The following is a 55,125-nucleotide window of genomic DNA, read 5'->3' as shown; positions in this document are numbered from 1 at the left end:
GTCGAGGCGAGCGAGGACGGGCGGTACAATCTCATCCTCGAGGGGCTTTCGCTGTTCCGCATCGTGCGCGAACTCGAGGTGACGACCGCGTTCCGCCAGGTCGAGGCAGAACTGATCCCCTCCCCCGAATCGCCCGAGGTGCTGTCGCTGTCGCGGCGTGCCGCGCTGGAAAGCGAATCACGCGCGTTCGCCGATTCGCAGGGCTATGCGGTCGATTGGGATGCGGTGACGCGGCTCGACGACGAGGCTTTGGTCAACGGCATCGCGCAGATCGCGCCGTTCGACGTCGCGGCGAAACAGGCGCTGCTCGAGGCCGAGCGGATCGAGGAGCGCGCCGAACTGATCATCCAGCTGATGCAATTCTTCGGGCGCCACGACGGCGAGGATTCGGTGACGCTGCAATAGCAGCGTTGTCGCCGCTTATAGCTGACACCTCCCACCACCGTTCGGGCTGAGCGCAGTCGAAGCCCCATACGAAGCGCTGGCCCTTCGACTTCGCTCAGGGCGAACGGAAGGTAGGGCAAGGAGATGGGGTCAGATACAGCCCCCCTTAAACCATCATCCCCTGCAGCAGCTTCGGCACATCCCCGCTCTCACCGCGCGCTTCCGCGATGAAACGGCGCTTGAGCGGCGGCATCTTCTGCACCGCGGCCAGCCCGAAGCGGCGCACCGCATTGGCGGTCTTGCCCTTTACGCCGAACAGCCGCGTCAGCCCGTCGGTCGCCACCGAGACCATCAACGTGTCGAGGCTCCGCCACCGGTCATAGCGCGCGAGCAACGCCGGATCGCCGAGGTCGAGCCCGGTGCGCTTGCCTTCGACCAGCACCTCGACCAGCGTCGCCACGTCGCGAAAGCCGACATTGACGCCCTGCCCCGCGATCGGGTGGATCCCGTGCGCCGCATCGCCCACCAGCGCGAGCCGGTCCGACACGATCTTGCCCGCATGATGGAACCCGAGCGGATAGCTCGACCGCGCGCCTAGAGGCCCGAGTTTGCCCAGGAAACCACCGATTCGCTTGTCCGCCTCCGCGAGCCAGCCGCGATCCGACAGCTTCATCATTCCCGGTGCCTGGTCGCGCGTCACCGACCAGACGATACACGAGCGATGCCCCTGCTCGTCGTCGTTGAGCGGCAGGATCGCGAACGGGCCGTCGGGATAGAAGATCTCGAACGCGATGTTTTCGTGGGAATGTTCGTGATGCAGCGACGTGACGATCGCAGCGTTGTCGTACGTCCAGCGCGCGACATTGAGCCCGGCCGCCTCGCGCGTCGGCGAATTGCGCCCTTCCGCCGCGATCAGCAGCGGTGCGCGAATCACCGCGCCCGAATCGAGCGTCACGGTGACGCCCGAGGCTGCGCGATCGACCGACACCGCGCGTGTCTTCATCCGCACGTCGACGTTCTTCGCCGCCGATGCCGCCTCGAACAAAGCGGCGCGCAGGCGGCGGTTCTCGACCATATGGCCAAGCGCTTCCTCGTCCGAATCGGGTTGGAAATCGAGCGCACCGGGCTCCAGCCCGTCGCTCACCCGGATCCCCTTGATTGGACACGCGATTGCCGCGAGCTTTTCCGCCACGCCGATTGCGCCGAGCATCCGCCACGGTGCCCCCGCGATCGCCGAGGCGCGCCCGTCGAACCCTGCCGCGAGAATGACTTCGGGGTCCGCGATATCGATGACGATCGCCGACATGTTGTGCGCATCGAGCGCCACTGCGAGCGCACTGCCGACGAGTCCGCCGCCGAGAATGATGACGTCTGCTGTATCCATGCCCCGTCTGTAAGCCTCTCATACGACGCTGCCAATCGCGGAAAACTTGACGCGACCGCGTGAGAAGGCGATGATTCCGCGGGCACAGACAGCGAACATCGGGAAGACATTTCATGGCGAGCCAAGCGCAGCCACCGCTCTGGCGTGAGACGGTCAAGGCAGGCGCCGTGCGCAGCGGCGCGCTGCTCGGCGCGTTCACGCTGCTTACGCTCGTCGTGCTGATGGTGATCGTCGTCGCGAGCTATCATGCGAGCGATCCGTCGCTCAACACCGCCTCGGCGGGACCTGCGCACAACTGGCTCGGGCGTCCCGGCGCACTTGTTGCCGACGCGGCCTTCTGGATTTTCGGGCCTGCGGTCGTCCTGCTGCTGCCGACTATCCTGTTGATCGCGCTCAGACTTTGGCGCGACGTGCCGGTCGGGCGCTGGCGGCGGATGCTGCTGACGTCGGTGGGCGGCACATTGCTGGCGGGGACGACCTTCGCGCTGGTGTCGGGTGCGGCGGTCGCCTGGTTGCCCGCAGGGTATGGCGGCGTGTTCGGGCTCGCGCTGTCCAATCTGGTACGACTCGCGATCGGTCTGCTCGGCGATCCGGTCGCGATCCGGTGGACGACGCGCGGAATCGCGACGGCGTTCGGGATCGCCGCGCTGGTGTTGTGGGCGTATAGTTTCACGATCGACATGGCCGAGCGGACGCTCCGCATCCCACGGATCGCCAAACGGCTGGGCGAAACGCGCCGGAATCGAGCAGAAACCAACGTGTTTGACGACGATTTTGTGCAGGAATCGGTCGATGATGACGCCAAACCGACCCGGAAAGTGTCGATGCCGCGCGCCATTGCCGCGCCCGATCCACGCCCCGGCCCGGTGATCTCGGATCGGCAGGTCGCGCAGTCACCGCCACGCCCGCGGACGCAACAGACCTCGCTCGATCTCGGCGACAATACGCAGCTTCCCCCCCTCGACCTGTTGATCCCGACGCCGCCGGCACCCGGCGGGCAGATCGACAAGGCCGCGCTCGAACGCAATGCGCGGTTGCTCGAGACCGTTCTCGACGATTTCCACGTCAAGGGCTCGATCATCAACGTGCGGCCCGGCCCGGTCGTCACGATGTACGAACTCGAACCCGCAAGCGGGATCAAGGCGAGCCGCGTGATCCAGCTCGCCGACGATATCGCGCGCAACATGTCCGCGGTGTCGGCACGCGTCGCAACGATCCCCGGGCGCACCGTGATCGGGATCGAGCTCCCCAACGTGCGGCGCGAGATGGTGGGGCTGCACGAGCTGATCGGGTCGCAGACGTTCGAGGATCAGTCCGCGTCGCTGCCGCTGGTGCTGGGCAAGAATATCGCGGGCGATCCGGTGATCGCGGATCTTGCGCCGATGCCGCATCTGCTCGTCGCGGGCACCACCGGCTCGGGCAAGTCGGTCGGGCTCAACTGCATGATCCTGTCGCTGCTGTACCGGTTGAAGCCCGATCAGTGCAAAATGATCATGATCGATCCCAAGATGCTCGAACTGAGCATGTACGACGACATTCCGCATTTGCTCTCCCCGGTCGTGACCGATCCCGCCAAGGCGGTCCGCGCGCTCAAATGGGCTGTCGAGCAGATGGAGGATCGCTATCGCCAGATGTCGTCGATGGGGGTGCGCAGTCTCGCCAGCTTCAACGAGAAGGTGAAGACCGCCAAGGCCAAGGGCCAGCCGCTCGGGCGCAAGGTGCAGTGCGGTTATTCCGAGACCGGACAGCCGATCTACGAGGAGGAAACGCTCGATTATCAGGTGTTGCCGCAGATCGTCGTGATCGTCGACGAGTTGGCCGACCTGATGATGACCGCGGGCAAGGAAGTCGAATTCCTGATCCAGCGTCTGGCGCAAAAGGCGCGCGCAGCGGGGATTCATCTGATCATGGCGACGCAGCGCCCGTCGGTCGACGTCATCACCGGCGTGATCAAGGCGAACCTGCCGACGCGAATCAGCTTCCACGTCACGTCGAAGATCGATTCGCGCACCATCCTCGGCGAACAGGGCGCGGAGCAGCTGCTCGGCAAGGGCGACATGCTTTACATGCCCGGCGGCAAGGGAATAGTCCGCGTCCACGGCCCGTTCGTGTCGGACGACGAAGTCCGCGCGGTCGCGGATCACTGGCGCGCGCAAGGGCAGCCCGACTACATCCAGTCGGTCACCGAGGAGCCCGAGGAGAGCTTCGCGCTCGACGGTGCGCCGACCGGCGAGGACAGCAAGGAAGACCAGCAATATCGCGCCGCGGTGCAGCTTGTGTGCGAAAGCCAGAAGGCGTCGACGTCGTGGGTCCAGCGGCAGTTGCGCGTGGGGTATAACAACGCCGCACGGCTGATCGAGCGGATGGAGAAGGACGGCGTGGTCAGCCGGCCCGATCATGTTGGGCGGCGCGAAGTGCTGCGCGACCGGGATGGGCATCCGGTCTGAGAGTCCGACGGTTCACGGCGCGTTAAAGCCGATGCTGGCTTTAGAAGAAGACCGTTTAACAAGCGTCCGCTTCCCCGGCGAAGGCCGGGGCCCAGGAGCGCGCGGATAGAAGCGGGTGCTGCGCGCGTTACCTTGGCCTGTCCTGCTGGGCCCCGGCCTTCGCCGGGGAAGCACAGCCGTTAAAACCGGGGAGCCCCTTGCCCCCGTGTCAGGAGAATCCTTAGTGTCGTTTCGTTATTCGCTTCTAGTCCCCTTTCTCGCCGCCCCAGCGATGGCGATGGCCGCGCCGTCCGCCGACCTGACGCTGGTGCAGAAGCACCTCCAGGCGGTCAAATCGATGACCGCCGACTTCGCGCAGACCGATCGCTCGGGGAAGGTGCTGACGGGCACGTTGACGCTCAAACAGCCCGGCAAGATCCGCTTCCAATATCAAAAGGGCGTGCCGATCCTGATCGTTGCGGACGGCAAGTCGCTGTGGTTCCTGGATTACTCCGTCGGGCAGAAGCAGCGCTGGCCGATCGGCGGATCGCCGCTCGGCATCCTGCTCGATCCGTCGCGCGACATGAGCAACATCGCGACCGTCGTTCCGACCGGCAATCCCGAGCTCGTCTCGGTCGATGCCGCCGACCCCAAGCACCCTGAATACGGCCGGATCAACCTCGTCTTCAAACGCAATGCCGCCGCCCCCAACGGGCTGATGCTGCAGGGTTGGGTCACGCTCGATTCGCAGAACAACCGGACGACGGTCAAACTCTCGAACCAGCAATTCAACGCTCCCGTCGCGGACAATGCGTTCAAGTGGAACGATCCCGTTCGCGCGACCGGAAAAAAGTGATGCCATTCATATTGGCGACAGGTTTGGAAGCCTAAAGCGACCTTGCGGATGTGGGGTGAGCCGGGATTTTTCCCCCTGTTGCCCGGACGCACCACTTCCCGCCTGCGTGACGAACGCTAGGTCGGCCCTCGCTCCATGCCCCCGGAGCGGGGGCCTTTCTGTATGCGCGTCACCGACTGGCGCTGTCGGAACCGCGCGGCTACACACTCCGAATGACGACCCTGAAGATCGTTTCGTGGAATATCAATTCGGTGCGGTTCCGCATCGAGATCGTCGAGCGTTTCCTGCGCGAGGCCGACCCCGACATCCTGTGCCTGCAGGAAACCAAGGTGATCGACCGCGACTTCCCGCTCGCCGCGTTTCGCGCGCTGGGGTACAAATACATCGTGCTCCACGGCCAGCGGATGCATCACGGCGTCGCGATCCTGTCGCGCGTCCCGCTCGCGGAAGACGACCGGTTCGACTGGCAGGCGAACATGGAAGCGCGACATGTCGGCGTCCGGCTCGACAACGGCGTGCGGATCGAGAATGTCTACGTCCCCGCAGGCGGCGACGTTCCCGATCGCGAGGTGAACCCCAAGTTCGGGCAGAAGCTCGATTTTCTCGATCGGATGATCGACTGGTCGGCCGGGCTCGACGTGCCCACGCTGCTCGTCGGCGATTTCAACATCGCGCCGCTGCCTTCCGACGTCTGGGGGCACAAGCAGTTGCTCGGCGTCGTCAGCCACACCCCGGTCGAAGTCGACACGCTCGACCGGCTCAAGGCATCGAACAGCTGGGTCGATCTCGGGCGGCACTTCCACCCCGCCCCCGCGCGGCTGCACACCTGGTGGAGCTATCGTTCCGCCGACTGGACGGTCAACGATCGCGGACGGCGGCTCGACCATATGTGGGCGACCGCGGATGTTGCGGCGAAGGCGGTGCGGCACCATGTCTATGAGGAATGCCGCAGCTGGCTCAAACCCTCCGACCATGTGCCGATCATGACCGAATTCACTCTGTGATCACCACCGCGGGGGACGCGCACAAGACCGCACTGGCGATCGATGCGTTGCGGCGTGGCTGGCCGATCGCGATCGCGGGCGCGGACGGCACGCTCGCACTGCTGCCGATCGAAACCGCGGACCCGGTGCGGCTCGCGGCGTTCGATCCCGCGGGCGTGGCACCCGTGCTGCTCTCCGCGGGACGTGCAGCGACGCTCAAGCTTGCGAACCAGCGCGATGCCGCCGAACCCGATGCGCCGGTGCTGATCGAACGCGCGCCGTGGGTCGATTTCGCGATGGCGACCGCCTTGTCTGATCCGCAATTCGACCTCGATACCCCGTTCAAGGGGCCGTTCCGCGCGATTCCGGTCGCGGCGCTGGAAGCCGCCAGCGCCGCCCTGACGCTCGCGCGCGTGGGCGGCGTGCTCCCGGCCTATTTCGCGATTGCGGACGAGCAGGCGGCGCTCGTGCTGACCCCCGCCGACATCGTCGCGCATGAAGACGCCGCGCGGCTCGCGATCGCGACGCGCGCGCATCTGCCGGTCGCGGATGCCGAGGATGCCGAGATCGTCGCGTTCCGCACCCCCGAAATGCCCGGCGAACATATCGCGCTGCTGATCGGCCAGCCCGATGATCGCGCGCCGCTGGTCCGGCTGCACAGCGAATGCCTGACCGGTGACGTGCTCGGCAGCCTCAAATGCGATTGCGGTCCGCAACTCGACGGCGCGATCCGCGCGATCCGCGACAGCGGCTGGGGAATTCTGCTGTATCTGCGCCAGGAAGGGCGCGGGATCGGGCTGATCAACAAGCTGCGCGCCTATGCGCTGCAGGATCAAGGGTTCGACACGGTGGATGCCAACACCCGGCTCGGCTTTGCGGTCGATTCACGCAATTTCGCGGTGGCGGCGCGGATGCTCGAATTGCTCGGGCAGACGCGCGTGCGGTTGCTGACCAACAACCCGCAGAAGGTCGCGCAGCTCGAGGCGGCGGGGATCGCGGTGTCGGAGCGCGTGCCGCACGTCCTGCCGGCGAACCCGCATAATGAACGCTATCTCGCGACCAAGCGGGATCGGACCGGGCACCAGTTCTAAGAGGTACGCGGTAGGGGCGAGGAACGCCCTCCCCTCGCCTTTCCCATCCGTTCGTTTCGAGCGAAGTCGAGAAACCTGCGCTCGAAACGAACGTTGGGGTGATGGAGCACGCTACCCGAGCAACCGTCGTACTGCGTCGAAGTCCCCAGCGATGTCGTGCACCCCGATCTCCCGCAGCCTGTCCGCATGATCGGGCCCGCAATGCGATCCGCCGACAAACCCGATGACATGCGCGCCCGAGGCCACCGCCCCCGTTGCGCCAACAGGCGAATCCTCGAGGATCGCGCAGCGCGTGATATCGACGCCGATCGCGCGCGCAGCGTGAAGATACAGGTCAGGCGCGGGCTTGCCGTGCGTCACATGCTCCTTGCCCGAATAGATGTGGTCGCCGAACGCTCCCTCCAGCCCGATATGCGCGAGATGCCGCCGGATCCACGCGGTCGAACTCGACGAGGCGATCGCCTTGGGCAGATCCGCGGGCAGCGCCTCGATGAAGCGCACCGCGCCTTCGACCGCGCCGACGCCCTCGCGCATCGCACGATCGTCCTCGATCGCGCGGTGCGCATAAAAATCCTCGGGCAGTGGCCGCTCAATCCATTGTTCGAGCGCGCTGATGAACTGCGGCCCCGACAGCCCCATGAAATTGGCATAGCTGTCCTCGGGCGTCGTCGGATGCCCGATCGCGGTGAGGTAACTCGCGATATGGCGATTTCCGACTTCTTCGCTTTCGATCAGAACACCGTCGAAATCGAAGATCAGGCCATCGAACTTCATGCACGTTCTCCGAGAAATATCATGTTCGTTCTCCGAACAGGGCGGTGCCGACGCGGACATGTGTCGCGCCCAGCATCACCGCGGTTTCATAATCGCCCGACATGCCCATGCTGAGCGCATCGAGCCCGTTGTCGCGCGCGAGCTTTGCCAGCAGCGCGAAATAGGGTGCCGCTTCGGTATTGGCGGGAGGAACCGCCATCAGTCCGGCGACGGGCAGGTCGGCCGCGCGCGCCGCGGTGATCAGATCGGGCAGCGCGGCGATCGCGCACCCGCCCTTCTGGTCTTCGTCGCCGATATTGACCTGGAGGAAGCACGTCGGGCGCCGCCCGAGCTTGTCGATCGCCTTGCCGAGCGCGGTGACCAGCGACACGCGATCGACCGAATGGATCGCGTCGAACAGCGCGACTGCGTCCTCGGCCTTGTTCGATTGCAGCTGCCCGACGAGATGGAGCTCGACGTCGGGATAGGCCTCGCGGAGCGCAGGCCATTTCCCCTGTGCCTCCTGCACGCGGTTTTCCCCGAACGCGCGCTGCCCGGCGTCGAGCAGCGGGGTGATCTCCTCCGCGCTTCGGGTCTTGGAAACCGCGATCAGCGTCACGGATTCGGGCTTGCGGCCCGCCAGGTCGGTGACGTGCGCGATGCTGGCGGTGATGGCGGCAAGACGGGCGGCGGGATGGGCGGTCGACATTGGGCGCGCTATAGGCGGTGTGATGGCCCTTCGTCACCCCGTCCGATCCGGCGATCGCACGCTTCCGTCCCTTTGGCTGATGACCGACGAGCGGATCGGTGCGCGGCTGTGGGATGCGATCGACCGGTTGCCGCGCGGGAGCGGGATCGTGCTTCGGCATCATGCCACCCCCGCGGCGGAACGCATGGTGTTGAAACGGCGGATCGCGCGCCTTGCCCGACGGCACGGACTGCTATTGGTCGACGAAGCCTCCCCCAAGACTGCGCCGATCCGGATCGGCCGCGCGCATTCGGTCCGCGAAGGTCTCGCGGCGCGGCAGGCTGGCGCGGCATTGGTGTTCGTCTCGCCGGTCTATGCCACGCGGACGCATCCTGGGGCGGCCTTCCTGGGGCCGCTGCGCGCTGCGACGATCGCACGTGCCGTCGGTCTGCCTGCCATTGCGTTGGGGGGGATGAATGCCCGACGCTATAGGCGGCTGGCGGGGCTTGGGTTTGTTGGTTGGGCAGCGATCGACGCGCTGACTCCGGAGTGAGCGTTTCTGCGGGCTTGATCGGTCGATAAGCGTACCATCGAACCGGTCACCCCGAGCGGAGCGGGGTATGCGGTCCTACACTCAACAAAGAAGGCATGCCGTTCAGCACACCTCGAACACGCGTCAGAAGCGGAAGGCCGTCCCGATATAGACCGCACGGCTGTCGCGGCGGTCGTCGGTCGGCTGCTGCATCAGGCGGTCACGCTCGCTCTTGTAGCGCACGCCCGCGGTCACATCGAGGCGACGCGTCAGCGAATAGGAACCGGCCACGTCGAGCGAATAGGCCGCTGGATCCTCGACCAGCTTCGGCCCATTGGCGAGCGGGCGATCCGCCATCGCGTTGACGCGACCCGAGAAGCGCTTGCCGGTATAGCTCACGCCGATATCGGCGGCTTCGCGGCTGCCCGGGACGCCCGCGAGATCGACCTTGGCGACATCGCCGGATACCGCGAGCCGCTTCCAGCCGACCGCAACACCCAGATTATACGCGATCGGCGTCAGCGCGACCGTCGATGCCGGGATCGGCGACGCGCGATCCGCGCGTGCGATCACACCACGTGCCGAGCGCGCCTGGACCGCGACCGTCACCGCACGGCTGCCTTCGCGGCGCGTGTCGGACGGGGTGAAGCGGAAACCACTGGTGTCGAGGCCACCGCGCGCGAACATCGCCGCGAGGCGCGGGTCGGCAGACGCCGGCGTGAACGATCCGAGGCCGCGCACCAGCTGGGCACTGTGCTTGGTTACGAGTCGGGGTGCGGGTGCTTCGCTGGCGCCGACTGCCGGAGCCACGGCAATGCCGAGCGCAATCAGCGCTCCCGCGGCAATCCCTGACATCCAACGACCAAGCGACACTTCAGACCCCTTCACGTGTACCTATACGGCACTATCATGTTGCGAAGCGGCTACCATGATTCAATCCGGTAGCGCCACCATTCAGACTCATTTTCCCCCGACAGTGTCGTCAGGGACACACTATGGAACATCTCCACATCCCGCTGAGCAACGACCCCGCACACCGGATCGCGGTACCGAGGTCCTGCTTGCGGCAAGCGCCGGACATTCTATAGATATCGCCCGAACCCCCGACACTCCGATTTGTTCAGGAACCGCCGATGATCCGCCGCCCACGCACTGCGATTATGCTTTCGCTCGCGCTCATCGCCCCGCTCGCACTTGGTGCGTGCGGGCATAAGGGCGGTCGACCGAAGGGCCCGGACCTCGCGGCCTCCAAGGTCACGACGATCGGCGTCAACGCCTATCTGTGGCGCGCGAGCCTCGACACGCTGAGCTTCATGCCGCTGCTCCAGACCGATTCCAACGGTGGCGTGATCGTCACCGACTGGTATATCAACCCCGCCGCGCCGACCGAGCGAGTCAAGGTGACGGTGACGATCCTCGACCAGGATCTGCGCGCCGACGGCCTGCGCGTCGCTTCGCTCCGCCAGGTCAACCAGGGCGGCCAGTGGGTCGCGGCGCCGGTCCAGGCATCGACCGTCCAGAAGCTCGAAGACATCATCCTCACGCGCGCCCGCGATCTGCGCCGCGCTGCCGTAACCCAGTAGGAATACCCAACCGATGGCGTCACGCTTCAATGCGCTGAAGGCTGACGCGGCCTGGCAGAAGGTGTGGGACGACCGCCGCACCTTCGCCGCGCGTGACGACAGTCCCAAGCCGCGTTCTTATGTTCTTGAAATGTTCCCCTATCCGTCGGGGAAGATCCACATGGGGCACGTCCGCAACTACACGATGGGCGACGTGCTCGCGCGGTTCCGCCGGATGCAGGGGATGGAAGTCCTCCATCCGATGGGCTGGGACGCGTTCGGCATGCCCGCCGAGAATGCGGCGATGGAAAAGGGCGTCCATCCGGGCGGCTGGACCCGCGACAATATCGCGACGATGAAGGCGCAGCTGAAGCGTCTGGGCTTTGCGCTCGACTGGACGCGCGAACTGGCGACGTGCGAGCCCGATTATTATGGGCACGAGCAGGCGCTGTTCCTCGAGCTGTTCCGCCATGGCCTCGTCTATCGCAAGGAATCATCGGTCAATTGGGATCCGGTCGACATGACCGTGCTCGCCAACGAACAGGTGATCGACGGGCGCGGCTGGCGCTCGGGCGCTTTGGTCGAGCGGCGCAAGCTGTCGCAGTGGTTCCTCAAGATTACCGATTTCGCGGACGAGCTGCTCGAAGGCTTGGGCGCGCTTGAGCATTGGCCCGACAAGGTCAAGCTGATGCAGGAGAACTGGATCGGGCGTAGCCGTGGGTTGACGTTCCGGTTCACGCTTTCTTCCCCCCTCCCGCTTGCGGGAGAGGTCGGGGGAGGGCCTGTCGAACCCTCGACCACGCCCACAGCCCCTCCCCTAACCCCTCCCGCAAGCGGGAGGGGGATAGATTCCGTCGAGGTCTTCACCACCCGCCCCGACACGATGTTCGGGTCGAGCTTCGTCGCGGTCGCGGCGGATCACCCGATCGCGCAGGCGCTCGCTGAGCGTAGCCCCGAAGCGGCCGAGTTCATCGCCTTGTGCAAGCGCGGCGGCACCACTGCGGCCGAGATGGACACGCAGGAAAAGCTCGGCTTCGACACCGGGCTGACCGCGCAACATCCGTTCGATGCCGATATGCAACTGCCGGTCTACATCGCCAACTTCGTGCTGATGGAATATGGCACCGGCGCGGTGTTCGGCGTTCCCGCGCACGACCAGCGCGATCTCGATTTCGCGCGCAAATATGATCTGCCGGTGCGGCGTGTCGTGTCCGACGGCGACGTCACCGATCCGCTGTTCACCGGGAATACCGCGTATACCGGCCCCGGCACGCTGGTGAATTCGCACTTCCTCGATGGCATGGACATCGAGGACGCCAAGCGCGCGGTCATCACCCGCGCCGAGGATGGCGGCTGGGGCACCGGATCGACCGTGTTCCGCCTGCGCGACTGGGGCGTCAGCCGCCAGCGCTATTGGGGCACGCCGATCCCGATCATCCACTGCGACGCATGCGGTGCGGTGCCGGTCCCCGCGGATCAGCTCCCGGTCGTGCTGCCCGAGGACGTCAGCTTCGACATCCCCGGCAACCCGCTCGACCGGCATCCGACGTGGAAGAACGTGCCCTGCCCGTCCTGCGGCGGTGCGGCGCGGCGCGAGACCGACACGCTCGACACGTTCGTCGATTCCTCCTGGTATTTCATCCGCTTCGCTAGCCAGCCCAAGGACAAGCCGTTCGACCGCGCAGTCGCCGAGCAGTGGCTGCCGGTCGCGCAATATATCGGCGGCGTGGAACATGCGATCCTCCACTTGCTCTATGCCCGCTTCTGGACGCGCGCGCTGCGGCATATCGGGATGCTCGACGTGGCGGAGCCGTTCGCGGGGCTGTTCACGCAAGGCATGGTCACGCACGAAACCTATAGCCGCCAAGTGACAGAGATCGGTACCGACGGCACCGACACGATCACCAAGCCCTTGTGGCTGTCACTCGACGACATCGACAAGCGCGGCGACGGCTATGTCGAACGCGCGACCGGCGAGGCGGTCACGGTCGGTCGCATCGAGAAGATGTCGAAGTCGAAGAAGAACACCGTCGACCCGACCGGCATCGTCGACCAGTACGGCGCAGACGCGACGCGCTGGTTCATGCTCTCGGACTCTCCACCCGAACGCGACTTGCCGTGGAGCGAGAGCGGGATCGAAGGCTCGTGGCGCTTCATCCAGCGTGTCTGGCGGTTGTTCGACGGTGACAAGAGCACGAACGGCGGCACCGACGCACCGCTCGACCGCAAGCTCCACCAGACGATCGCCGGCATCGCGGTCGATATCGAGGCGCTTGCGTTCAACAAGGCGGTCGCCAAGCTGTTCGAGCTGGTCAATGCGATCGAGCGCGCCGCCCCCTCCACGTCGCGCGACACTGCGATCGCGACGCTGATGCGGCTCGTCGCCCCTATGGCGCCGCATATCGCGGAGGAAGCCTGGGCCGCTGCGGGCAACGACGGCCTGATCGCCGACGCCCCCTGGCCCGAGGTCAACCCCGCGTTGCTGGTCGAGGACGAAGTCACGATCGCGGTGCAGATCAACGGCAAGCTGCGCGACACGCTGGTCATGCCCAAGGGCACTGCGCGTGACGTGCTCGAAGCCGCCGCGCTCGCGTCGGACAAGATCGTCCGCGCGCTCGAAGGCAAGACCCCGCGAAAGGTCATCGTTGTGCCCGACCGTCTCGTGAACCTCGTCGCATGATGCGCGCGTTCCCCATCCTTCTGGTGGCCGGCGCGTTCGCCCTCAGCGGCTGTGGCCTGCGTCCGCTTTATTCGGGCGGCAGCACGGGTACGGTCGCGACGACGCTCGCACAGGTCGATGTCGCGTCGATGGAAGGCAAGGCGGGCTGGCTGATGGGCAATGCGCTCCGCGACCGCCTGCACACGAGTCAGGGCGTGACGCCGCGCTACCGGCTCGAGATCAAGCTGGACGACAAGATCATCGGCCTCGGCATTCGGCGCGACGACAGTATCTCGCGCGAACGCCGGACGTTGCGCGCGCGCTATCAGCTCGTCGATCTCAGCAACGGTGCGGTGCTGCTCGACGCCGCGGCACGATCGGACGCAGGCATCGACTCGGTCCGCTCCGAATATGGCACGATCGCCGCCGAAAACACCGCGCTCGAACGCCTTTCGCAGATCGTCGCGGATCAGATCGTCACGCGCGTCGCCACCTATGTCAGCCGTTCGGGCGACCGTGCGGCGCGCTGACGCCGCCCGGGCGCACCCCGCGTGAAGGCCAACCTCAACCAGCTGACCCGCGCAATCGACGCGGTCAGTCCGGACGTCCGGTTGTACGTCCTCTACGGCCCCGACGAAGCAGGCGCGCGCGACGTCGCAAACCGTCTGGCACGCGCGCTCGGGCCCGATGCGGAACGGGTCGATCTCGACCCTGGCCAACTCAAGGCCAACCCCGGCCTGCTCGCCGACGAAGCCGCATCGCTCTCGTTGTTCGGGACCGCACGCCATATCCGTGTCGCAGGCGCAGGCGAGGAGAGCGTCGCCGCCTGCACGCTGCTGCTTGCGGCCGAACGCAGCGGCAATCCGGTGGTCGTCATCGCCCCCAGCGCCAAGGCATCGTCGGGCCTCGTCAAGCTCGCGACCGCCGAACCGCGTGCGATGGTCTGCGCCTTCTATGTCCCGGATGCCGGCGAAGCCGACAAGCTCGCCACCAGCATCGCGCGCGAACAGGGCCTGCGCACCACCGGATCGACCGCCGCGCGCATCGCCGCGGCAGCAGGCGGCGACCGCGCGGTGATGAGCCGCGAGCTTGAGAAGATCGCCTTGTTCCTGGATGCAGCGCCCGAACGCCCGCGCGAACTCGATGATACGACGTTGGATGCGATCGGCGCCGACCTTGGGGACTCCGAAATCTCGCGCGCGATCGAGGCGGCGATCGATGGCGGACCGGACCGGCTCGCGGACGAACTCGCACGGCTTGCGGTTGCGGGCAGCTCGCCGATCCCGCTGCTGCGGCAATTGGTGCGCCGCCTGATGGCCCTGGCCGAACTGCGCGCCGAGATCGATGGCGGTGCGAACGCCAACACGCTGATGGAACGCGTCTTCTTCCGTGAACGGGCGGCCACCACGCGCGCGTTGCGGATCTGGTCCGCGCCCGCGATCAGCGCCGCGATCGACCGCGTTCGCCGCGCCGAACGCGCGACGATGGCACCGCACAATGCGGGCAGCGTCTTAGCGGATAACGCGATCGTCGCGGTCGCGCGCATTGCGGCGCGCCAGAACAGCTAAACCAGCGTCAGAGCCGGTCGCCGGTCAGCCGCTGGCACACCATGTCGAGTTGATCGAGCGTCGAATAGCTCAGCGTCAACGTGCCGCCCTTGGGCCCGTAATTGACCCGGACACCAAGCCCGAGCAGGTCGCCGAGCTGATGTTCCAGCGCGGCGAGATCGGGATCGCGCCCTGCACCGTCCCCGCGGTGTTCGGAATCACGCTGTGCGGGCTTGGACGCGCGCACCAGCTTCTCCGTATCGCGGACCGACAACCCACGATCGACGACCTTGTCCGCGAGCGCCTCGACGTCGGGCGCACCGATCAGCGCGCGCGCGTGGCCCATCGTCAGCTTCCCGTGCAGCACGCGTTCCTGCACCTGCCGTGGCAATTCGAGCAGCCGCAGCAGATTGGCGATATGGCTGCGCGACTTGTGGACCAGCTTGCCGAGCGCATCCTGGGTATGCCCGAAGTCTGCAATCAGCCGCTGATACGCCTCGGCTTCTTCGATCGCGTTGAGGTCCTGCCGCTGGATATTTTCGACCAGCGCGACTTCGAGCGTCTGCGTATCGTCGAAATCACGGACGATCACCGGGACTTCATGGAGCCGCGCGCGCTGTGCAGCGCGCCAGCGGCGTTCGCCTGCGACGATCTGATATCCCGTGCCATGCGGTCGCACGACGATCGGCTGGATCAGCCCGCGCTGCGCGATTGACTGCGCGAGTTCCTCGAGCGCGCTTTCCTCGAAATGGCGACGCGGCTGACCCGGATGCGGGGTCAGCGACCCGACCGGTAAGGACCGGATCCCCGGCGAGGTCCCCGTCTGTGCACCACCGACCGGCTCCTCGCGCGCAAGGTCGCCCATCAGGGCGTTCAGGCCCCTGCCAAGGCCGGAGCGGGGTTTCGGGCGGGAAAGCGGGGTTGGTGCGTCGGTCATGCGGCTCTGGCTGGCTGAGGGGCGATTTGGGTCGGTAGGCGGTCGATCATCTCGCGGGCGAGCGCGATATACGCTTCCGACCCCAGGCACCGATGGTCGTAGATCAATGCCGGAAGCCCATGGCTCGGCGCTTCCGACAGGCGGACGTTGCGGGGGATCACGGTGTCGAACACCACCTTCCCCAGCACCGCGCGCACATCGGTCGCGACCTGTTCGGTTAGCCGGTTGCGACGGTCGTACATCGTCAGCGCGACCCCCATGATCGACAGGCCCGGATTGAACCGCTCGCGGATCCGCTCGACCGTGTTGAGCAACTGGCTGAGCCCTTCGAGCGCGAAGAACTCGCATTGTAGCGGCACCAGCAACGCGTTGCTCGCTACGAGCGCATTGAGCGTCAGCAGACCCAGCGACGGCGGACAATCGATGAGCACTACGTCCCAGCGGTGATCGGATCGCGCCAGCGCACGCGACAGGCGGTGGGTGCGTTCTTCATATTCGACGAGCTCGATTTCCGCCCCGGACAGGTCGACCGTCGCCGGCACGACGTCCAGCAACGGGACGACCGTCGAAACCGCGGCGGCTTCGATCGTCACTTCGCCGAGCAATATGTCGTAGGTCGAATGCAGCCGATCCGCACGACTGATGCCTAGCCCGGTCGAAGCATTTCCCTGCGGATCGAGGTCTAGCAACAGCACCCGCAACCCCGTCGCGGCGAGCGCAGTGCCGAGATTGATCGCTGTCGTGGTCTTGCCCACGCCGCCTTTTTGATTCGCGATCGCAATGACGTTCATCGACGTGTCACCCCTGATGCGAGTACGATCATCGACGCCGGGTCGGTGATGCTATGTTCCACGTGAAACACACCATGCCATGCCTTCTGCGCACTGGCCACCTCTTCCAGCGCGGACTTGCCCTTTGGCAGGATCCACCGTGTGTTTATCGTGGCGGATCGCGCGCACCAGTCGAACAGATTGTCGAGCGAGGCGACCGCGCGCGCAGTGATGACATCGGCGGGAACCGCGACGGCCTCGACGCGGGAGCAATGCACCTGCACCCGCGCCGCGTCGAGGTCGAGTGCCTCGACAAGGTCGGACAGAAAGGTCGCCCGGCGACGGCGCGGTTCAACCAGGCTAATCTGATGCGCGCCGAGGATCGCAAGTACGATCCCCGGAAATCCTGCACCGCTGCCGACGTCCAGCCAGTGCCCGGCGTCGGGCGCATGGATGAGCAACTGCGCTGAATCGACGATATGCCGATCCCAGATGTGATCGACCGTCGATGGCGCGATCAGGTTCTGGCGGAGCGTTTCATTGACGACATGATCGACAAGCAGCGTCAGTCGATCGACCGCCGCATCGCCATGCCGCTCGGCAATCCAGCCCTTTGCTTCGTCTTCGGTCATGCTGCCCTTCGCCGAACATGGAGGAGGATCGCCGTCAGGGCGGCGGGCGTGATGCCGCGAATCCGCCCTGCCCCACCGAGTGTCGCGGGGCGCGCTGCGGTCAGGCGTTCGATCATCTCCGTCGATAGCCCCGCAATCGCGTCGAACGCCAAGTCCGCCGGAAGCAGGATCGTATCGTTCGCGCGCAAGGCGATGACCTCCTGCTCCTGCCGCTCGACATACGGCGCATAGCGCGCGTCCTCGGCTGCCTCGCTTCGCACATCGACCGCGACGGCATCACTCAGTTGCGGCACCACCATGTCTAGCGTGACCCCAGCGACCCGCAACCATTCCGCCCCACTGCGAATTTCGGGGTTGGCTTCGATCGGCGCGCCCCGTTCGCGCAGGACCGCGTTCGACACCTTCTGGTCGAGAACCGCGGCGACGTGAGCGAGCTGCTCTTGCCGTGCCCTCAGACGTGCCTGACGCTTCGGCCCGAGACATCCGAGGCTGTCCGCGATGCCCGACAGGCGCGTTTCGGCATTGTCTGCGCGCAGCCGCAGACGGAATTCTGCGCGCGCGGTGAGCATCCGATACGGCTCGGTAATCCCCTGCAGGACGAGATCGTCGATCATCACCCCCAAGTAGCTCGATGCCCGATCGAGCACCAACGTCTCCCGATCCAGCGCCCGAGCGGCCGCATTGATTCCCGCTACGAGCCCCTGCCCCGCCGCTTCCTCATACCCCGTCGTACCGTTAATTTGCCCGCAACAGAACAGCCCCGGCATGTCGCGTACCTCGAGCGTCGGGGACAGCGCGCGCGGGTCGATATGGTCATATTCGACCGCATAACCGGGCGTGAGGATCGTCGTGTGTTCGAGGCCGGGGATCGTCGCGATCATCGCCTGCTGGATATCGACCGGCAATGAGGTGGAGATGCCGTTCGGGTAAACGATATGGTCGTCCAGGCCTTCCGGTTCGAGAAAGATCTGATGTCCATCGCGGTCGCCGAAGCGGTGGATCTTATCTTCGATCGAGGGGCAATAGCGTGGCCCCTGCCCCGCAATATCTCCGCCGAACAATGGCGAGCGATCGAGCCCGGCGCGAATGGCGTCATGCGTTGCCGGCGTGGTGCGCGTAATCGCGCAATGCACTTGCGGCAGAAAGCGGGATGGCGACGCGGGCGACATCGTCCAGGGATCGGCGTCACTCGGCTGCTGCGCTAACGCTGCCCAGTCGATCGTGCGACCATCAAGCCGGGGTGGCGTCCCCGTCTTGAGACGCGCCATCGGCAGCCGCGCAGCATAAAGTTGCGCTGCCAGTTCTGAGGCGGCTGCTTCGCCGATCCGTCCACCGACACTGCGGTCTTCGCCGCAGAACATTCGTGCGCCGAGGAACGTGCCGGTTGCCAGTACCACCGAGCGTGAACGGAGATGTCGACCGTCCGCCAGCGTCACCCCCGTGACCGTCTGGGTGTCGTCAATGATCAGGGCGACCACCTCGCCGGTCACGATATGCAGGCACGGTTGTCCCGCAAGCATTTCCTGGATAGCCGCGGCGTAGCGTTTGCGATCGGCCTGCACCCGCGGACCTTGCACCGCTGCACCTTTGCTGCGGTTGAGCATGCGATAATGGATGCCCGCGCGATCGGTGGCACGCCCGATCAGCCCGTCGAACGCATCGACTTCTCGCACCAGATGCCCTTTGCCGAGCCCGCCGATCGCAGGATTGCACGACATCGCACCAATCTTGCTCGCATCGAAACTGATCAAGGCAGTTTGCGCACCCCGTCGCGCCGACGCGGCAGCCGCCTCGGTCCCGGCGTGACCGCCGCCGACGACGATAACATCGAACTGTTCCATACCGTCTCGCTAGGTCGCCACGCGCCTGCTGTCAAAACGTTCCACGTGGAACATCACTTGCCGATGCAGAAACGACTGAAGATTGAGTCGAGCACATTCTCGATCCCGCTCCGTCCGGTCACCTGATCGAACAGCCGCAGTGTTGCGCGCACCTCCTCGGCAATGACCAACAAATCGCGCTGATGCTGCGCTGCACCTAGGTGAATGGTGCAGGTGCGAAGCAAGGAGCGTTGCCGCGCGTTGATCGTCAATGCGTCCTCCTCTGGGAGCAATTGCGCAGCGCGCCGCTCTATCTCCTCCCAAAGCGTGTCGACCCCAACCCCGGACTTTGCGGCAATCTCCAAACGCCCTGGGGGGCTGAGCTCCCGTCCGGGAACGTCGGAACGCGCATGGACCAGCAGATACTCGTCGCGATCAGGCGTGGCATCGTCGAGCCACAGGACGATATCGGCCCCCATCATCGCCGACCTGGCGCGTTCGATCCCGATCTGCTCTATTTCGTCCCCCGGCGTGTCGGTCAGTCCGGCAGTATCGGTGACGGTGTAGGCAATCCCGCGCCGAACCACAGATACTTCGATCCGGTCGCGCGTCGTCCCCGATATCGCGGACACGATCGCCACGTCCCGTCCCGTCAAGGCATTGAGCAACGTGGATTTTCCGCTGTTGGGCGGTCCAGCGATGACCACGCGCACGCCTTCATGCAACCGCTCGACCGGCGGGGCGGCGAGCAGGTGATCGATTGCCTGTGCGATGATGGCAATCTTTGCGATCGTCCGCTCGACCGGCACATCGCTGACGTCGTCCTCGTCCGAAAAATCGAGCGCCGCCTCGATTTTCGCGGCGACCGCCACCAACGCATCGGTCCAACGGTCGATTTCGGCGCGCAGCCCGCCCTCTGCGACACGCAGCGCCGCCTTGCGCTGGCTTTCGGTCTGTGCAGCGAGCAAATCGCCAAGCCCTTCCGCCTCGGTCAGATCGATCCGCCCGTTCGCGAGCGCCCGCCGGGTGAATTCGCCCGCATCCGCAAGACGCGTTTCGGGAACACACCCGATCGCCGCCTCGACCGCTGCCACGACCGCACGACCGCCATGAACATGAAACTCGATCAGATCTTCGCCCGTCGCGGTCGTCGGCCCGGGGAAATACAGCACTACCGCACGGTCGAGCAGCGCGTCCGTGTCGGGGTGCCGCAAGGCGCGAACCGAAGCGCGCCGCGGTGTAGGCACGGATCCCGCAAGCGCGGTCGCAACGCCACACGCCCCTGCCCCACTGACCCGCACGATCGCAATCGCTGCGGGAGGCGCACCGCTCGACGTCGCGTAGATCGTGCCGTCGCCCGTCACTTCTTGGTCGCGGTCTCGAACATCTGACGCCACATCGCCATTCCGGCATCGCCCATCGGCATCCAGCTGCGCATCACGGTCTCGAGCATCTCGGGCGCGACCGAGCCGTCCATCGAGGTGGTCAGCATCTGGAGATATTTATCATGCACCGGCGCCATGTCCGGCAGCCCCATGAACCGCCGTGCTTCCTCGGGCGTACAGTCGACTTCGACGTTGATCTTCATCGTGGCTTCTCCGCTCGAGCGGGCGAGCCGCCGCGCTGCTTGATGGCCCTGTATGCGCGCGATCATGCCTGGACCGCAACGCCCCCTGCAACGGTCAGCGGCGCGCGAGCCATGCCAGCACGCCCACCTCGGGATCGACCACCCCGTCGAAGATCATCCGCCCGGCGACGAACAGGATGACGATCAGCCCGATATAGGCGATCCAAGCATGCTTGCCGATGATCCGCGCGATGAAGTTCGCTGCGACCGCCATCAGCGTCACCGACAGCGCAAGCCCGAAGAACAGCACCGAAGGGTGCGCACGCGCCGCGCCTGCGACCGCCAGGACATTGTCGAGGCTCAGCGAAAGATTGGTGATCGCGACCTGGACCGCGGCTTGCGCAAAGCTCTTGGGCGGCTTGGGAACGTGTCCGGCTGCATCGACGTCTTCCGAAGGGCCGTGCGATCGAATTTCGCTGAACAGCTTCCACGCCACCCACAACAGCATCAACCCGCCGACCAGCAACAGCCCGACGACGTGCAGCAACTGCGTCGCGATCAGCGCGAAGCCGATCAGGCACACCAATGCCATGATGATCCCAAGCCCGAGCACCTGCTTGCGCTGCTTGGCTGGAAGCCCCGCGGCAAGCGTGCCGAGAACCATCGCATTGTCGCCCGAAAAGATCAGGTCGATCAGGATCACCTGCCCCAGCGTAGCGAGCCCCGCGGCGGTGAAGACGTCGGCAATATCGAACATGGTGCTACCCCACACGGCAATGGCCGGGATCGGGCATCACCCCCATCCCGGCCATTCCAAACCGCTGAACATCTGCGCAAGCCTAGTCTTTACCCTTCGGCACCAGGTCTTGCGCAGCGGAAATGATTACTGGTTCATGCTTTCAAAGAAGTCTTCGTTGGTCTTCGAATTCTTCATCTTGTCGAGCAGGAACTCCATCGAGTCGATCGTGCCCATCTGCATGAGGATGCGGCGCAGCACCCACATCTTGGAGAGCTTGCTCTGGTCGACCAGCAGCTCTTCCTTGCGCGTGCCCGACTTGCCGACGTCGAGCGCCGGGAAGATGCGCTTGTCCGCGACCTTGCGGTCGAGCACGATTTCGGAGTTACCCGTGCCCTTGAATTCCTCGAAGATCACTTCGTCCATGCGGCTGCCGGTATCGATCAGCGCGGTCGCGATGATCGAGAGCGACCCGCCCTCTTCGATGTTGCGCGCGGCACCGAAGAAGCGCTTCGGGCGCTGGAGCGCGTTCGCATCGACACCGCCGGTCAGCACCTTGCCCGACGAGGGCACGACGGTGTTGTAGGCACGGCCGAGACGCGTGATCGAGTCGAGCAGGATCACGACGTCCTTCTTGTGCTCGACCAGACGCTTGGCCTTTTCGATCACCATTTCGGCGACCTGGACGTGGCGCGTCGCGGGTTCGTCGAAGGTCGAGCTGACCACCTCGCCCTTGACCGAGCGCTGCATGTCGGTGACTTCCTCGGGGCGCTCGTCGATCAGCAGGACGATCAGGAACACCTCGGGGTGATTGTCGGTGATCGCTTTGGCGATGTTCTGGAGCATCACCGTCTTGCCGACGCGCGGGGGCGCGACGATCAGCGTGCGCTGGCCCTTGCCTTGCGGCGAGATGATGTCGATCACGCGCGCCGACTTGTCCTTGACCGTCGGGTCGGACGGGTCGAGCGTGAGCTTCTGCTCGGGATAGAGCGGCGTAAGGTTGTCGAAGTTGACGCGGTGACGGACCGCATCGGGATCGTCGAAATTGACCGCAGTCAGCCGCACCAGCGCGAAATAGCGTTCGCCATCCTTTGGCCCGCGGATCTCGCCTTCGACCGTGTCACCGGTGCGCAGGCCGAACTTGCGGACCTGGTTGGGCGAAATGTAGATGTCGTCCGGACCTGCGAGATAGTTCGCCTCGGGGCTGCGCAGGAAGCCGAAGCCGTCGGGGAGCACCTCGATCGTGCCCAGACCCATGATCTGCTCGCCCTGCTCGGCCTGGACCTTGAGGATCGCGAACATCAGGTCCTGCTTGCGCAGCGTCGACGCGCTCTCGATACCGAGTTCCTCGGCCATCGCGACCAGCTCGGCCGGCTTCTTGTTCTTCAGGTCTTTGAGATGCATTTCGGGCGTCCGGAGCATGGAGATGCGAGGGAGGAGCTTCAGTCGGCGAAGGGTACGCGACGATGCTTGAGGAAGGATACAGCAGCCGAACGGCGCGAAGCCGTCGCACTACCATACCCCCGCCAGATACGACCGTCCCAGGAAGGCGTCAAGGCGCGACGTTAGGGCGCGACGTTGGGGCGCGAGTTTGGGGGGGTCGCGTCAGAACGGCTGGACGATCGCCAGGATCACGATGAACGTCACTAGCACCGCTGGCACTTCGTTGATCATCCGCAACTGCCGCCCGGTCATCGTCGGCTTGCCCGCCTTGAGCTTGCGTGCATAGCCAACCGCCCAACCGTGATATCCGGTGAGGACGACGACCAGCAGCAGCTTGAGATGCAACCAGCCAAGCCCGGCCCCGCCCGAGAACAGCCCAGCATTGGCGGCGAGCAACAACCCGAGCACCCACACGACGATCATCGCCGGGGTAAGGATGATAGTGCGGATCTTCGCCTCGCGCTCGACCCATAGGGCAGCATCGCCGCCCGATCCGGCAAGCGCTTCCTGATGATAGACAAGGTAGCGCGGGAGCATGAACAGCCCCGCCATCCAGAAGATCACGAAGATCAGATGCGCCGCCTTGACCCAGAGATAGGCGTTGCCGAGCATTCCAGCCATCATGCGTTCCGTACAAAGGCGAGCAACTGCTCGACATGCGCGATCGGCGTGTCCTGCAGGATGCCGTGGCCGAGATTGAAGACGTGCGGGCGGCCCTCGAATGCCTTGAGGATCCGCGCTGCCGCCGCTTCGAGGTCCGCGCCGCCCGCGATCAGGGCAAGCGGATCGAGATTGCCCTGGACCGGCATGCCCTCGGGCAGGTTCGCCGCCGCCCATTCGGGGTTGATCGTCTCGTCGACGCCGACCGCATCGACCCCGGTTTCGCGCGCATAGATTGGCAATTTCTCACCGGCCCCCTTCGGAAAGCCGATCACCGGTACGCCCGGGTGCCGCGCATGGAGCGCAGAGACGATCGCCGCATTGGGCGCGATCACCCAGCGTTCGAATTGTGCGGGGCTGAGGCTGCCCGACCAGCTGTCGAACAATTGCACCGCCTCGACCCCGGCGATGATCTGCTTCGACAGATAGTCGACGGTGGACGTCACGATCGCGTCGATGATCTCACCGAATGCCTTCGGGTCAGCATAGGCGAAGCGGCGGGTCTCGCTCTGATCACGGCTACCCTTGCCTGCGACCATATAGGTCGAGACGGTCCAGGGGCTCCCTGCAAAGCCCAGGAAGGTCGTTTCGCTCCCCAGCATCGCCGCGACCTGGCGGACCGTCTCATAGACCGGCTCCAGCCGTTCTGGGGCCTGTTCGAGCGACGACAACGCATGGTCGACCAGCGGCGGAGTCAAAGCGGGGCCTTCTCCGACCCCGAAGGTCAGCCCCTGCCCGAGCGCTGCCGGGACCATCAGGATGTCCGAAAACAGGATCGCGCCATCGAATCCGAAGCGACGGATCGGCTGGATCGTCACTTCCGCGGCCGCTGCACTGTCGTTGACCAGCGCGAGGAACCCACCCTTTTCGGCGCGCAACGCCCGGTATTCGGGCAAATATCGCCCAGCCTGCCGCATCAGCCAGATCGGCGGAACGGCTTGGCGTTGTCCTTTCAGCGTCGCGAGCAACGGCTTGAACGGTGCCTCGGACAGAGGTCCGGCGGGAGTCGGTTCGGGAAGGATCGCTGATCCCCTCTTCAATAAGAGTCTAGATTCTTAGGAGGTAATAAAGGTTGTTGGTCGGTGGGAGTCGGGGCTTAGGCAATTGTCCCGGAAATGCCAACAGGTCGGGCTGAATCGCACGCCCGATTCAGCGAGACGATCGGCGATTCCATCCCCATGATTCACAGCCTGTGGATAAATCGGGGAGCTGTGCACGCGATTGTGGAAAACTCGGGCGTTTTCCACCGTTCGTGGCGGCTTTGCGCGGCTGGGAAGTTACGCTAGCGGTTATCCCCATGTTATCCACAGGCCTTTGCAAGGGGCGCGGCTGATGCGGCTTCACCTCCATCTCTTGTCGGATTCCACCGGCGAGACGCTCGAGAACATCGCCAAGGCGGCGCTCGCGCAATATGACGATGTCGAAACGATCCGGCATTTCTGGCCGATGGTGCGGACCGAGGCGCATCTCGAACGGATCCTGCAGGAGATTTCGCAGAATCCCGGGCTCGTGCTGTTCACATTGGTCAACAGCGCGACCCGCGCGACGCTCGAGACGCGGTGTCGCGCGCTGGGGTTGCCCGCGGTCGCGCCGCTGGACGGCGTGACGGGGGCCTTGTCCGGGTTGCTTGGTCAGGCCGCCAAGGCACGCCCGGGGCGTCAGCACGTGCTCGATGCCGCCTATTTCGCGCGGGTCGACGCGATCCAGTTCACGATCGCGCATGACGACGGCATCCTTGCCGAGGATTGGGAGGAAGCGGACATCGTGCTCGCGGGCGTATCGCGCTCGTCCAAGACGCCGACCTCGATCTATCTCGCCAATCGCGGGTTCAAGACCGCCAACATTCCGATCGTGATCGAAAGCCCCCCGCCAACCAGCCTGTATTCGCTCAAGCACCCGATCGTCGTAGGGCTCACGACAAGCGCGGATCGGCTGATCCAGGTCCGGCGCAACCGCTTGCTGTCGCTCAACCAGAAGACCGAAACCGCCTATGTCGACCAGGAATCCGTCACGCGCGAGGTCGCTTATGCGCGACGGATGTTCGCGGACAATGGCTGGCCGGTGATCGACGTGACGCGCCGCTCGATCGAGGAAACCGCCGCCGCGATCATCGCACTGGTGGGGGAACGCGGCATCGCACCGCGAGGCGACCTGTGAGGGTCGTCCTCGCATCCCAAAGCGCGTCGCGACGCGCGATGCTCGCCGCCGCGGCAATCCCGTTCACCGCTGTATCGGCCAGCGTGGATGAGGAGTCCGCCAAGGCCGCGCTGCTGGCGGAAGGGCTTGCGCCGCGCGACATGGCGGATGCGCTGGCGGAACTGAAGGCGGTCAAGGTCTCGGCGCGCGACGGTCAGGCGCTGGTGCTCGGCTGTGACTCGGTGGTCGTGCTCGACGACGGGTCGATGCTCGACAAGCCGCGTTCGCGCGAGGAAGCGGGTGCGCATCTCGCGCGGATGTCGGGAAAGCGGCACGACCTCGTCAGCGCGGCAGTGATCGCCGAGGGCGGACGCCCGGTCTGGCGGGTGGTCGATCGCGCCAAGATGCACGTGCGCACCCTGTCGGATGCATTCATCCAGACCTATCTCGACCAGGAATGGCCCGAAATCGCCGGTTGTGTCGGCTGTTACCGGATCGAGGGACCCGGTGCGCAGCTCTTCACCCGGATCGAGGGAAGCCAGTTCACCGTCCTTGGCCTGCCGTTGTTGCAGGTGCTCGATTACCTACGTGTCCGCGGAGTGATGCCGTCATGATCTATGCAGAAGTCATCGGCGATCCGATCGCGCATTCGAAGTCGCCGATCATTCACGGCTTCTGGCTCGATGCGCTCAAACTGGAAGGCAACTATCGCGCGCATCATGTCGCGCCCGAGGGGTTGGCCACCTATTTCGCCGAGCGGACCGCCGACCCGGACTGGCGCGGGTGCAACGTCACCTTGCCGCACAAACAGGCGGTGTTCGATCATATTGCGGATCCCGGCGACGTGCGGAAAACGATCGGGGCTGCGAATACGGTGTTCCGCGGCGAAGACGGTGCGTTCCTGTGCACCAACACCGATGCCGCAGGGTTCTATGCGCCGCTCGACGGGCTCGACCTGACCGGCGCGCCGGTGGTGGTGATCGGTGCCGGCGGGGCGGCGCGCGCGGTGTTGTTCGCGCTGGCCAAACTCGGGGTCGGTCCGGTAACGGTGCTCAACCGCAACGTGCTGAAGGCCGCGGCGTTGCTGTCGTCGTTTGGCCTCAAGGGACAGGCGCTGCCGCTGACCGCGCAGCTTCCGCCCGCAGCCCTGGTGGTCAACGCGAGTTCGCTCGGCATGACGGGTCAGGCACCGCTGACGATCGACCTCGATCCGCTGCCGCAGGATGCGCTGGTCTATGACGTCGTCTATGCGCCGCTCGAGACTCCGTTGCTCGCGGCCGCCCGCGCGCGCGATCTCGACACGATCGATGGGCTCGAGATGCTGATCGGCCAGGCAGCGCTTGCGTTCGAGCTGTTCTTCGGCGTGGCACCCCCGCGCGACGAGGACCACGATACCCGGCTCAGGGCGTTGCTGACGGCATGATCACGATCGGCCTGACCGGTTCGATCGGGATGGGCAAATCGACCGTCGCCGCGATGTTCGCGGACGCGGGCGTCCCGGTGTTCGACGCGGACGCCGCGGTCCACCGGTTGCAGGCGTCCGATGCGGCGGTGATCTCCGCGATCGAAGCTGTCTTTCCCGGATCGACCGGTCCCGGCGGAGTCGATCGCGCGAAACTGGGGCCGATGGTGCTGGGCGATGGCGCGGCGCTCAAGCGGCTGGAAGCGATCGTCCATCCCGCGGTCCAGGCGGACCGTGCCGCGTTCCTGGAACGGCATGCCGCGGCACCGATCGTCCTGTTCGACATTCCATTGCTGTTCGAAACCGGCGGCGAGTCGCGCGTCGATGTGGTCGTCGTGGCGTCCGCGCCCGAGTCGGTGCAGCGCACACGCGTTCTGCAGCGCGCCGGCATGACTCCGGACAAGCTGGATGCGATTCTGGCGCGGCAACTTCCCGATATCGAAAAGACTTCGCGCGCGGATTTCGTCGTTCCGACAGGGGGTTCGCTGGATACGACGCGTGACGCGGTGCGGCAGATCATCGCTTGCCTCGCCGCGCGCAAAACCCCACTATCATGACCCTATGAGAGAGATCGTCTTCGACACCGAAACCACGGGGTTCAGCTTTTCCGATGGCGACCGCATGGTCGAAATCGGATGCGTCGAGATGATCAACAAGGTCGAGACCGGCCGCACCTTTCACGCCTATTTCCACCCCGAACGCACGATGCCGCCCGAGGCGCAGCGCGTCCACGGGCTGAGCGACGCGTTCCTGTCGGACAAGCCGCTGTTCCACCACGGCGCGGATGCATTGCTCGAGTTTCTCGGCGACAGCCCGCTGGTTGCGCATAATGCGAGCTTCGACTTCGGCTTCCTCAACGGTGAATTGACGCGGTGCAGCCGTGCGGCGATCAATATGCAACGCATGATCGATACCGTCGCGATGGCACGGATCCGGCATCCCGGCGCGAAGCACAGCCTCGATGCGTTGTGCAACCGGTACGGGATCGATCGCAGCCACCGTACCTTGCACGGCGCATTGCTCGACGCGCAGTTGCTCGCGCAGGTCTATATCGAACTGACCGGCGGACGGCAGATCGGGCTCGGCCTGGTCAGCGAAACGATCGAGGTCGCGCTTCCCGTCGCACCGGCAACGCCGGCGAAAGCGCGCCCGCCGCGGACCTTCGCGGTGCCGGAGGCGGATCTTGTGCGGCATGCAGCGTTTATGAAGTCAGTGGTCAATCCTTTGTGGGGAGGCGAGACGGCCAACTGATTCAACCTATTGGGGGGTCGAGGCGTCCGGCAGACGTCATCTACCAGCCGGAACATCCGTACAGCGGAGTCCGGCAGTACAGTATGGAGAAGTGCTCATGGATATTCGGGTTTCCGGCCATCAGGTCGAAACGGGCGAAGCGCTCAGGACCCATGTCGACGAGCGGCTCCAAGGCATAGCGGCCAAATATTTCGCCCGGACGATTTCGGCGCAGGTCACATTTGGCAAGGGACCGCACGATAACCGCTTCACCTGCGACATCGTATGCCACGTCATGCAAGGGCTGATCCTGAAGGCCAGCGGCGATGCCTCCGAGGCGCATACGGCCTTTGATTCGGCCGCGGGGAAGATCGAGAAGCAGCTTCGTCGCTACATGCGCCGTCTCAAGGACCGCAGCGCAACCGCGACCAGCGCATCGGCAACCGCAGACGAAATTGCCGCCAATGATGCTGGCTATACGCTGTTCCAGGAACATACCGCCGAAGAGGAAGCAGAGGACTTCCCGCTGATCGTTGCCGAAACGCGAGTCGATATCCCCGATGCGAGCGTGTCCGATGCGGTGATGATGCTCGACTTGCGCAATACGACCGCCTTGCTGTTCCGCAATTCTTTGTCCGGCACGTACAACATGGTGTACCGCCGCGGCGACGGAACGATCGGTTGGGTGGAACCACAGCGCGTGTCGTAATGTTGCGGTCCGCTTTCACCGATCCGTGATCGGCGCTATGAGCCCGCGCAAGCACCCGTGCTTGACGCGGGCTCAAGGATTGCGATGACCGATTTGCACGACCTTCTGAGCACCGATGCGGTGCTCGAACGCGAAAGCGCAGGCACGCGCAAATTGCTGTTCCAACACCTCGCCAGCGTTGCGTCCAAAGTCTACGGCGTCGACGCGGCAGCGGTCGCCGAGGCGCTCGGCGCGCGCGAGAAGCTGGGGTCGACCGGCTTCGGTCGCGGTGTCGCGACCCCACATGGACGGCTTGCCGGATTGCCCAAGGTCTGCGGTATCTTTGCCCGACTGACGAACCCGATCGAATTCGCGGCAGTCGACGATCTTCCCGTCGATATCGTGTTCATGCTGCTGTCCCCGCCCGACGCGGGTGCCGAGCATTTGAAGGCATTGGCGCGCGTCTCTCGCATGCTGCGCGATGCCAATTTCGTCGACAAGTTGCGGGGCGCAGGATCGCGCGACGCACTGGTCGCATTGCTGATGGCGGATGAAGCGCGTGACGCCGCCTGACCCCGCGCTGTCGGGCGAGGCGGCGCATTTCCGGGCGCTGGAAGCGCTCTACGCGGCCGCACCGATCAACACGCTGTTCGATTCCACCCTCGAAATCCCTTCGGCCGGGATTGCGCGGATCCGGTTCACGATCCACCCCGACGTCTTCCATGCCGGGGGCGCGGCGCATGGAACGAGCTACTTCAAGATGCTCGACGACGCGGCATTCTACGCCGCCAACAGCTTGGTGACCGACCGGTTCCTGCTGACCACCGCGTTCAACCTGTTGCTGACCAAACCCTTGCGCGAAGGCCCTGTCGTGGCGGAGGGACGCTGGGTATCGGGGCATCGCCGGGTGTTCGTTGCGGAGGCGCGACTGGTCGATGCAGACGGCGAGGAAGCTGCCCGCGGAACCGGTACGTTCATGCGCTCGCAGATTCCGCTCGCGACGCTCCCGGGCTATCGCACGGCATGAGTGCCACCCTCCCGACCGGTCTGCTCGTGTCGGCGCTGCTCAAACGCGTCAACGATGCGGGTGGCATGGGGATGGTGCGTGCGCGCGGCGAACCGAGTTCTGGCGCTATCCTACTGATATTAAACGACAATAACGGAAATACTCAGTTGGTGGAGCGGGCGCTCGGCCCGACCGGGCAACCGGCGCTGATTCCGACCGGTCCGGCGGATGCCTCCGACCCGTTGGCGCGCGAGTCGTATTGGCAGCGCCGGCGCGCGCGCGACCCGGATCTGTGGGTGATCGAACTGGACATCGCGTCGCCGGAACGATTCGCCGCAGAAACAATCCTGGCCAGTTGACCGGTCCGCTGCGGCCCTGAATAGACGGTCCATCGATTGAGCGTTGTGCTTCACCGGGTGCGATCCGGTAGAGTTACGCAGTCGGGGGGCTGTCCGGATAAACGACCGAAAGATCGTTTGTCTCCGTGCACCAACCGCATTTTTGTAGTTTGAATGTCGTTTGCCAACCGTGTCGCGACCTGCGCGACCATGATCCTTACCGCAGCCGCCATCATCGGCGCGGGCACGCCGGGGTTCGCCCAGCAACTCGATCGGGCCATTAACGCCCCGGTCGTTGCTTCGGTTCCCGAAGCGGGCGTCGTCCAGGCAGCGGACATTACCGACCCGACGACCCTCGAAGATACCAGCGATACCCTGCAGGACGGCGACACCGTCGCTTACGGCACCCTCGACGCAGCGGTTGCCGCACAGTCGGTCCTGGATGACATGGGCGACGAGCTCCAGTGCATGGCCGGCGCGATCTATTTCGAAGCCAAGGGCGAGCCCCTCAGCGGCCAGCTGGCGGTTGCCGAAGTCATCCTCAACCGCACTAAGTCGGGCAACTTCCCCAAGTCGGTCTGCTCGGTCGTGACCCAGCGCGGCCAGTTCTCGTTCGTTCGTGGCGGGCATGTGCCGTCGGTCCCCTCCAACCGCCAATATCGCACCGCCATCGCGGTTGCGCGCGTTGCCCTCGCCGACAGCTGGGACAGCCCTGCTTCGGATGCGATGTACTTCCATGCGCGCCAGGTCACGCCGGGCTGGCATCGCCAGCAGGTCGCCTCGATCGGCAACCACATCTTCTACCGCTGAACACACCGCGTCGGGTTTGACGCGTTCGTGAAATGTTCTAGGATCGGCGCATGTTGCACGATCCGCCAGACTCCCCTCCGCAATCCTGTATCGACGAACCCGGATCGCCGCTCTGTGCGGCGGACGTTGCGCGCGGGACGATCCGGATGTTGCTGCGGCATGATCTTGTCGCGCTCTCGGAAGTTCCGCTGGACGGCAATCGCCGCGCGGACCTGATGGCGATCGACGCACGCGGACAGATCGTCATCGTCGAGATCAAGGTGTCGCGCGCGGATTTGCTCGGCGACAACAAATGGACCGAATATCTCGGCTGCTGCGACCGCTATTATTGGGCGGTCCCCGCCGGCTTCGATGCCAGCCCGCTCGACCGCGAGGGGTTCCTTCCTGAACGGACCGGAATCATCGTCGCGGATCGCTATGACGCCGCCATCCTGCGCGAGGCGCATACCGATCCGCTGTCCGCCGCGACCCGTAAACGCGTGACGCTGGCCTTCGCACGACGCGCGGCACGGCGGATGATCGCGCTGACCGACCCGGAAGCAAACGGCTTGCTCGCCATCCGCAGCTGATGGGCGGTCGCGCGCGAGAAGTTTAGAGCTTGGGTCCCGACACGGCCTTGCGGACCTTCTTCGGAGCCGCGTCGATCAGTGCGGCAATCGCCGGGGTGCGCTTGTCCTGATGCGCATAGTCGCGTGCCGATGATCCCTGCAGCAGGTCCTTCTGGTCCGGGTCCGCGCCAAGGTCGATCAGGCTGCGCACCATCGTCGTGTCGCGGCGCTGCACTGCGCGGATCAGTGCGGTTTCACCGCTCGCATTGCCCATATTGACGTTCGCGCCGTGCTTGACGAGCGTTTCGATCATGTCGGTCGACCCCAGGCTCGACGCGATCAGCAGCGGGGTTTCGCCACGTTCGTTGCGCAGGTTGGGGTCGGCGCCACGCGCCAGCAAATAGTTGAGATAGGTGGAATCCTGTCGCCGAACGACGATGTGGAGCGCACCGTCTCCGCTGGTGATGTCCTTGGCGTTGATGACGGTCGCGCCGGGCTTGTCGAGGAACTTGGTGACCTCGTCCCCCTTCCCGTCCTTGATCGCCTGCAGGAACTTGTAGCCCTCCGATTGGCCCATCTGCGCAACGGCCGGGGTGGCCAGAAGGACAAGCGGCGCGGCGGAGAGCGTCAACACGGCGGCGAGGAGGCGACGGGTCATCGGATAAGTGTCCTGACAGAAGGCGAAACCGGTGCAATGCTTGCGTGCTGCGACCTAACAGATCATGACGGAACACGCCATGAACCAGATCGCTCGCGCGCTGTCCGCCTTGCTGCTTACCGCGCTTCCCATCGCTTGCAGCAGCCCCGCACCCACGACGCACGCTCCGCTGGAGGGTGCGCGGATCGGTGCGCCGTTCACATTGACCGACCAGGACGGCAAACCGCGCAGTGATCGCGACTTCGCGGGGCGATATCGCATCATGTATTTCGGCTACACCTTCTGCCCCGACGTCTGCCCGGTCGACGCGCAAACGATCGGTGCGGGACTGCGGCTGTTCGAGGCGAAGGACGCCACGCGGGCCGCCAAGGTCGTCCCCATCTTCGTGACCGTCGATCCGGCGCGCGATACGCCCGCCGTGCTCAAGACGTTCGTCGCGGCGTTCCATCCGCGCATGGTGGGGCTAACCGGAGATCCCGCCGCAATCGCTGCGCTGACCAAGGCGTACGGCGTCGCCGTCCAGGCGGAGAAGCCCAATGCCGATGGCGGATATCTCGTCGCGCACGGGCGTTTTGCCTTTCTGATGGGTCCGAGCGGCAAGCCGATCGCTTTGCTGCCGCAGGACCAGACGCCGCAAGCAGTCGCGGACGAACTCGAACGGTGGGTCAAGTGAGCAGTAAATTCTGGGAAGAGCCGATCGACACGCTCGACCGCGGGCAGTGGGAAGCCTTGTGCGACGGCTGCGGCAAATGCTGCGTCCACAAGCTCGAGGATGAGGAAACCGGCGAGTTGCTGCCGACCAACGTGTCGTGCCGGTTGCTCGATCGGTCGACCGCGCTCTGCTCGAACTACAAGCACCGCCACGCCTATGTCAGCGAATGCGTCCGCCTCAGCCGCGACAACGTCCGCACGATCGACTGGCTGCCCGCGACCTGCGCCTATCGCCTGCGCGCGGCGGACGAGCCGTTGCACGAATGGCATTACCTCGTCTGCGGCGACCGCGAGGCGGTCCACCGTGCGGGGCAATCGGTGCGCGGCTGGACGATCTCCGAGGATGACGCGGGCGACCTCGAATATCATCTGGTCGACCGCGAGCTGTGATCGATCCGCCCGAGGTCGTTCGCAACGCGCGTGCGCGGCGCGCGCGGCTTTCGGTCGATAGCGCGACGGGGCGCGTGCGGCTGGTGTTGCCGCCGCGCGCTTCGCTCAAGACCGCGCTCGCCTGGGCAGCGGGCAAGGCCGACTGGATCGCCGAACAGCGCGCGCGCCTGCCGCAGGCGCTTCCGTTCGAGCCGGGGAGCGCCTTCCCGTTCGGCGACGGCACGCTGACGATCGCGTGGGAGGAGACCGCGTCGCGCCGGATCGTGCGGGACGGCGACGTTCTGCGCTGCGGCGGGCCGCGCGATGGCCTGTCGCGCCGTATCGCGCTGTGGCTGCACCGCGAAGCTTTGCGGGTGCTGAGCGAAGAAACCGCCGAGTTTGCCGCGCGGGCGGGCGTATCGGTCACCAAGGTTGCGGTGGGCGACCCAAAGACGCGCTGGGGCAGTTGCGCGTCGAGCGGGACGATCCGCTACAGCTGGCGGCTGATCCTGATGCCGGCATTCGTGCGCCGCTCGACCGTCGCGCACGAAGTCGCGCATCGGCTCCACATGAACCACGGTCCGCATTTCCACCGCGCGGTCGCGCTGCTCGACGAAAGCGACCCGGCGCGCTCGCATGCCTGGCTACGCGCCAATGGCGCGGCGCTTCACTGGGTCGGGCGGGGGTCCGGAACCGGCGACTGACGCCCGTTCGGCGCGCGCGCCGGCGTCGTTCCGCGGGACGTTTCGCGACCGAGCACATGGTCCAGCCAGGCTTGGTCGAGCTTCTCGCCTTCCGCCGGACGTTCGGTGCCATCCTGTCCCTGCCCCTGGCCCTGCTCGGGGCGTTCTGCGGGACGCGGCTGGCGTGGGAGCGCATTGCCGTCCTGATCGACCTGCTGCCCCTCGACCGGAGCCGGTGCGACGCCAGGTTCGAGCGGCACCCCATTCTCGTCGACGAACAGCCCGTTGTCGGCCTCGCCGAAATAGGATTCCTGGTCGGGCTCGAGCTGATATTCGGGCAACGTCACCTTGGTATCGAACTGTTCGACCGGGCGATTGGCCACCGCTACCTTCATGAACGCCGCGAACGCCCGTGCCGGGGCAGTCCCGCCGTGGAGACCCGCGATCGGCTTGGCATCGTCGCGCCCCATCCACACGCCCGTCGTCAGCCCGCTGGAGAAGCCGAGGAACCAGCCGTCCTTGCTCGACGTCGTCGTGCCGGTCTTGCCCGCGACCGGGCGTCCGATCTGTGCGGCGCGCCCCGTGCCGGTGTTGACCGTCGTCTGCAGCAGGTCGGTCATCTGCGCCGCGACATAGGGCGCGACCAGTACATGGCTGGTGTCGATCGTCTGGGCATAGATCGTCTCACCCGAAGCGGTCACCTTGGTGATCCCGTAAGGGGTCACCGCGACCCCCTTGTTGCCGACACTGGCGAAGGCGCGGGTCATGTCGATCAGCCGCACGTCCGATGTGCCGAGCACCATCGAGGGATGCGTATTGACCTTGGTCGTGATGCCGAAGCGTCGCGCCATGTCGGCGACGGTCGCGAACCCGACCTCCTGCCCGAGCTTCGCGGCAATCGTATTGAGCGAATAGGCAAAGGCGGTGCGCAGCGAAACCGCGCCCGAGTTGCGGCGTGAGTCGTTGCGAGGGCTCCACCCGTCGATCGAGATCGGTTCGTCGACGATCGAGTCTTCAGGCTTGTGCCCTGCTTCGAGCGCCGCGAGATATACAAACAGCTTGAACGCGGACCCCGGCTGGCGTTGCGCCTGGGTCGCGCGATTGTAGATCGAGGATACGTAATCAGTCCCGCCGACCATCGCGCGCACTGCACCGTCGCGGTCGATCGCGACAAGCGCGCCTTGCGCGCCGGACGGTGCATTCGCGCGGATCGCGGTATCGGCGGCGCGCTGCATCCCGAGGTCGAGCGTGGTCCACACTTCGAGCGGACGCTGCGTCTCGTCGATCAGCACTTCGAGCTGGGGCAAAGCCCAGTCGGTGAAGTAGCGGACGCTGTTCTGCCGCGGTTCGGGGGCGAGCTTGACGTCCTTGGGGTTGGCCTCTGCCGCCTGCTCGGCCGTGATCGCGCCGGTTTCGCGCATCAGACCGATGACGACCCCCGCGCGACCGACCGCAGCCTCGGCATCGGCGGTCGGCGAATAGGCCGACGGCGCCTTGACCAGACCCGCGACGATCGCGGCTTCGGCAAGGCTCAACGTTTCCGCGCCATGCCCGAAAAAGCGCCGTGAGGCCGCATCGATCCCGTAAGCACCCCCGCCGAAATAGACTTTGTTGAGGTACAGCTCGAGGATCTGGTCCTTGCTGAACTTGCGCTCGAGCGCGAGCGCGATCAGCGCCTCGCGACCCTTGCGGCCGTAGGTGTATTTGTTCGACAGGAAGATCGTCCGCGCGACCTGCTGCGTGATCGTCGACGCGCCCTGCAGGCGGCGGCCGTTCCCACGGTTGTTGAAGGCAAAGCGGATCGACCGGGCGAGCCCGATCGGATCGACGCCGATGTGCGACCGGAACCGGCGATCCTCGACCGAGACCATCGCCTCGCGCATCACCAGCGGGATCCTGTCGTACGGCAGCCATTCCCCGTAACTCGGCCCAAGCGAGACGATGACGGTGCCATCGGCGGCATGGACTCGGATCATCTGGCCGTTGGGCGACGACTTCAGCTCATCGTAGCTCGGCAGCTGGCTTTCGGAGACGTAGACGGTGATCGCGAGCACCGCGAACGCGAGCACCACCAGTCCCGCCAGGATCTGCAACGCGAGCACCACCCGACGGCGCCACAAGGGCGCGCGCGCAGAACGGGGGGAAGAAGCGAAAGAGCGGGCCATGCGCGGTTGAGAGCGTTAAGGCTTGCCGAACCATCCGGCAAGCCATGCCTTGGCGAACGATGCCACGGTACCGCTCGTCCCGTCGATCAACCGCATCGTTTAGGCGCGCCCCTCGTCGCCATTCCCGCGCGCGCGGAATTCGAGGCTGAGCGAGTTCATGCAATAGCGCAGCCCGGTCGGTGGCGGGCCGTCGGGAAACACATGGCCAAGATGCCCGTCGCAGCGCGCGCAGCGCGCTTCGGTGCGGGTCATGCCGTGGCTGACGTCGCTATGGTCGGTGACATTCTCGGGATCGATCGGCTGCGTAAAGCTCGGCCAGCCCGAACCGGAATCATATTTGTCCGCCGAATCGAACAGCGGCAGTGCGCACCCGCCGCAGCGGTAGATGCCGTCCGCCTTGTTGTTGTTGTAACGCCCTGTAAACGCCCGCTCGGTCCCGGCCTCGCGCAGCACGTGATAGGCTTCCGGGCTGAGCTTCTTGCGCCACTCGGTTTCGGACAGGGTGATGTGCTCCATGGATTCAGTTTTCCTGTTGGCGTGCGTCGTGGTCAAGCCTCGAATGGCCGATCCTTGTAGCACGTGCGATGATATCGATCAGTCCCGGCACGTGGCCGACCAGCGGAAGCAGTGCCGCGCCTAGCCGCGGCCGTTCCGCCACGTCGCGCACCAGTCCCGCCAGCCGGATCGGCCGGGCGGTCGCCGCGGCGAAATCGCGCTGGAAGCGCGGTGCCGCCGCTGCACCGCCCTCGATATAGGAACGCCCTGCACGGATGCCACTGGCGATCGCGATTCCCATCCCCTCCCCGGCCAGCGACGGAATCACGCCCGCCTGATCGCCGAGCCGGAATACGCCGTCATCCGTGCGCTGCGCGCGCCAGCCATAGGGGACGTTGGCGATCGCATCGATCGGTTCGTGCCCCGCCCGGAACGCGAGCCGCTCGCCAAGCGCGGGGTGATCGCGCGCCAGCATGTCGAGCAGCGCGCCGGGGGAGCCGGCGGAGAGCATCTTGGAGCGGTGCACCGCCATGCAGACATTGGCGCTGCCATCTTCCTGCAGGACGATCCCGACATAGCCGCGATCGAACAGATGCAATTCGATCGCATCGCCGATCAGGCGCGTGAGCCCGGGGGCAGCGCCGAGCCGGATGCGCAGCCCAAGCACCGGATCGTCCCCGCGCGCTGCGCTCGGACGCGCGGAGCCCCGCACGTCGTGCTTGCCGTTGGCGAGGAACAGCGCGTCGGCGACGAGATCCGTCCCGTCGTCGAGCGTTGCGCTGGTGCCGTCGACGGTGCGCACGGTGACACCGCGTTCGACCGCTGCCCCCATCGCGACCGCCTGGCGCAGTAAAACCGTATCGAGCAGCCGGCGCGACACGCCGTGCGCGGGGCGTGGCAGGAGCGCCTCGGCGGTGCGGTCCCCGGCGAACAGCCGGGTGCGCAGGATGCGCGCGGGGCCAAGCGCGCTCAGGTCAATCCCGAGCCGCCCCAGCGACTCGAGCGTCCGCCAGCTGAGGAACCCACCGCAGATCGCGTCGCCTGTCTCGCGGCTGCGTTCGATCAATAGATGTGGCGTACGGGCACGGGCCAGCAGGATCGCGGCGCTCGCGCCCGCGGGGCCACCGCCGACGATCAGCGCAGGTGTTCGACGCATAACCGGTACGGGAAAGCGCGGTAGACGCGTGCGGACACGCCTGCTTCCGCCAGGATGGGAGGCCATTCGCCGGGTCGATAGGAGCGCGCGACCGAGAGCGTGCCGTCATGCCGCACGATCGGATGCCACCGCGCGAGCGCCGCCAGGATCGGGAAACCCCGATGTGCGATCGGGTGACGGTGGAGGTCGTTGACCAGCCAACCACGCGCGCTTTCGCGGTCCATGAACCGGAGGAAGGCGACGAGCTGATCGTGCGTCATGTGATGCGCGACGAGACTGCTGACGACGAAGTCCCACCCTGCCCCGGCATGATCGGCGTAATCGCCGGTGACATAGCGGATCGGAAGGTCGGCGGGGGTATGCGCGGTGGCCGCAAGTGCGCTCCGCGGGTTGAGGTCGACCCCGACGAGATCCGCCTTCAGCCCGCGTCGTGCCGCCCAGCGCGCGATGCGGCGGAGCATGTCGCCATCCCCGAACCCGACGTCGAGCAGCCGGAACCGGGTCATGCCCCTGGTCGAGCGGCGCAGGAAATCGAGCGTCGGTCGCGGCGCCATGGTGACGCCGTTGACCTTCGCCAGATCCCCGACCACCGCCGCATAGGTTTCGGCCGACAGATCGTCCGCGTCCATCAGTTCCTCGGCGATGGCGCGCTGTTGCAAGTTCATTCCGCGCTCCGGAAGGCGAAGCCCTCCGCGGCAAGCCCCGGGCCGAACGCGAGCGCGACGCCATTGTCGATCTTCGGCCCGTCGAGCAATCGCGCGAGGACGAACATCAGCGTCGCCGACGACATGTTGCCGACGTCCGCCAGCACGCCGCGCGACGTGGCCAGCGCATCGTGCCGGAGCGACAGCGCGGTCTCCACCGCATCGAGGATCGAGCGTCCCCCCGCATGGACCGCCCAGCCGTCGATTCCCTGCGGGTCCTGCCCCCCGGTCGCAGCGGCAGCGAACACCGGGTCCGCGAGCCCCGCGGCGATCCGGCCGGGAACTTCGCCCGACAGATGCATCGCAAACCCCTGGTCGGTAATGTCCCAGCGGATCAGTTCAGCGGAATCGGGGAGCGTGGTGGCGAAGGGTGCCCCCAGGGCGAAACCGCCGGGTTCGGCGGATACCAGCGCCGCCGCGGCCCCGTCCCCGAACTGGAGCATCGCGAGCAGGGGTTCGAGCGCCGGGCTATCCTGAAGATGCAGCGTCGACAGCTCGACGCACACCACCAGCACCCGCGCCGCTGGTTCCGACCGGACGATATGCCGCGCGCTGCGCAACGCCGCGACCGCCGCGTAACAGCCCATGAACCCGACCAGCAGACGTTCGACGCCCGGCGCGAGCCCGAGGCGGGCGGCGATGATCTGGTCGATTCCGGGGGCGACGAACCCGGTGCAACTGGCGACGACTAGATGCGTAATCCCGTCCAGCGCGACCTTCTCGCCAAGCGCCGCGATCGCGGTCAGTGCGAGCGCAGGTGCGGCCTCGGCATAGAGTTTCATCCGCTCCGCCGTCCCCGGCAGGACGTCGCGGGCGTAGAACCCGCCGACATCGACCGGCGATCCGCCATCCGCACCGACCGGGAGGATCGACCAGCGATGATGGATCGCCGCGCGCGATGCCATGCGATCGAACACGCGCGCGCTGCGCGGATCGGGCAAACGGGCGCGCGCCCAGGCGATGAAAGCCGCATGGATGTCGTGATCCGGAACGGCAGTGCCGATCGCGGTGATATGGGCGTTGATGGGCAATGCACGCTTTCAGACGGACGACCGGAGAAATCCGCTCGCCGTGTAGATACGTTATCCTGCCGCTTTGGATCCGGGAAGCCCGCAGGATCGCGGAATGCCAGCGAGCCAAGGGAGCCTTACCCGGTCTTCCTCGTTTCCGCAGCCTGATCGTGCCCGTTGCCCTGTGGCACTGCAGGAGTGCGCGCGTGACGAGACCATGACGATCCGGCTATTGGAGACTCTCCGTACCCGCCCCGATCGCGCCTTGCTGGTTGCGTTCGGCGTGGTTGCCGCGTTGCTGTTGTTCGTCCTGCACATCGCGTCAGAGGTCGGCGCGGGGGATACCGATGCGTATGACTCGTCGATCCTGCGCGGCATCCGCGCAGCCGCCGAGCGCCCGGGGCCGGTGACGCATGCGGTTCGGCTGGCGATGCAGGACTTCACTGCGCTCGGCGACGTGACGACGCTGACGCTCGTCGTGATTCTCGTCGTCGGCGGATTGCTGATCGTGCGCAAGGTTGCGATGGCGGGGTTCCTGGTCGGCGCTTCGGTGCTCGGCACGCTGTCGGTCGAACTGCTGAAGGCGCTGGTCGATCGACCGCGGCCGAACGTGGTCGCGCATTGGGCGACCTTCTCGCACGCCAGTTTCCCGAGCGGGCATGCGGCAGATTCGGCGATCGTTTATCTCACGCTTGCTGCGCTGGTTGCGCGCAGTGTCCAGACCCGCGCGTTGCGGGTGTATATCCTGGTCGCGGCGATGCTGCTGACGCTGTTGATCGGGCTCTCGCGCTTGTATCTCGGGGTGCATTGGCCGACCGACGTGCTCGCGGGATGGATCGTCGGTGCGGGGTGGGCGTTCCTTGCGGCGACGGCGGCATGGTGGCTGCAGGCCCGTAACGCGCTCGAAGCGCCAGGAGCCGAACGATGACCGATACCGACCCCGTCGCAGCACTGATCCGGGACGTGGCGGAGCGCATCATCCTGCCGCGTTTCCGCAATCTCGCCACAGACCAGATCATCGAGAAGGCGCCGGGCGACCTGGTGACCATCGCCGACCGCGAGGCCGAGCAGGCGCTGTCGGAAGGGCTTCGGCGGATCGACGGCACCGCCGCAGTCATCGGCGAGGAAGCCGCGGCGGCGGACCCTTCCGTGCTCGACGCCGTCGGCGGTGCGCGGGTGTGGATCATCGACCCGATCGACGGGACCGAGCATTTCGCGGCGGGTCGCAGCCCGTTCGGCGTGATGGTCGCGCTGGCGGAACACGGGCGGGTCGAGGCGGCGTGGATCTATGATCCGGTGCGCGGCCGGATGTGCCATGCGCGGCGTGGTGGCGGGGCGTTGATCGACGGGGTCCCCGTCACGATCCGGACGCCGCCGAACACCAGACCGATCGCCACGCTCGCGACCAAGTTCTTCCCCGCACCCCTGCGCGAGATGGTCGAGGCGCAGGCCGCGACGGCGTTCGACCTCGTCCCGTTCCCGCGCTGTGCCGCCGAACACTATCCGACGCTGTGCCTCGGCGGAAACCAGGTCGGCTTCTTCCTGCGCACCTTGCCGTGGGACCATGCCGCCGGATCGCTGCTGCTCGAGGAAGCGGGCGGGTGTGTGCGGCGCTGGGACGGAGCGGCCTACCGGCTGGACGACGGCAAGACCGGACTGCTGCTGGCGTGCGACGCGGCGACGTGGGACCTGGCCCACGCCACCTTGTTCGCTGAACAGACCGGGCTCGACCCGAACGCACCCCCGCCGCTCGCCTGAGACGAGCCGGGGGGGCGGCGGGTCAGCCGATCACCCGAGTGCGCGCGTCAGGACGCGCGCAAGCCGTGCCGCGAACGCGCGCGGGTCGACCGGTTGTTCGCCGTCGGCGATCTGCGCCTCGTCGAACAGCAGATGCGCGGCATCCGCGCGCAACGCATCCCCCTCGCCCAGCCCGGCCAGCTTGACGATCAGATCGTGCTGCGGATTGATTTCGAGCACCGGCTTGGCCTTGGGCGGGGCCTGCCCCGCACTCGCGAGCATCCGTTCGAGCTGACGGTCCATCCCCGTCTCGGTCGCGACCAGGCAGACCGCGCTTTCGGTCAGCCGGTCCGATGCCCGCACATCCGACACGTCCTCGGCCAGCGTCATCTTCACGAACGCGAGGAAGTCCGACACTTCGCCGCTCGCCTCGGTGGCGGGCGGGGTATTCCCCTCGAGCAGCGGGATCAGCGCGAGGTCGGCGGACCCTTGCGTCACCGAGCGGAACGGCTTGCCTTGGTAATCGACGCCCGCGGTCACCCAGAAATTGTCGATCGGGTCGGACAGCAGCAACACCTCGACCCCGCGCGCGCGGAACCCCTCGAGCTGCGGCGCGGTCGCGATCCGGTCGAGATCGGTCCCCGTGACGTAATAGATCGCGGTCTGATTCTCCTTCAGCCCCGCGCTATACTCCTCGAGCGAGCGCCATCCGCCGTCGGATGTGGTCGTATGGAAGCGCGCAAGATCAAGCAGCGCCGCACGGCGCTCGAAATCCTCGTACAGCCCTTCCTTGAGGACCGGGCCGAACGTCTCCCAGATCTTGAGATACGCGTCCGTGTCCGACGTCGCACGCTTTTCGAGCTCGGACAGGACCCGCGCGGTGACGCCCTTCTTGATCGCGCCGAGCACCGGGCTCTGCTGGATCATCTCGCGCGACATGTTGAGCGGCACGTCCGAGGAATCGACCAGCCCGCGCACGAACCGCAGGTAGCGCGGGAGCAATTCCGCCTCGTCGGTGATGAAGACGCGGTTGACGTAGAGCTTGATCCGCCCGGCGCGATCGGGGTCGAACAGGTCGAACGGCTTGGACGACGGCACGAACGCGAGCACCGAATATTCGTGGCGCCCTTCCGCGCGGTAATGCAGCGTCAGCGCGGGGTCATCGAACTGGCCTGAAACGCTGCGGTAGAAATCGGTATAGTCCGCTTCGCTGATCGCGGACTTGGGCTTGGTCCACAGCGCCGCGCCATCGGCGATCTCGACCGGCTCGGCATCGGGTTTTTCGCGCAGCGCAATCGGTACGGGCACGTGGCCCGACTGTGCCTTGATCGTCTGTTCGACGGTGTAGCGTTCCGCATAGTCCTTCGCATCGTCGAGCAGGTGAAGCACGACGCGCGTGCCCCGCGCGGGCGCTTCGGCGAGATCGACCGGTGCGATCGTGTAGCTGCCGAGACCGTCCGACGACCAGAGCGACGCTTCGTCGCTGCCGGCGCGGCGCGACACGACGTCGACGCTTTTGGCGACCATGAACGCCGAATAGAAGCCGACGCCGAACTGGCCGATCAGCTGCGTATCCTCGGCGCCTTGCGCGACCGCGAGCTTGTCCATGAAGCTCTTGGTGCCCGACCGCGCGATCGTGCCGAGCGCATCGGTCATCTCGGCGGCGGTCATGCCGATGCCATTGTCCTCGATCGTCAGCCGCTGCGCGTCGGGATCGAGCGTCACGGTGATCTGCGGGCGGGGATCGTCCCCGAGCAGCGTCGGATCGGCGATCCCTTCGTAGCGCAGCTTCTCGCACGCATCCGCCGCGTTGGAGATCAGTTCGCGCAGGAACACGTTCTTATCCGAATAGACCGAGTGCACCATCATGTGGAGCAGCTTGGCGACATCGGCCTCAAAGGCGTGCGTCTGCGGCGTGGCGGTGTCCGGAGCGGTGGTGGTCGTCATGGTCTGGTCGCAGCCCCTATGCGGTGAATGGTTGCGACGGAGTTGGGTGGAGGCGGCGGCGGGGTCAAGGGCTGGTGGTTTTGCGGGGGTGGCGCGGGTCGGATGGTTAGGGGAAAGTTAGGGGTAAACGGATTGCGTTTCCGCCGGTTTGCTGGGGGGATTGGGTGAGGGCCGGTGCTGTCAAAGAGCACGGTCGGATTGTAGCGGGAATGGAGTTTGTAGGACAGCGGGTGCCCGCCTTCTCCTCCCCTCCCTGACAAGGGAGGGGCCGGGGGTGGGTTGGCCCCTTGTCGCGCGTCGCGTCCGCCCCATACGAACCCACCCCTAACCCCTCCCTGACAGGGGAGGAGACGAAGCCAGTTAGCGTTGCGCAGGTGCGTATTGCTCCTTGGGCGGCGAGGCCGTCACCGCAACGCCAAGGTTCAAAATGCCCGTATAAGGCCCGCCTCGATCGCTCATGACGACCCCGCGAGCGACCTTTACCACAGGCAGCGGAGCGGATTGTGGGCCGCAGCGCGTTGCCGACATACACGCCCAATACGACCCGCCGTTCCCCCGCGCGTCGAGCCTGACGGTGCGATTGGCAGGCAGATAGCCAGCCATCGGGCGGTAGGCTGGCTTGGCCCAGGCCGGGGATGTCCGCATTGCCTGGTTGTTTCCAGCCAGAACGAGTACGCGCCCTTCCGGCGGCACCCTGCTCATCAACGATGTCGCAAGCGCGTTCTCATAGTCGCCTGCCTTGAATCCGGCTGGTCCGGGATTGTACACAGGCTGGAAGGCGACCACGCTCGTGATATGCCCCGCCGCGCGCAACCCGCGCAGGTGCTGGAAAAGGTCGAAATACGCTTCGCTGGATCGACCGTCCTTGAACGGTTCGGTCCATAGCTTGCTCTCGAGAAAGCGTGATGTCGCTTCGGCATCACCGTTGGACCCGATGAAGGCATCGATAGCGGGCTGTTCGATGGTCAGCTGTTCTACCGCGACGACCACCGGGCGGGTTGCGGATGCCAGACAAGCGAGGTCACCGAAGGTTTTTGGCGTTTCGGTCGTCCCATGGATTTCGCCGATGACAATCCAGCGTAGCGAAGGTCGGTTGAGCAGCTTTTCTGATCCGGGGATCGGCTCGCACTCTGCCGGTTGCAGCTTGGCCGCGAACATTCTTGCCGGGGGTGCCGGCGTAAGACGCCGAAGCGGCGACTTCGAGCCGTCAGCAAGAGGAAGTTGTGCGGCCCTTTCAAGGGATTTTCGTTGTTCTTCCTGCGCCGCCAGCGGGGGCACGCCGAGGGCACCGCGGAGTGCGTCCGAAGCAAACGCGCGATTGAACGGCTCCTGCGATGTTCGGCCATCCGCCTCGGTACGAAATTGCGTACCAAGGATTTGCGGCTTGCCCGTGTTCTGAAGATACCGATCAAGCGTGGCAGCCGCGATCCAGGTGGCACCGACCTTGCCCTTGGCGACGGCGATCGTCGCAAGCAAATGCGCTTTCAGATAGTCGTCGGGCGATCCCCCATGCTGAAACACGAAGGCTGCGTTGAAGAAGTCGTCACCGCTTTTCAAGGCACCGGCATCCAGCAAGGTTTGCGTGCGCTTAAGGCGGGCCTCGTCTTGCGGGCCTACGATTGCCCAGTCGATAGCAGGGTCTTGTCGAGCCTTCTGGTCGGCGTTGAAGATCGCCGTCATCTCGGGATTGGAGGGTGTTTCGGGGGTTCCCGCGGGCGGTACCGATAGCGTGGACGCTGCCAGCAGGGAGAGGACAATCATCTGATTGAACATTGCCGGCCTCTCGCGGTTGATCGCATCAATCCCGCAAATGACTATCTTCGGTGCATGTGTTCAAGGCAATAATACTAGCCAGCATTGGCCTGCTGCACATCGATCCACCAAGGGGCCTGATAATTTTCGGGAAAGCGAGACTGCCATGCCTGCTCAAGGCGAACCTTGGTTCTTGCGCAGTCCAACGCGCACGATATTCGGTGGTGCAGTGGCGCGAGCCCAGACTGCGCGTCAACAGTTTCGCCACGGCTGTCTCTAAGCAAGCCCGGCAGCCCTCCAACGCGCGTGGTCACCCTAGTCGATATGCCAAAAGACCATGCCGCAGGACCCTGCGACATGGTCCTTACATCATTTGTCCGGACGAACAGGGGCCGTCGCAGCGGCGGGCAGAATGCCCGTCGTAGGCGTGGCGCTCGGCTTGAGCGACGTCTGCTGGAGCGGCATTGCCGCTGCCACGATCGGCTTGGGCGGCGTGGCGTCTGCAAAGGACACCGGAACGTCCTCGTCCAGCGACCCCTTGATGATCGTGCCCGCGGGCATGCGCGCGCTGGTGCCGGTCATAAAGAATCCTGCGGGCAGGAACACGATCGCCGACACCGCCGCCGCGCCGACGCCGCCCGCGACGCCCTTGTCGTCGAGCGTGCCGGATAGCCGGATCTGACGATCCCCGACCCGCAGATACAAGAGCCGCACGTCGAAATGGCCGGACTTGCCCCACATTCCCTTGTTGGTGACGCTGGTCACTTCGCCGACGCCAACCGTCCCCACCGGGATCACGATATGCCCATCGAGCGAAACCGCGTCGCTGGTTTCGACCTCGAACCGCTGCCCGACGCGCAACGCCTTGTTTTTAGTCGTCAGTTCGGTGCGCAACCGGACAGGGACCTCGGTTCCCATTCTCAGCACGGGTGACGCCGTGCTCCCTACGATCAGCGCCTGTTGCGCTAACGAGGCTGTCGGTAAAATCGGCGTCGTCAACAAGACGATCGCATACAATCTTAGGTTTATCATAATCCCCCCAATGAACAAGCTTGCCCCCAAGCCAGTTCCGAGCAGAGGATCTTAGGCACTCGATGTCAATCGCTGTCGATAAGATCAATCAAGGTGCGTATTGAAACTGCAGCAGAAAGAGGGCCGCTACTGTAGATTATCGGGTATCATGTTTTCCTGCGAACGCAGGAATCCAGGGGGAAGTAAGATAACGTCTTGAGGCGTGTGGAACCCTGGGCTCCTGCCTGCGCAGGAGAGCAAGCCGGGTTTCGCTTCTGTCTGACGAGGGGAGTCAGACTCCCGTTCGTACGAAGGCGACCAACGTTCGGTCAGGACCGGACAGCGCACTGGGCTCCCTGACGGGAGTATCTCACTTCAGCATCTGGAAAAATGGTGCGGCCGAGAAGACTCGAACTTCCACGGGCTTTCGCCCACAACGACCTCAACGTTGCGCGTCTACCAGTTCCGCCACGGCCGCACGTAACATCACCGGGCAAGCCCGGCAGCTGGTAGGCGAGCGCCCCTAGCAAGACTATTCGGGGGACGCAATGGCTGACGCTCAAGGCTTTCGCTTTTTATGCGCTTCCCGTAGCAGCAGGGTATGACCCCAGCGCGCCCTTCCACCCTGGCGGAGACGCGCCGGATCCTCGCGCTGGCGTGGCCGGTGATGCTCACCAGCCTCAACTGGACGATCCTCAACGTCACCGATGTCGTTGTAGTGGGCCTCACCGGGACCGAGCAGGTTGCCGCCTTCGGCGCGAGTCGCGCGCTGACCTTCGTGACGATCGTCGCGGGGCTGGCGTGGCTGTCGGGGATCCTCGTTTTCACCGCGCGGGCGGACGGCGCACGCGATCTGCCCGCGACGGGTGCGACGTTGCGCGAGGGGCTGGTGCTCGCCGCGATGCTGGGGCTGGTCGGCGCGCTCGGTTTCGGGCTGTTCGCGGGTCCGCTGCTGGGGATCATCGGAGTCGCGCCTGCGCTGGTCGATCCGGCGGCGGCGGTCGTGCGGGTGATGGCGCTCGCCTATCCGGCGCAGATGATCAGCATCGCGGCGAGCTTCTTCCTCGAAGGCGTCTCACGCCCGCGCCGGGTGACGGTGGTCAACCTTGCGACGCTGCCGATCAACGCGTTGCTCGCCTGGGTGCTGGCGGACGGGCATTTCGGCGCGCCTGCGCTGGGGGCGGTCGGCGCGGCGCTCGCGACGACGATCGCGTCGCTGCTGGGCGCGGCGGGGATGCTCGGCGTGGCGTGGACGACGCGCGACGCGCGGGCGCGCGGCGTACGGATCATGACGCTTCGCGCGTGGCGGGCGGCGGTGCCCGGCGCGCTTCGGCTCGCGCGGTTCGGCGCGGTGCCTGCGGTTGCATCGGGATTGGAACTGGCGGGATTTTCGATCCTGATCGCACTGTCGACCGATCTGGGGCCGGTGACCGCGCATGCGTTCCAGATCGTCTTCTCGCTCCACAACGTGACGTTCGGGGCGGCGGTCGGTCTTGCCTCGGCGGCGGGGGTGCGGGTCGGCAATGCGGTGGGGGAAGACCTGCCCGCGCAGGTCCGCTCGCGCGCGTTGATCGCCGTGGGGCTTGCGGCGGTGATCACGGGCGCGCTGGCGGTGGTGGTGCTGCTGTTCCGCGTACCCGTGGTCGATGCGTTCCCGGCGGCGGCGGGGGTCCATGCGGCGGCGCTGGCGATGCTGCCGGTGTGGGTGCCGTTCATCCTGTTCGACGGGGTGCAGCTCGTGTTCGTCTACGCGCTCCGCTCGCTCGGCGACCAGATCGTGGCGGGCGTCAACAGCATCATCGCCTTCTTCGTCGTGACCGGGGGCCTCGGCTGGCTGCTGGTGACGCAGGGCGCGGGGCCGCTCGGACTGGTCTATGCCTCGGGTCTGGGGATGGTCGCGGCGACGGTGTTGCACGGCGCGCGATTCGTGCTGGTCAGTGCACGGGTTCGCCCGAAAAGCTCAGCGACAGGAACTTCGCATTGACCGGCACGTCGAGTTTAGCGCTGTTGAACTCGACGCGCCCCTTCGGCGGCAGCGCGGTCGCCTCGGGGCGGATCACCCAGCTGAACACCACGCGGCGTTGCGAATCGAGCAGGTCGGCGCGGATATCGGGAACGCGCTGACGCGTGTCGCTCGGGTTGAGCACAGTGCCGCTGACGGCGAAGACCTCGTTGCCGTTGTAATCGTGCCGATCGATCGGCTTGTTGACGATCCGGAGCGGGGTCTCCGTCGTCGAATGGAACAGCGCGGCGGCGGTCCGCGGGGCGCCGTTGGTGATGATCGCCGCGGTCGCGCCGAGCATCGCAACGCCCGCGATGACCGCGGCGATCGTCCAGCGGCGTGCCGGGTTGCGGCGTGCGCGGAACGGCGGTTGATGCGCGAACGCGTCATAGTCGACATAGCCGCGCGTCGGCTCGGGCGCTGCGGTTGCGGGACCTTGCGCGATCGGAGCGGCGTCGCGACGCAGCAACGCCGGAGCTTCGACCGCTTCGGGTGTGCGGGGCTTGAGCGGGATCGCCGCCGGGGCGTCCGGTTCCCCGTCATCCTCAACCTCATCCTCAACCTCATCCTCGATCGGCTGATCGAGTTCGAGCGCGGGTTCGGGCTCTTGGAACCAGCTATGCTTGCAATTGGCGCAGCGCACGGTGCGCCCTTCCGGCCCGATCGCGCCATCGGGGATTACATAGCGGGTTTCGCACTCGGTACATTCGAGGATCATCGGGGGCATTCAAAATAGGGCAGACGCTGGGGCCCGGCAACGCGCAGCATACACCGGCCGGAACGTCCACGATGTACCGGGAATCTACGCGCTCCACGGTCCCCGTGGCAAGAGCCGTACGGGAAGCAGCCGTTCGGCATGGCACCTGCGCGCTTGTCGCGGCGGCGGAGATCGTGCGATGCAGGATGCGGGGCATGGACAAGTAGCGAGTAGCGCACGCCGCATGGCGAATATCGTTCAATTTGAGAATGTGGGGCTTCGCTACGGGTCGGGGCAGGAGACGTTGTCCGACGTCAGCTTCGTGCTGTCGCGCGGCGCCTTCTATTTCCTGACCGGGGCTTCGGGCGCGGGGAAGACGTCGCTGCTCCGCCTGCTGTATCTCTCGCAACGCCCGACGCGCGGCAGCATCCGGCTGTTCGGCGAGGATGCGGTGACGTTGCCGCGCGCGCGCCTGCCCGGGTTCCGGCGGCGGATCGGGGTGGTGTTCCAGGATTTCCGGCTGGTCCCGCATCTGTCCGCGTTCGACAATATCGCGCTGCCATTGCGCGTCTCGGGGGTGCCCGAGCGCGACGTCGCAGCGCCGGTGCGCGAGATGCTCGGCTGGGTCGGCCTGTCGGACAAGCTCGACGCGCGTCCCCCCACGCTGTCGGGCGGCGAGCAGCAGCGCGTCGCGATCGCGCGCGCGGTGATCGGGCGCCCGGAGATCCTCGTCGCGGACGAACCGACCGGCAACGTCGATCCCGACATGGCGGAACGGCTGCTCCACCTGTTCGATTCGCTCAACCGGCTGGGCACGACGGTGGTGCTGGCAACGCATGACTTCCACACGCTCGCCCGGATCCCGCACGCGCACATGCTGCGGCTCGACCAGGGACGGCTGGTCGATCCGACGGGCGCGCTACGCTTCCCGCCGCCTGGCGCAGTACCCGGCGCAGTACCCGGCGCAGTGCCCGGCACAGTACAATGACCGCACGGCTTCTTGCGGCGGATCGGCGGTTGCTCGATGATCGGCGCGGTACGCGCGCGATGGCGTGGGTGATGGCAATCATGCTGTTCCTGACGGTGCTCGCCGCCGCATTCGGGCTCGCGACGCTGGGGGTCGCGGCGGTGCTCGACCGCCAGCTTGCCGGGCGGCTGACGGTGCAGATCGCCACGCCCGCCGAACATGTCCGCACCCGTGAGGCTGCGGCGGCGCTCGCGGCGTTGCAGCGGCTCCCCGAAGTGCGCCGCGCGGTCGCGGTGGACCCGGCGCATCTCGCCGACATGCTCGAGCCGTGGCTCGGCGCGGACGGGGCGGACTCCGACCTGCCGATCCCCGCGATGATCGACGTCGACCTGACGGAGACGAGCCCTGCCACGCTGGCGCGGGTCCGCGCTGCGGTGCGCGCCGCCGCACCGGGCGCGCGGGTGGATCGTCAGGAAAGCTGGCTGGCGCCGGTGCGCTCGGTCATGACGATGCTGACCGGCATGGCGGGCGGGCTGGTGCTGCTGATGGCGGGCGCGACCGCCGCCGTCGTGATCCTCGCGGCGCGTGCCGGGCTCGACACGCATAGCGATACGATCGACGTGCTCCACATGCTGGGGTCGACCGATGTCCAGGTCGCGCGGCTGTTCCAGCGGCGGATCGGGCTGGATACGCTGATCGGCGGCGTGATCGGGATGGCGGTGGCGTTCGGCGTAGTGATGCTGGTCGGCGCGCAGCTCGACGCGCTGGGGTCGGATCTCGTCGCCGGGTTGCGGCTGGGGGTGGGCGACTGGGTAATTCTTGCGTGCCTGCCGGTTGCCTTTGCGCTGCTGGCGACGCTGGCGGCCCGCCTGGCGGTGCTCGCGGCATTGAGGCGGGTGTTGTGATCCTGCGCCTCATTGGAGTGTTGGCGGTGATGTGGGGCGGCGGGTTCGGCCTGTTCCTCGCGACCATGCCCGGGCCGGCCCCCGTAGCGGGGGCGAAGACCGACGCGATCGTCGTGCTGACCGGGTCGTCGGGGCGGATCACGCGCGGGCTCGCGCTGTTGCAGGATCATGCCGCCAAGCGGATGTTGATCAGCGGGGTCGCGCCGCAGGTCCGGCCCAGCGAGCTGGCGCACGAATATGACGTCAGCGCGCGGTTGTTCACCTGCTGCATCGATCTCGGGCACGAGGCGGTCGATACGCGCTCCAATGCGGACGAGACCGCCGACTGGGTGCGCGAACACGGCTATCGCTCGGTCCGGCTGGTGACGTCCGACTGGCATCTGCCGCGCGCCCGGCTCGAACTGGTCAACGCGCTGGACGGCGACGCGACCGTGCTCGGCGACGGCGTGCCGAGCAAACCCCGCTATCCGGTGCTGGTCGCGGAATATAACAAATTGCTGTTGCGCCGCGCGGCGTTGCTGATTGGGGCGGCTACATGAACGCGATACGCAATCTGATCTTCAAGATCGTGTTCTACGCGGGATCGGTGCCGATCGTGCTGACCTCGGCGATCTCCGCACTGTTCGGCACGAAGGCGATGATCGCGCACACCCATTTCTGGACGCAATATCACGGCCTGACCACGCGGACGTTCCTGCGCATCTTCAAGCGGATCGAGGGCGAGCGATTCTACGACGGCCCGGTCCTGTACGCCGCCAAGCATCAGGCGATGTACGAGACGCTCGAGCTCGGGCGGATGCTGCGGCACCCGGCGATCGTGATGAAGCAGGAGCTTGCCGACATTCCGGTGTGGGGCTGGGCGGCAAAACAATACGGCGTGATCGTGGTCGACCGCGAGGCGTCGGCGGGTGCGCTGCGGCGGATGCTGCGCGAGGCGCGGGTGGCGTTGTCGGCGGGGCGATCGATCCTGATCTTCCCCGAGGGCACGCGGGTCGCGCCGGGCGAGGAACCCGAACTCAAGGCGGGGTTTGCGGGTCTGTACCAGATGCTCAAGATCCCGGTCGTGCCGATCGCGATCGACAGCGGGCTGGTGTGGCCGCGCGAGGGGCCGCACCTTCCGGGGACGGTGACGTACCGCTTCGGCACGCCGATCCCGCCGGGCCTGCCACGCGAGGAAGCCGAAGCGCGCGTGCACGCGGCGATCAATGCACTGGAGCGGGAGCCGGCTGGGGTGACCTCACTCTAGTTGCGTCATCCCCGCGACGGCGGGACATTTGCATTAAAGGCAATCGGTGGTTTGATTGTCATCCGCGCCCCAAAAGCTGCCGTCATGCTGAACTTGTTTCAGCATCCACCGTGCAACAGGCATAGTCCGGACTCGCAGATGGCTGGATCCTGAAACAAGTTCAGGATGACGGACGGTTTTTCAGCACCAACGAAGCGCGTTACTCGTGCGTGCGTCCGAAATCTGGGGCCGGATCGTCCTGCCCCTGTTCGATGATCCCGCGCCGGATATCGCGCGTCTTCGAGAACAGCTCGAACAATTCGTCCCCCTTCCCCCAGCGGATCGCACGCTGGAGCGCGGTCAAATCCTCCGAGAAGCGTTGCAGCATGTCGAGCACCGCCTCGCGGTTCGCCAGGAACACGTCGCGCCACATCGTCGGGTCGGACGCCGCGATCCGCGTAAAATCGCGGAAACCGCCCGCCGAATATTTGATCACCTCGGACTGAGTCACTTCCTCCATGTCCGATGCGGTCCCGACGATCGTATAGGCGATCAGATGCGGCAAATGGCTGGTGATCGCGAGCACGCGGTCGTGATGGTCGGGGGCCATCATCTCGATCTCCGCGCCCAGCCGCCGCCAGAATTCCGCGACGCGCTCGACCGCGAGCGGATCGGTGCCCTCGGGCGGGGTGATAATGCACCAGCGCTTGTGGAACAGCGTCGCGAACCCTGCTTCGGGGCCGCTGCGCTCGGTCCCCGCTACCGGGTGCGCGGGAACGAAGATGACCCCCGGCAACGCTTCGCCCAGCGCGCGGACGACTTCGGCCTTGCAGCTGCCGACATCGCTGACGATCGCCTCCGCGGGCAGATCGGCGGCGAATTCCGCGGCGGCGGCGCCCATCGCGCCGACGGGCACGCACAGGATGACGAGATCGGCGTCGATCACCGCAGTGCCACTGCTGTCGGCAACGTCGTCGAACAACTCGATCCGGTCGGCAATCGCGCGGACGTCGGGGTCGGCGTCATAGCCGGTCAGCCGCACCGTGGGCATGGTCGCGCGGACCGCGCGCGCGATCGAGGATCCGATCAGACCGATGCCGATGATGGTGACGCGGGCGAAGGGCAACATGGCGCGCGGCATGGCGGATCGATCTGGCGAAGGCAAGCCGGAGCGCCGCCGCGCCGAGACGCTTGTACGCGCGGCGGCACAGGCTTATCCGCTACGGCCATGGACGATACGCGCTTCGGGCTTGCCCGCCACGTCATGGTGCCGGGGCCGTTGCGGCTCGATGGCGGTGCGCTGCTGTCCCCGGTCGAGATCGCCTATGAAACCTATGGCACACTGAATGCCGATCGCTCGAACGCGATCCTGATCTGCCACGCGCTGACCGGCGACCAGCATGTCGCCTCGCGGCACCCGGTGACGGGTAAGCCCGGCTGGTGGGAACGGATGGTCGGCCCGGGCAAGCCGGTCGATCCGACGCGGCATTTCATCATCTGTTCAAATGTCTTGGGCAGCTGCATGGGGTCGTCCGGCCCCGCCACCGTCAACCCCGCGACCGGCGTTCCGTGGGGGATGAGCTTCCCCGTCATCACGATCCGCGACATGGTGCGCGCGCAGGCGATGCTGCTCGATCATCTCGGGATCGAGACACTCGCAGCGGTGGTCGGCGGGTCGATGGGCGGGATGCAGACGCTGAGCTGGCCGGCGACCTTCCCCGACCGAGTCCGCGCGGTCGTCGTCATCGCCTCGACCGCGCGGCACACCGCGCAGAACATCGCGTTCCACGAAGTCGGGCGGCAGGCGGTGATGGCCGACCCCAAATGGCGCGAGGGTGCCTATTATGCCGAGGCCGATCCGCCCGCGGCGGGCCTCGCGGTCGCGCGGATGGCGGCGCATATCACCTATCTGTCCGAGGCTGGCCTCACCGCCAAGTTCGGGCGAAGGCTGCAGGCGCGCGACGCCAAGAGCTTCGGGTTCGACGCCGATTTCCAGATCGAAAGCTATCTGCGGCATCAGGGGATCAGCTTCGTCGACCGGTTCGACGCCAACTCCTATCTCTACATTACCCGCGCGATGGATTATTTCGATCTCGCGGAGGAGCATGGCGGCCATCTCGCCAACGCCTTCCGCGCGACCAAGGCGCGCTTCTGCCTGGTCAGTTTTGATACCGACTGGCTGTACCCCACCGCGGAATCGCGCGCGATCGTCCACGCACTCAACGCGGCGGGCGCGCCGGTCAGTTTCGTCGAATTGTCGAGCCCGTTCGGGCATGACGCGTTCCTGCTGGAGGCGCCCGAGTTGAACCGCGTCGTCGATGGTTTCCTGAGGGCTGGCGCATGACCGAAATTGTCCTGTCCGATGACAGCGCGCTCTTGCAGGTGGATCGCATCCACGGCTGGCTCGCGTCGAGCTACTGGTCCCCCGGCATCGCGCGCGAGACGGTCGCGCGGGCGATTGCGGGGTCGCACGCACTGGGCGCGTATCGCGGCACAGAGCAGATCGGCTTTGCACGGATGATCACCGACGGCGCGACCTTCGCCTGGCTGGCGGACGTCTGGGTCGACGAGCCCGGCCGTGGCCGCGGGCTCGGGCGGCGGATGGTGGCGTGGTTCCTCGACCGCCCCGATTATGCCGCGCTCCGCCGGATCGGGCTGGTCACCAAGGATGCGCACGGCGTCTATGCCGCGCTCGGCTTCCATCCGTTGCTGCGTGCCGACCGCTATATGGAACGTTTGTCGGCCGAAGCCGCCGCGATGCTCCGGGCGCCGCAATGATGCTCCGCCCCGATCTCGCGATCATCGCCGACCGGATCGAGCCCGGCGCGCGCGTGCTCGATGTCGGGTGCGGCGACGGCGCGCTGATGGCGGCGTTGCGCGACACCAAGCAGGTCGATGCGCGCGGGCTCGAACTCGATGCGGGCAATGTCGCGGCGGCGGTGTCGCGCGGGCTGTCGGTGATCCAGGGCGATGCCGACATCGACCTTGCCGAATATCCCGACGCCAGCTTCGATTACGCGATCCTCAGCCAGACGCTGCAGACCGCACACCGCCCCGATGTCGTGCTCGATCATCTGCTCCGGATCGGACGGCGCGCGTTCGTGTCCTTCCCCAATTTCGCGCATTGGCGCGTCCGGCTGTCGCTGCTGTGGGGCGGCCGGATGCCGGTGACACGGCTGTTGCCCGAGCAATGGTTCGACACGCCCAACATCCATCACGTCACGATCGACGATTTCCGTGCGTTCGTGAAGGTGCGCGACATTGCGGTCGAAGGGGCATGGTT

At 66.0% G+C, this 55,125-nt stretch carries 59 protein-coding genes and 1 tRNA gene (2 of these 60 only partly in view); 34 read left to right on the top strand and 26 right to left on the bottom strand.

Annotated elements, in window-relative coordinates; all coding sequences use genetic code 11:
* On the top strand, positions 1–405 hold the 3' portion of the coding sequence (locus tag ABIC17_RS00600) for an LON peptidase substrate-binding domain-containing protein (RefSeq protein WP_354278729.1). 222 nt of this gene lie to the left of the window's left edge; the window shows 405 of its 627 coding nt (coding positions 223–627); its start codon lies off the left edge, out of view; its stop codon occupies positions 403–405.
* A 145-nt stretch (positions 406–550) separates the two neighbouring features.
* Here ABIC17_RS00600 and ABIC17_RS00595 read toward each other — a convergent pair whose 3' ends face one another.
* Positions 551–1,768 (bottom strand): UbiH/UbiF/VisC/COQ6 family ubiquinone biosynthesis hydroxylase, encoded by a 1,218-nt coding sequence (locus ABIC17_RS00595; protein WP_354278728.1) that lies wholly within the window; start codon positions 1,766–1,768, stop codon positions 551–553.
* 113 nt (positions 1,769–1,881) lie between these two features.
* Between ABIC17_RS00595 and ABIC17_RS00590 the strand changes: the two genes are divergently transcribed.
* The 4 genes from ABIC17_RS00590 (at position 1,882) to ribA (ending at position 7,124) form a co-directional block, all read left to right on the top strand.
* Complete coding sequence (locus ABIC17_RS00590; RefSeq protein ID WP_354278727.1) at positions 1,882–4,215, top strand: DNA translocase FtsK; 2,334 nt, start codon at positions 1,882–1,884, stop codon at positions 4,213–4,215.
* A 271-nt stretch (positions 4,216–4,486) separates the two neighbouring features.
* Complete coding sequence (locus ABIC17_RS00585) at positions 4,487–5,050, top strand: LolA family protein (protein ID WP_354279400.1); 564 nt, start codon at positions 4,487–4,489, stop codon at positions 5,048–5,050.
* A 212-nt stretch (positions 5,051–5,262) separates the two neighbouring features.
* Entirely contained in the window at positions 5,263–6,054 is a 792-nt protein-coding gene (locus ABIC17_RS00580) for an exodeoxyribonuclease III (protein ID WP_354278726.1), read from the top strand.
* On the top strand, positions 6,051–7,124 hold the full coding sequence (ribA, locus tag ABIC17_RS00575) for a GTP cyclohydrolase II (RefSeq protein ID WP_354278725.1): 1,074 nt from the start codon (positions 6,051–6,053) through the stop codon (positions 7,122–7,124). The genes ABIC17_RS00580 and ribA overlap by 4 nt, the downstream gene beginning before the upstream one ends.
* A 111-nt stretch (positions 7,125–7,235) precedes the next feature.
* Here ribA and ABIC17_RS00570 read toward each other — a convergent pair whose 3' ends face one another.
* Positions 7,236–7,898: an HAD family hydrolase gene (locus ABIC17_RS00570; RefSeq protein WP_354278724.1), complete on the bottom strand. Its 663-nt coding sequence runs from the start codon at positions 7,896–7,898 to the stop codon at positions 7,236–7,238.
* Between the two features lie 19 nt (positions 7,899–7,917).
* Positions 7,918–8,586, bottom strand: a complete 669-nt coding sequence (locus ABIC17_RS00565) for a YggS family pyridoxal phosphate-dependent enzyme (RefSeq protein WP_354278723.1) — start codon at positions 8,584–8,586, stop codon at positions 7,918–7,920.
* Between the two features lie 22 nt (positions 8,587–8,608).
* On the opposite strand from ABIC17_RS00565, the gene ABIC17_RS00560 reads away from it, so the two are divergent.
* Positions 8,609–9,118, top strand: coding sequence for a thiamine phosphate synthase (locus tag ABIC17_RS00560; RefSeq protein ID WP_354278722.1), 510 nt, complete (start codon positions 8,609–8,611; stop codon positions 9,116–9,118).
* A 123-nt stretch (positions 9,119–9,241) separates the two neighbouring features.
* Here the strand turns inward: ABIC17_RS00560 and ABIC17_RS00555 are convergent, their stop codons facing one another.
* Entirely contained in the window at positions 9,242–9,952 is a 711-nt protein-coding gene (locus ABIC17_RS00555; RefSeq protein WP_354279398.1) for a hypothetical protein, read from the bottom strand.
* A gap of 278 nt (positions 9,953–10,230) precedes the next feature.
* Between ABIC17_RS00555 and ABIC17_RS00550 the strand changes: the two genes are divergently transcribed.
* The 4 genes from ABIC17_RS00550 to holA are packed head-to-tail and all read left to right on the top strand — an operon-like array spanning position 10,231 to position 14,886.
* A complete protein-coding gene (locus ABIC17_RS00550; RefSeq protein WP_354278721.1) occupies positions 10,231–10,680 on the top strand; it encodes a DUF3576 domain-containing protein in 450 nt (149 codons plus the stop codon).
* A gap of 13 nt (positions 10,681–10,693) precedes the next feature.
* Positions 10,694–13,339, top strand: coding sequence for a leucine--tRNA ligase (gene leuS, locus ABIC17_RS00545; protein ID WP_354278720.1), 2,646 nt, complete (start codon positions 10,694–10,696; stop codon positions 13,337–13,339).
* Positions 13,336–13,848 (top strand): LPS assembly lipoprotein LptE, encoded by a 513-nt coding sequence (lptE, locus tag ABIC17_RS00540; RefSeq protein WP_354278719.1) that lies wholly within the window; start codon positions 13,336–13,338, stop codon positions 13,846–13,848. The genes leuS and lptE overlap by 4 nt, the downstream gene beginning before the upstream one ends.
* A gap of 21 nt (positions 13,849–13,869) precedes the next feature.
* Positions 13,870–14,886 (top strand): DNA polymerase III subunit delta, encoded by a 1,017-nt coding sequence (gene holA, locus ABIC17_RS00535; RefSeq protein WP_354278718.1) that lies wholly within the window; start codon positions 13,870–13,872, stop codon positions 14,884–14,886.
* Between the two features lie 7 nt (positions 14,887–14,893).
* Here holA and ABIC17_RS00530 read toward each other — a convergent pair whose 3' ends face one another.
* The 10 genes from ABIC17_RS00530 to hemE form a co-directional block, all read right to left on the bottom strand.
* Positions 14,894–15,730, bottom strand: coding sequence for a ParB/RepB/Spo0J family partition protein (locus ABIC17_RS00530; RefSeq protein ID WP_354278717.1), 837 nt, complete (start codon positions 15,728–15,730; stop codon positions 14,894–14,896).
* A 68-nt stretch (positions 15,731–15,798) separates the two neighbouring features.
* Positions 15,799–16,593: a ParA family protein gene (locus ABIC17_RS00525; RefSeq protein WP_354278716.1), complete on the bottom strand. Its 795-nt coding sequence runs from the start codon at positions 16,591–16,593 to the stop codon at positions 15,799–15,801.
* The gene (gene rsmG, locus ABIC17_RS00520; RefSeq protein WP_354278715.1) at positions 16,590–17,204 is read right to left on the bottom strand and encodes a 16S rRNA (guanine(527)-N(7))-methyltransferase RsmG; all 615 of its coding nucleotides are present in this window, start codon (positions 17,202–17,204) and stop codon (positions 16,590–16,592) included. Before rsmG ends, ABIC17_RS00525 begins: the two co-directional genes overlap by 4 nt.
* Positions 17,201–19,045, bottom strand: coding sequence for a tRNA uridine-5-carboxymethylaminomethyl(34) synthesis enzyme MnmG (mnmG, locus tag ABIC17_RS00515; RefSeq protein ID WP_354278714.1), 1,845 nt, complete (start codon positions 19,043–19,045; stop codon positions 17,201–17,203). The genes rsmG and mnmG overlap by 4 nt, the downstream gene beginning before the upstream one ends.
* A 53-nt stretch (positions 19,046–19,098) precedes the next feature.
* Complete coding sequence (gene mnmE / locus ABIC17_RS00510; protein WP_354278713.1) at positions 19,099–20,421, bottom strand: tRNA uridine-5-carboxymethylaminomethyl(34) synthesis GTPase MnmE; 1,323 nt, start codon at positions 20,419–20,421, stop codon at positions 19,099–19,101.
* Positions 20,385–20,612 (bottom strand): DUF6489 family protein, encoded by a 228-nt coding sequence (locus tag ABIC17_RS00505; protein ID WP_354279396.1) that lies wholly within the window; start codon positions 20,610–20,612, stop codon positions 20,385–20,387. The genes mnmE and ABIC17_RS00505 overlap by 37 nt, the downstream gene beginning before the upstream one ends.
* A 94-nt stretch (positions 20,613–20,706) precedes the next feature.
* Positions 20,707–21,348: a YjbE family putative metal transport protein gene (locus tag ABIC17_RS00500; RefSeq protein WP_354278712.1), complete on the bottom strand. Its 642-nt coding sequence runs from the start codon at positions 21,346–21,348 to the stop codon at positions 20,707–20,709.
* A 126-nt stretch (positions 21,349–21,474) separates the two neighbouring features.
* On the bottom strand, positions 21,475–22,731 hold the full coding sequence (gene rho / locus ABIC17_RS00495; protein WP_277969826.1) for a transcription termination factor Rho: 1,257 nt from the start codon (positions 22,729–22,731) through the stop codon (positions 21,475–21,477).
* Positions 22,732–22,932: 201 nt separating this feature from the next.
* Positions 22,933–23,391, bottom strand: coding sequence for a HemJ family protein (locus ABIC17_RS00490; RefSeq protein WP_354278711.1), 459 nt, complete (start codon positions 23,389–23,391; stop codon positions 22,933–22,935).
* A complete protein-coding gene (hemE, locus tag ABIC17_RS00485; RefSeq protein WP_354279394.1) occupies positions 23,391–24,422 on the bottom strand; it encodes a uroporphyrinogen decarboxylase in 1,032 nt (343 codons plus the stop codon). The genes ABIC17_RS00490 and hemE overlap by 1 nt, the downstream gene beginning before the upstream one ends.
* A gap of 340 nt (positions 24,423–24,762) precedes the next feature.
* Between hemE and ABIC17_RS00480 the strand changes: the two genes are divergently transcribed.
* The 11 genes from ABIC17_RS00480 (at position 24,763) to ABIC17_RS00430 (ending at position 31,669) form a co-directional block, all read left to right on the top strand.
* On the top strand, positions 24,763–25,587 hold the full coding sequence (locus ABIC17_RS00480) for a pyruvate, water dikinase regulatory protein (protein ID WP_502958380.1): 825 nt from the start codon (positions 24,763–24,765) through the stop codon (positions 25,585–25,587).
* A complete protein-coding gene (locus ABIC17_RS00475) occupies positions 25,584–26,180 on the top strand; it encodes a Maf family protein (protein ID WP_354278710.1) in 597 nt (198 codons plus the stop codon). Before ABIC17_RS00480 ends, ABIC17_RS00475 begins: the two co-directional genes overlap by 4 nt.
* On the top strand, positions 26,177–26,989 hold the full coding sequence (gene aroE / locus ABIC17_RS00470) for a shikimate dehydrogenase (protein WP_354278709.1): 813 nt from the start codon (positions 26,177–26,179) through the stop codon (positions 26,987–26,989). The genes ABIC17_RS00475 and aroE overlap by 4 nt, the downstream gene beginning before the upstream one ends.
* Positions 26,986–27,585 carry a dephospho-CoA kinase gene (coaE, locus tag ABIC17_RS00465; RefSeq protein ID WP_354278708.1) on the top strand — a complete coding sequence of 200 codons (600 nt, stop codon included), beginning with the start codon at positions 26,986–26,988 and terminating at the stop codon, positions 27,583–27,585. The genes aroE and coaE overlap by 4 nt, the downstream gene beginning before the upstream one ends.
* 4 nt (positions 27,586–27,589) lie before the next feature.
* On the top strand, positions 27,590–28,279 hold the full coding sequence (dnaQ, locus tag ABIC17_RS00460; RefSeq protein ID WP_354278707.1) for a DNA polymerase III subunit epsilon: 690 nt from the start codon (positions 27,590–27,592) through the stop codon (positions 28,277–28,279).
* A gap of 97 nt (positions 28,280–28,376) precedes the next feature.
* Entirely contained in the window at positions 28,377–28,967 is a 591-nt protein-coding gene (hpf, locus tag ABIC17_RS00455; protein ID WP_354278706.1) for a ribosome hibernation-promoting factor, HPF/YfiA family, read from the top strand.
* Between the two features lie 84 nt (positions 28,968–29,051).
* Positions 29,052–29,519: a PTS sugar transporter subunit IIA gene (locus tag ABIC17_RS00450; RefSeq protein WP_354278705.1), complete on the top strand. Its 468-nt coding sequence runs from the start codon at positions 29,052–29,054 to the stop codon at positions 29,517–29,519.
* Complete coding sequence (locus ABIC17_RS00445; RefSeq protein ID WP_354278704.1) at positions 29,497–29,973, top strand: PaaI family thioesterase; 477 nt, start codon at positions 29,497–29,499, stop codon at positions 29,971–29,973. Before ABIC17_RS00450 ends, ABIC17_RS00445 begins: the two co-directional genes overlap by 23 nt.
* Positions 29,970–30,311: a DUF1491 family protein gene (locus ABIC17_RS00440; RefSeq protein ID WP_354278703.1), complete on the top strand. Its 342-nt coding sequence runs from the start codon at positions 29,970–29,972 to the stop codon at positions 30,309–30,311. Before ABIC17_RS00445 ends, ABIC17_RS00440 begins: the two co-directional genes overlap by 4 nt.
* A gap of 153 nt (positions 30,312–30,464) precedes the next feature.
* A complete protein-coding gene (locus tag ABIC17_RS00435) occupies positions 30,465–31,100 on the top strand; it encodes a cell wall hydrolase (protein WP_354278702.1) in 636 nt (211 codons plus the stop codon).
* Positions 31,101–31,150: 50 nt separating this feature from the next.
* Positions 31,151–31,669 (top strand): MmcB family DNA repair protein, encoded by a 519-nt coding sequence (locus tag ABIC17_RS00430; RefSeq protein WP_354278701.1) that lies wholly within the window; start codon positions 31,151–31,153, stop codon positions 31,667–31,669.
* 22 nt (positions 31,670–31,691) lie between these two features.
* Here ABIC17_RS00430 and ABIC17_RS00425 read toward each other — a convergent pair whose 3' ends face one another.
* Positions 31,692–32,306: an ankyrin repeat domain-containing protein gene (locus tag ABIC17_RS00425; protein WP_354278700.1), complete on the bottom strand. Its 615-nt coding sequence runs from the start codon at positions 32,304–32,306 to the stop codon at positions 31,692–31,694.
* 79 nt (positions 32,307–32,385) lie between these two features.
* Here ABIC17_RS00425 and ABIC17_RS00420 point away from each other — a divergent pair, with 79 nt between their 5' ends.
* From ABIC17_RS00420 to ABIC17_RS00410, 3 genes are read left to right on the top strand one after another with little or no spacing between them, the layout of a single operon-like run.
* Positions 32,386–32,979 carry an SCO family protein gene (locus ABIC17_RS00420; protein WP_354278699.1) on the top strand — a complete coding sequence of 198 codons (594 nt, stop codon included), beginning with the start codon at positions 32,386–32,388 and terminating at the stop codon, positions 32,977–32,979.
* Positions 32,967–33,407, top strand: a complete 441-nt coding sequence (locus ABIC17_RS00415; RefSeq protein ID WP_354278698.1) for a YcgN family cysteine cluster protein — start codon at positions 32,967–32,969, stop codon at positions 33,405–33,407. The genes ABIC17_RS00420 and ABIC17_RS00415 overlap by 13 nt, the downstream gene beginning before the upstream one ends.
* Positions 33,404–34,090, top strand: coding sequence for a M48 family metallopeptidase (locus ABIC17_RS00410; RefSeq protein ID WP_354278697.1), 687 nt, complete (start codon positions 33,404–33,406; stop codon positions 34,088–34,090). Before ABIC17_RS00415 ends, ABIC17_RS00410 begins: the two co-directional genes overlap by 4 nt.
* On the opposite strand, the gene ABIC17_RS00405 is transcribed toward ABIC17_RS00410, so the two are convergent.
* The 5 genes from ABIC17_RS00405 to ABIC17_RS00385 all read right to left on the bottom strand — a co-directional run bounded on the left by ABIC17_RS00405 (position 34,054) and on the right by ABIC17_RS00385 (position 39,620).
* On the bottom strand, positions 34,054–36,234 hold the full coding sequence (locus ABIC17_RS00405) for a transglycosylase domain-containing protein (protein WP_354278696.1): 2,181 nt from the start codon (positions 36,232–36,234) through the stop codon (positions 34,054–34,056). The genes ABIC17_RS00410 and ABIC17_RS00405 overlap by 37 nt on opposite strands.
* Positions 36,235–36,333: 99 nt before the next feature.
* Positions 36,334–36,750, bottom strand: coding sequence for a peptide-methionine (R)-S-oxide reductase MsrB (msrB, locus tag ABIC17_RS00400; RefSeq protein ID WP_354278695.1), 417 nt, complete (start codon positions 36,748–36,750; stop codon positions 36,334–36,336).
* A gap of 4 nt (positions 36,751–36,754) precedes the next feature.
* On the bottom strand, positions 36,755–37,885 hold the full coding sequence (locus tag ABIC17_RS00395; protein ID WP_354278694.1) for an NAD(P)/FAD-dependent oxidoreductase: 1,131 nt from the start codon (positions 37,883–37,885) through the stop codon (positions 36,755–36,757).
* Complete coding sequence (locus ABIC17_RS00390) at positions 37,864–38,550, bottom strand: methyltransferase domain-containing protein (protein WP_354278693.1); 687 nt, start codon at positions 38,548–38,550, stop codon at positions 37,864–37,866. The genes ABIC17_RS00395 and ABIC17_RS00390 overlap by 22 nt, the downstream gene beginning before the upstream one ends.
* On the bottom strand, positions 38,547–39,620 hold the full coding sequence (locus ABIC17_RS00385; RefSeq protein WP_354278692.1) for a type III polyketide synthase: 1,074 nt from the start codon (positions 39,618–39,620) through the stop codon (positions 38,547–38,549). The genes ABIC17_RS00390 and ABIC17_RS00385 overlap by 4 nt, the downstream gene beginning before the upstream one ends.
* Positions 39,621–39,816: 196 nt before the next feature.
* Here ABIC17_RS00385 and ABIC17_RS00380 point away from each other — a divergent pair, with 196 nt between their 5' ends.
* Together ABIC17_RS00380 and ABIC17_RS00375 are read left to right on the top strand one after the other, a co-directional pair.
* Positions 39,817–40,527 carry a phosphatase PAP2 family protein gene (locus ABIC17_RS00380; protein ID WP_354278691.1) on the top strand — a complete coding sequence of 237 codons (711 nt, stop codon included), beginning with the start codon at positions 39,817–39,819 and terminating at the stop codon, positions 40,525–40,527.
* On the top strand, positions 40,524–41,357 hold the full coding sequence (locus ABIC17_RS00375; protein WP_354278690.1) for an inositol monophosphatase family protein: 834 nt from the start codon (positions 40,524–40,526) through the stop codon (positions 41,355–41,357). Before ABIC17_RS00380 ends, ABIC17_RS00375 begins: the two co-directional genes overlap by 4 nt.
* Before the next feature lie 30 nt (positions 41,358–41,387).
* On the opposite strand, the gene htpG is transcribed toward ABIC17_RS00375, so the two are convergent.
* From htpG to ABIC17_RS00355, 4 genes are all read right to left on the bottom strand, one after another.
* Complete coding sequence (gene htpG / locus ABIC17_RS00370; protein WP_354278689.1) at positions 41,388–43,283, bottom strand: molecular chaperone HtpG; 1,896 nt, start codon at positions 43,281–43,283, stop codon at positions 41,388–41,390.
* Between the two features lie 360 nt (positions 43,284–43,643).
* The gene (locus ABIC17_RS00365; protein WP_354278688.1) at positions 43,644–45,056 is read right to left on the bottom strand and encodes a hypothetical protein; all 1,413 of its coding nucleotides are present in this window, start codon (positions 45,054–45,056) and stop codon (positions 43,644–43,646) included.
* 348 nt (positions 45,057–45,404) lie between these two features.
* Positions 45,405–45,953 (bottom strand): hypothetical protein, encoded by a 549-nt coding sequence (locus tag ABIC17_RS00360; protein WP_354279390.1) that lies wholly within the window; start codon positions 45,951–45,953, stop codon positions 45,405–45,407.
* Positions 45,954–46,437: 484 nt separating this feature from the next.
* Positions 46,438–46,524: transfer RNA gene (locus ABIC17_RS00355), tRNA-Leu, on the bottom strand.
* Positions 46,525–46,647: 123 nt separating this feature from the next.
* Here ABIC17_RS00355 and ABIC17_RS00350 point away from each other — a divergent pair.
* Positions 46,648–48,030, top strand: a complete 1,383-nt coding sequence (locus tag ABIC17_RS00350) for an MATE family efflux transporter (RefSeq protein WP_354278687.1) — start codon at positions 46,648–46,650, stop codon at positions 48,028–48,030.
* Here the strand turns inward: ABIC17_RS00350 and ABIC17_RS00345 are convergent.
* Positions 47,981–48,775, bottom strand: coding sequence for a zinc-ribbon domain-containing protein (locus ABIC17_RS00345; protein ID WP_354278686.1), 795 nt, complete (start codon positions 48,773–48,775; stop codon positions 47,981–47,983). The two genes, ABIC17_RS00350 and ABIC17_RS00345, sit on opposite strands and share 50 nt — an antisense overlap.
* A 214-nt stretch (positions 48,776–48,989) precedes the next feature.
* Between ABIC17_RS00345 and ftsE the strand changes: the two genes are divergently transcribed.
* From ftsE to ABIC17_RS00325, 4 genes are read left to right on the top strand one after another with little or no spacing between them, the layout of a single operon-like run.
* Positions 48,990–49,733 carry a cell division ATP-binding protein FtsE gene (gene ftsE / locus ABIC17_RS00340; protein WP_354278685.1) on the top strand — a complete coding sequence of 248 codons (744 nt, stop codon included), beginning with the start codon at positions 48,990–48,992 and terminating at the stop codon, positions 49,731–49,733.
* Positions 49,730–50,617: a cell division protein FtsX gene (locus ABIC17_RS00335; protein ID WP_354278684.1), complete on the top strand. Its 888-nt coding sequence runs from the start codon at positions 49,730–49,732 to the stop codon at positions 50,615–50,617. The genes ftsE and ABIC17_RS00335 overlap by 4 nt, the downstream gene beginning before the upstream one ends.
* On the top strand, positions 50,614–51,156 hold the full coding sequence (locus tag ABIC17_RS00330; RefSeq protein ID WP_354278683.1) for a YdcF family protein: 543 nt from the start codon (positions 50,614–50,616) through the stop codon (positions 51,154–51,156). The genes ABIC17_RS00335 and ABIC17_RS00330 overlap by 4 nt, the downstream gene beginning before the upstream one ends.
* Positions 51,153–51,863 carry a lysophospholipid acyltransferase family protein gene (locus ABIC17_RS00325; RefSeq protein WP_354278682.1) on the top strand — a complete coding sequence of 237 codons (711 nt, stop codon included), beginning with the start codon at positions 51,153–51,155 and terminating at the stop codon, positions 51,861–51,863. The genes ABIC17_RS00330 and ABIC17_RS00325 overlap by 4 nt, the downstream gene beginning before the upstream one ends.
* Before the next feature lie 199 nt (positions 51,864–52,062).
* On the opposite strand, the gene ABIC17_RS00320 is transcribed toward ABIC17_RS00325, so the two are convergent.
* Complete coding sequence (locus tag ABIC17_RS00320) at positions 52,063–52,971, bottom strand: prephenate/arogenate dehydrogenase family protein (protein ID WP_354278681.1); 909 nt, start codon at positions 52,969–52,971, stop codon at positions 52,063–52,065.
* A 99-nt stretch (positions 52,972–53,070) separates the two neighbouring features.
* Between ABIC17_RS00320 and metX the strand changes: the two genes are divergently transcribed.
* The 3 genes in view from metX to metW are tightly spaced (each overlapping or abutting the next) and all read left to right on the top strand, a layout consistent with a single transcriptional unit that may run on beyond the window.
* The gene (gene metX, locus ABIC17_RS00315; RefSeq protein WP_354278680.1) at positions 53,071–54,186 is read left to right on the top strand and encodes a homoserine O-acetyltransferase MetX; all 1,116 of its coding nucleotides are present in this window, start codon (positions 53,071–53,073) and stop codon (positions 54,184–54,186) included.
* Positions 54,183–54,620, top strand: a complete 438-nt coding sequence (locus tag ABIC17_RS00310) for a GNAT family N-acetyltransferase (RefSeq protein ID WP_354278679.1) — start codon at positions 54,183–54,185, stop codon at positions 54,618–54,620. The genes metX and ABIC17_RS00310 overlap by 4 nt, the downstream gene beginning before the upstream one ends.
* On the top strand, positions 54,617–55,125 hold the 5' portion of the coding sequence (gene metW, locus ABIC17_RS00305; RefSeq protein ID WP_354278678.1) for a methionine biosynthesis protein MetW. Its footprint extends 124 nt past the window's final position; the window shows 509 of its 633 coding nt (coding positions 1–509); the start codon lies at positions 54,617–54,619; its stop codon lies beyond the right edge, outside the window. Before ABIC17_RS00310 ends, metW begins: the two co-directional genes overlap by 4 nt.

The sequence above is a fragment of the Sphingomonas sp. PvP056 genome, assembly GCF_040549155.1.
Classification (GTDB): Bacteria; Pseudomonadota; Alphaproteobacteria; order Sphingomonadales; family Sphingomonadaceae; genus Sphingomonas.
This window is presented reverse-complemented; position numbering and strand designations above follow the sequence as displayed.

Coding starts and splice junctions, on each gene's coding strand:
- ABIC17_RS00595 (WP_354278728.1), bottom strand. CDS start 1,768: ATGGATACAGCAGACGTCATCATTCTCGGCGGCGGACTCGTCGGCAGT.
- ABIC17_RS00505 (WP_354279396.1), bottom strand. CDS start 20,612: ATGAAGATCAACGTCGAAGTCGACTGTACGCCCGAGGAAGCACGGCGG.
- ABIC17_RS00525 (WP_354278716.1), bottom strand. CDS start 16,593: ATGAACGTCATTGCGATCGCGAATCAAAAAGGCGGCGTGGGCAAGACC.
- hpf (WP_354278706.1), top strand. CDS start 28,377: ATGGATATTCGGGTTTCCGGCCATCAGGTCGAAACGGGCGAAGCGCTC.
- ABIC17_RS00585 (WP_354279400.1), top strand. CDS start 4,487: ATGGCGATGGCCGCGCCGTCCGCCGACCTGACGCTGGTGCAGAAGCAC.
- ABIC17_RS00360 (WP_354279390.1), bottom strand. CDS start 45,953: ATGGGAACCGAGGTCCCTGTCCGGTTGCGCACCGAACTGACGACTAAA.
- ABIC17_RS00480 (WP_502958380.1), top strand. CDS start 24,763: ATGCGGCTTCACCTCCATCTCTTGTCGGATTCCACCGGCGAGACGCTC.
- ABIC17_RS00450 (WP_354278705.1), top strand. CDS start 29,052: ATGACCGATTTGCACGACCTTCTGAGCACCGATGCGGTGCTCGAACGC.
- dnaQ (WP_354278707.1), top strand. CDS start 27,590: ATGAGAGAGATCGTCTTCGACACCGAAACCACGGGGTTCAGCTTTTCC.
- ABIC17_RS00490 (WP_354278711.1), bottom strand. CDS start 23,391: ATGGCTGGAATGCTCGGCAACGCCTATCTCTGGGTCAAGGCGGCGCAT.
- ABIC17_RS00565 (WP_354278723.1), bottom strand. CDS start 8,586: ATGTCGACCGCCCATCCCGCCGCCCGTCTTGCCGCCATCACCGCCAGC.
- ABIC17_RS00530 (WP_354278717.1), bottom strand. CDS start 15,730: ATGGGCGACCTTGCGCGCGAGGAGCCGGTCGGTGGTGCACAGACGGGG.
- ABIC17_RS00335 (WP_354278684.1), top strand. CDS start 49,730: ATGACCGCACGGCTTCTTGCGGCGGATCGGCGGTTGCTCGATGATCGG.
- ABIC17_RS00390 (WP_354278693.1), bottom strand. CDS start 38,550: ATGAACTTGCAACAGCGCGCCATCGCCGAGGAACTGATGGACGCGGAC.
- ftsE (WP_354278685.1), top strand. CDS start 48,990: ATGGCGAATATCGTTCAATTTGAGAATGTGGGGCTTCGCTACGGGTCG.
- ABIC17_RS00435 (WP_354278702.1), top strand. CDS start 30,465: ATGTCGTTTGCCAACCGTGTCGCGACCTGCGCGACCATGATCCTTACC.
- ABIC17_RS00440 (WP_354278703.1), top strand. CDS start 29,970: ATGAGTGCCACCCTCCCGACCGGTCTGCTCGTGTCGGCGCTGCTCAAA.
- lptE (WP_354278719.1), top strand. CDS start 13,336: ATGATGCGCGCGTTCCCCATCCTTCTGGTGGCCGGCGCGTTCGCCCTC.
- ABIC17_RS00590 (WP_354278727.1), top strand. CDS start 1,882: ATGGCGAGCCAAGCGCAGCCACCGCTCTGGCGTGAGACGGTCAAGGCA.
- ABIC17_RS00555 (WP_354279398.1), bottom strand. CDS start 9,952: ATGTCAGGGATTGCCGCGGGAGCGCTGATTGCGCTCGGCATTGCCGTG.
- rho (WP_277969826.1), bottom strand. CDS start 22,731: ATGCATCTCAAAGACCTGAAGAACAAGAAGCCGGCCGAGCTGGTCGCG.
- rsmG (WP_354278715.1), bottom strand. CDS start 17,204: ATGACCGAAGACGAAGCAAAGGGCTGGATTGCCGAGCGGCATGGCGAT.
- ABIC17_RS00560 (WP_354278722.1), top strand. CDS start 8,609: ATGGCCCTTCGTCACCCCGTCCGATCCGGCGATCGCACGCTTCCGTCC.
- ABIC17_RS00395 (WP_354278694.1), bottom strand. CDS start 37,885: ATGCGTCGAACACCTGCGCTGATCGTCGGCGGTGGCCCCGCGGGCGCG.
- ABIC17_RS00425 (WP_354278700.1), bottom strand. CDS start 32,306: ATGACCCGTCGCCTCCTCGCCGCCGTGTTGACGCTCTCCGCCGCGCCG.
- ABIC17_RS00445 (WP_354278704.1), top strand. CDS start 29,497: ATGAAGCGCGTGACGCCGCCTGACCCCGCGCTGTCGGGCGAGGCGGCG.
- aroE (WP_354278709.1), top strand. CDS start 26,177: ATGATCTATGCAGAAGTCATCGGCGATCCGATCGCGCATTCGAAGTCG.
- ABIC17_RS00550 (WP_354278721.1), top strand. CDS start 10,231: ATGATCCGCCGCCCACGCACTGCGATTATGCTTTCGCTCGCGCTCATC.
- ABIC17_RS00375 (WP_354278690.1), top strand. CDS start 40,524: ATGACCGATACCGACCCCGTCGCAGCACTGATCCGGGACGTGGCGGAG.
- htpG (WP_354278689.1), bottom strand. CDS start 43,283: ATGACGACCACCACCGCTCCGGACACCGCCACGCCGCAGACGCACGCC.
- mnmG (WP_354278714.1), bottom strand. CDS start 19,045: ATGGAACAGTTCGATGTTATCGTCGTCGGCGGCGGTCACGCCGGGACC.
- msrB (WP_354278695.1), bottom strand. CDS start 36,750: ATGGAGCACATCACCCTGTCCGAAACCGAGTGGCGCAAGAAGCTCAGC.
- ABIC17_RS00350 (WP_354278687.1), top strand. CDS start 46,648: ATGACCCCAGCGCGCCCTTCCACCCTGGCGGAGACGCGCCGGATCCTC.
- metX (WP_354278680.1), top strand. CDS start 53,071: ATGGACGATACGCGCTTCGGGCTTGCCCGCCACGTCATGGTGCCGGGG.
- ABIC17_RS00310 (WP_354278679.1), top strand. CDS start 54,183: ATGACCGAAATTGTCCTGTCCGATGACAGCGCGCTCTTGCAGGTGGAT.
- ABIC17_RS00320 (WP_354278681.1), bottom strand. CDS start 52,971: ATGTTGCCCTTCGCCCGCGTCACCATCATCGGCATCGGTCTGATCGGA.
- leuS (WP_354278720.1), top strand. CDS start 10,694: ATGGCGTCACGCTTCAATGCGCTGAAGGCTGACGCGGCCTGGCAGAAG.
- ABIC17_RS00380 (WP_354278691.1), top strand. CDS start 39,817: ATGACGATCCGGCTATTGGAGACTCTCCGTACCCGCCCCGATCGCGCC.
- ABIC17_RS00345 (WP_354278686.1), bottom strand. CDS start 48,775: ATGCCCCCGATGATCCTCGAATGTACCGAGTGCGAAACCCGCTATGTA.
- coaE (WP_354278708.1), top strand. CDS start 26,986: ATGATCACGATCGGCCTGACCGGTTCGATCGGGATGGGCAAATCGACC.
- ABIC17_RS00365 (WP_354278688.1), bottom strand. CDS start 45,056: ATGTTCAATCAGATGATTGTCCTCTCCCTGCTGGCAGCGTCCACGCTA.
- ABIC17_RS00420 (WP_354278699.1), top strand. CDS start 32,386: ATGAACCAGATCGCTCGCGCGCTGTCCGCCTTGCTGCTTACCGCGCTT.
- ABIC17_RS00580 (WP_354278726.1), top strand. CDS start 5,263: ATGACGACCCTGAAGATCGTTTCGTGGAATATCAATTCGGTGCGGTTC.
- ABIC17_RS00430 (WP_354278701.1), top strand. CDS start 31,151: ATGTTGCACGATCCGCCAGACTCCCCTCCGCAATCCTGTATCGACGAA.
- ABIC17_RS00325 (WP_354278682.1), top strand. CDS start 51,153: ATGAACGCGATACGCAATCTGATCTTCAAGATCGTGTTCTACGCGGGA.
- ABIC17_RS00500 (WP_354278712.1), bottom strand. CDS start 21,348: ATGTTCGATATTGCCGACGTCTTCACCGCCGCGGGGCTCGCTACGCTG.
- ABIC17_RS00405 (WP_354278696.1), bottom strand. CDS start 36,234: ATGGCCCGCTCTTTCGCTTCTTCCCCCCGTTCTGCGCGCGCGCCCTTG.
- ABIC17_RS00570 (WP_354278724.1), bottom strand. CDS start 7,898: ATGAAGTTCGATGGCCTGATCTTCGATTTCGACGGTGTTCTGATCGAA.